51 protein-coding genes, 1 tRNA gene and 27 pseudogenes (2 of these 79 only partly in view) are annotated in these 56,201 nt (G+C 66.1%); 66 read left to right on the top strand and 13 right to left on the bottom strand.

Annotated elements, in window-relative coordinates; translation table 11 throughout:
* From K0H76_RS14890 to tmk, 5 genes and pseudogenes are all read right to left on the bottom strand, one after another.
* Window positions 1-52 carry the 5' portion of a universal stress protein gene (locus tag K0H76_RS14890; protein WP_258933468.1) on the bottom strand. The gene continues 692 nt to the left of window position 1, outside the view, so the window shows 52 of its 744 coding nt (coding positions 1-52); it begins with the start codon at window positions 50-52; the stop codon falls past the left edge of the window.
* 90 nt (window positions 53-142) lie between these two features.
* A complete protein-coding gene (locus K0H76_RS14885) occupies window positions 143-1,495 on the bottom strand; it encodes an alpha/beta hydrolase (protein ID WP_258933467.1) in 1,353 nt (450 codons plus the stop codon).
* 105 nt (window positions 1,496-1,600) lie between these two features.
* Entirely contained in the window at window positions 1,601-1,735 is a 135-nt protein-coding gene (locus tag K0H76_RS14880; protein ID WP_258933466.1) for a hypothetical protein, read from the bottom strand.
* Window positions 1,728-2,911 (bottom strand): annotated as a pseudogene (locus tag K0H76_RS14875) (DNA polymerase III subunit delta'). Before K0H76_RS14875 ends, K0H76_RS14880 begins: the two are co-directional and overlap by 8 nt.
* Window positions 2,904-3,582: pseudogene (gene tmk, locus K0H76_RS14870) on the bottom strand (dTMP kinase). Before tmk ends, K0H76_RS14875 begins: the two co-directional pseudogenes overlap by 8 nt.
* Window positions 3,583-3,620: 38 nt before the next feature.
* Between tmk and K0H76_RS14865 the strand changes: the two are divergent.
* Window positions 3,621-3,953 (top strand): DUF2516 family protein, encoded by a 333-nt coding sequence (locus K0H76_RS14865; protein ID WP_258933465.1) that lies wholly within the window; start codon window positions 3,621-3,623, stop codon window positions 3,951-3,953.
* A gap of 43 nt (window positions 3,954-3,996) precedes the next feature.
* Window positions 3,997-4,738, top strand: a pseudogene (locus tag K0H76_RS14860) (phosphoglyceromutase).
* A 39-nt stretch (window positions 4,739-4,777) separates the two neighbouring features.
* On the opposite strand, the gene phoU reads toward K0H76_RS14860, so the two are convergent.
* On the bottom strand, window positions 4,778-5,425 hold the full coding sequence (phoU, locus tag K0H76_RS14855; protein ID WP_258933464.1) for a phosphate signaling complex protein PhoU: 648 nt from the start codon (window positions 5,423-5,425) through the stop codon (window positions 4,778-4,780).
* A gap of 181 nt (window positions 5,426-5,606) precedes the next feature.
* Here phoU and K0H76_RS14850 point away from each other — a divergent pair.
* The 16 genes and pseudogenes from K0H76_RS14850 to K0H76_RS14775 all read left to right on the top strand — a co-directional run bounded on the left by K0H76_RS14850 (window position 5,607) and on the right by K0H76_RS14775 (window position 18,156).
* Window positions 5,607-6,761, top strand: a pseudogene (locus K0H76_RS14850) (ATP-binding protein).
* A gap of 95 nt (window positions 6,762-6,856) precedes the next feature.
* Window positions 6,857-7,535, top strand: a pseudogene (locus K0H76_RS14845) (response regulator transcription factor).
* A gap of 41 nt (window positions 7,536-7,576) precedes the next feature.
* Window positions 7,577-9,212 (top strand): annotated as a pseudogene (gene purH, locus K0H76_RS14840) (bifunctional phosphoribosylaminoimidazolecarboxamide formyltransferase/IMP cyclohydrolase).
* A gap of 32 nt (window positions 9,213-9,244) precedes the next feature.
* Window positions 9,245-9,472, top strand: coding sequence for a hypothetical protein (locus K0H76_RS14835; protein WP_258933463.1), 228 nt, complete (start codon window positions 9,245-9,247; stop codon window positions 9,470-9,472).
* A complete protein-coding gene (locus tag K0H76_RS14830; RefSeq protein WP_258933462.1) occupies window positions 9,409-9,804 on the top strand; it encodes a hypothetical protein in 396 nt (131 codons plus the stop codon). The genes K0H76_RS14835 and K0H76_RS14830 overlap by 64 nt, the downstream gene beginning before the upstream one ends.
* 17 nt (window positions 9,805-9,821) lie before the next feature.
* The gene (locus tag K0H76_RS14825) at window positions 9,822-10,580 is read left to right on the top strand and encodes a magnesium transporter (RefSeq protein ID WP_258933461.1); all 759 of its coding nucleotides are present in this window, start codon (window positions 9,822-9,824) and stop codon (window positions 10,578-10,580) included.
* Between the two features lie 118 nt (window positions 10,581-10,698).
* Entirely contained in the window at window positions 10,699-11,466 is a 768-nt protein-coding gene (locus K0H76_RS14820) for an NADP-dependent isocitrate dehydrogenase (RefSeq protein ID WP_258933460.1), read from the top strand.
* On the top strand, window positions 11,385-11,687 hold the full coding sequence (locus K0H76_RS14815; RefSeq protein WP_258935429.1) for an NADP-dependent isocitrate dehydrogenase: 303 nt from the start codon (window positions 11,385-11,387) through the stop codon (window positions 11,685-11,687). The genes K0H76_RS14820 and K0H76_RS14815 overlap by 82 nt, the downstream gene beginning before the upstream one ends.
* A complete protein-coding gene (locus K0H76_RS14810) occupies window positions 11,677-12,912 on the top strand; it encodes an NADP-dependent isocitrate dehydrogenase (protein ID WP_258933459.1) in 1,236 nt (411 codons plus the stop codon). The genes K0H76_RS14815 and K0H76_RS14810 overlap by 11 nt, the downstream gene beginning before the upstream one ends.
* Window positions 12,913-13,028: 116 nt before the next feature.
* Window positions 13,029-13,992: pseudogene (locus K0H76_RS14805) on the top strand (TIGR03557 family F420-dependent LLM class oxidoreductase).
* Window positions 13,992-15,678 (top strand): annotated as a pseudogene (locus tag K0H76_RS14800) (alpha-amylase family protein). Before K0H76_RS14805 ends, K0H76_RS14800 begins: the two co-directional pseudogenes overlap by 1 nt.
* A 107-nt stretch (window positions 15,679-15,785) precedes the next feature.
* Window positions 15,786-16,106 carry a hypothetical protein gene (locus tag K0H76_RS14795; protein WP_258933458.1) on the top strand — a complete coding sequence of 107 codons (321 nt, stop codon included), beginning with the start codon at window positions 15,786-15,788 and terminating at the stop codon, window positions 16,104-16,106.
* Window positions 16,107-16,442: 336 nt separating this feature from the next.
* Window positions 16,443-16,685: a hypothetical protein gene (locus tag K0H76_RS14790; protein ID WP_146341361.1), complete on the top strand. Its 243-nt coding sequence runs from the start codon at window positions 16,443-16,445 to the stop codon at window positions 16,683-16,685.
* A 34-nt stretch (window positions 16,686-16,719) separates the two neighbouring features.
* Window positions 16,720-17,013 carry a hypothetical protein gene (locus K0H76_RS14785; RefSeq protein ID WP_258933457.1) on the top strand — a complete coding sequence of 98 codons (294 nt, stop codon included), beginning with the start codon at window positions 16,720-16,722 and terminating at the stop codon, window positions 17,011-17,013.
* 75 nt (window positions 17,014-17,088) lie between these two features.
* Window positions 17,089-17,670: a hypothetical protein gene (locus K0H76_RS14780; RefSeq protein ID WP_258933456.1), complete on the top strand. Its 582-nt coding sequence runs from the start codon at window positions 17,089-17,091 to the stop codon at window positions 17,668-17,670.
* Between the two features lie 225 nt (window positions 17,671-17,895).
* On the top strand, window positions 17,896-18,156 hold the full coding sequence (locus K0H76_RS14775) for a hypothetical protein (protein WP_258933455.1): 261 nt from the start codon (window positions 17,896-17,898) through the stop codon (window positions 18,154-18,156).
* A gap of 141 nt (window positions 18,157-18,297) precedes the next feature.
* Here the strand turns inward: K0H76_RS14775 and K0H76_RS14770 are convergent, their stop codons facing one another.
* Entirely contained in the window at window positions 18,298-18,723 is a 426-nt protein-coding gene (locus K0H76_RS14770; RefSeq protein ID WP_258933454.1) for a transcriptional repressor, read from the bottom strand.
* Between the two features lie 131 nt (window positions 18,724-18,854).
* Here K0H76_RS14770 and K0H76_RS14765 point away from each other — a divergent pair.
* From K0H76_RS14765 to K0H76_RS14735, 7 genes and pseudogenes are all read left to right on the top strand, one after another.
* A pseudogene (locus K0H76_RS14765) lies at window positions 18,855-20,128 on the top strand (serine hydroxymethyltransferase).
* A gap of 8 nt (window positions 20,129-20,136) precedes the next feature.
* Window positions 20,137-20,292 (top strand): hypothetical protein, encoded by a 156-nt coding sequence (locus K0H76_RS14760; RefSeq protein WP_258933453.1) that lies wholly within the window; start codon window positions 20,137-20,139, stop codon window positions 20,290-20,292.
* Between the two features lie 23 nt (window positions 20,293-20,315).
* Window positions 20,316-20,513, top strand: a complete 198-nt coding sequence (locus K0H76_RS14755) for a hypothetical protein (RefSeq protein WP_258933452.1) — start codon at window positions 20,316-20,318, stop codon at window positions 20,511-20,513.
* Window positions 20,462-21,016: a hypothetical protein gene (locus K0H76_RS14750; RefSeq protein ID WP_258933451.1), complete on the top strand. Its 555-nt coding sequence runs from the start codon at window positions 20,462-20,464 to the stop codon at window positions 21,014-21,016. The genes K0H76_RS14755 and K0H76_RS14750 overlap by 52 nt, the downstream gene beginning before the upstream one ends.
* Window positions 21,017-21,058: 42 nt before the next feature.
* Window positions 21,059-22,081: pseudogene (locus tag K0H76_RS14745) on the top strand (LLM class flavin-dependent oxidoreductase).
* A 97-nt stretch (window positions 22,082-22,178) separates the two neighbouring features.
* Window positions 22,179-22,508, top strand: coding sequence for a hypothetical protein (locus K0H76_RS14740; protein WP_258933450.1), 330 nt, complete (start codon window positions 22,179-22,181; stop codon window positions 22,506-22,508).
* Between the two features lie 221 nt (window positions 22,509-22,729).
* A complete protein-coding gene (locus K0H76_RS14735) occupies window positions 22,730-23,701 on the top strand; it encodes a serine hydrolase (RefSeq protein WP_258933449.1) in 972 nt (323 codons plus the stop codon).
* Here the strand turns inward: K0H76_RS14735 and K0H76_RS14730 are convergent.
* Window positions 23,658-24,041: an ABC transporter permease gene (locus tag K0H76_RS14730; RefSeq protein WP_258933448.1), complete on the bottom strand. Its 384-nt coding sequence runs from the start codon at window positions 24,039-24,041 to the stop codon at window positions 23,658-23,660. The genes K0H76_RS14735 and K0H76_RS14730 overlap by 44 nt on opposite strands.
* 83 nt (window positions 24,042-24,124) lie before the next feature.
* Between K0H76_RS14730 and K0H76_RS14725 the strand changes: the two genes are divergently transcribed.
* Entirely contained in the window at window positions 24,125-24,250 is a 126-nt protein-coding gene (locus tag K0H76_RS14725; RefSeq protein WP_258933447.1) for a hypothetical protein, read from the top strand.
* Window positions 24,251-24,511: 261 nt separating this feature from the next.
* Here the strand turns inward: K0H76_RS14725 and K0H76_RS14720 are convergent, their stop codons facing one another.
* Together K0H76_RS14720 and K0H76_RS14715 are read right to left on the bottom strand one after the other, a co-directional pair.
* Window positions 24,512-25,417 (bottom strand): ABC transporter permease, encoded by a 906-nt coding sequence (locus tag K0H76_RS14720; RefSeq protein WP_258933446.1) that lies wholly within the window; start codon window positions 25,415-25,417, stop codon window positions 24,512-24,514.
* Window positions 25,410-26,381 carry an ATP-binding cassette domain-containing protein gene (locus K0H76_RS14715; protein WP_246836371.1) on the bottom strand — a complete coding sequence of 324 codons (972 nt, stop codon included), beginning with the start codon at window positions 26,379-26,381 and terminating at the stop codon, window positions 25,410-25,412. Before K0H76_RS14715 ends, K0H76_RS14720 begins: the two co-directional genes overlap by 8 nt.
* Before the next feature lie 120 nt (window positions 26,382-26,501).
* Here K0H76_RS14715 and K0H76_RS14710 point away from each other — a divergent pair.
* The 9 genes and pseudogenes from K0H76_RS14710 (at window position 26,502) to K0H76_RS14670 (ending at window position 30,559) form a co-directional block, all read left to right on the top strand.
* Window positions 26,502-27,250: pseudogene (locus K0H76_RS14710) on the top strand (ABC transporter ATP-binding protein).
* Between the two features lie 295 nt (window positions 27,251-27,545).
* Window positions 27,546-27,974: a hypothetical protein gene (locus K0H76_RS14705; protein WP_258933445.1), complete on the top strand. Its 429-nt coding sequence runs from the start codon at window positions 27,546-27,548 to the stop codon at window positions 27,972-27,974.
* Window positions 27,902-28,390 (top strand): ABC transporter permease, encoded by a 489-nt coding sequence (locus K0H76_RS14700; protein WP_258933444.1) that lies wholly within the window; start codon window positions 27,902-27,904, stop codon window positions 28,388-28,390. Before K0H76_RS14705 ends, K0H76_RS14700 begins: the two co-directional genes overlap by 73 nt.
* Window positions 28,391-28,559: 169 nt before the next feature.
* Window positions 28,560-28,838: a hypothetical protein gene (locus K0H76_RS14695; RefSeq protein ID WP_258933443.1), complete on the top strand. Its 279-nt coding sequence runs from the start codon at window positions 28,560-28,562 to the stop codon at window positions 28,836-28,838.
* A complete protein-coding gene (locus tag K0H76_RS14690) occupies window positions 28,838-29,101 on the top strand; it encodes a hypothetical protein (protein WP_258933442.1) in 264 nt (87 codons plus the stop codon). The genes K0H76_RS14695 and K0H76_RS14690 overlap by 1 nt, the downstream gene beginning before the upstream one ends.
* A 33-nt stretch (window positions 29,102-29,134) precedes the next feature.
* Window positions 29,135-29,656 (top strand): hypothetical protein, encoded by a 522-nt coding sequence (locus K0H76_RS14685; protein ID WP_258933441.1) that lies wholly within the window; start codon window positions 29,135-29,137, stop codon window positions 29,654-29,656.
* Complete coding sequence (locus K0H76_RS14680) at window positions 29,602-30,168, top strand: hypothetical protein (protein ID WP_258933440.1); 567 nt, start codon at window positions 29,602-29,604, stop codon at window positions 30,166-30,168. Before K0H76_RS14685 ends, K0H76_RS14680 begins: the two co-directional genes overlap by 55 nt.
* The gene (locus tag K0H76_RS14675) at window positions 30,165-30,374 is read left to right on the top strand and encodes a hypothetical protein (RefSeq protein WP_258933439.1); all 210 of its coding nucleotides are present in this window, start codon (window positions 30,165-30,167) and stop codon (window positions 30,372-30,374) included. The genes K0H76_RS14680 and K0H76_RS14675 overlap by 4 nt, the downstream gene beginning before the upstream one ends.
* A complete protein-coding gene (locus K0H76_RS14670; protein WP_258933438.1) occupies window positions 30,371-30,559 on the top strand; it encodes a hypothetical protein in 189 nt (62 codons plus the stop codon). Before K0H76_RS14675 ends, K0H76_RS14670 begins: the two co-directional genes overlap by 4 nt.
* 31 nt (window positions 30,560-30,590) lie before the next feature.
* Here K0H76_RS14670 and K0H76_RS14665 read toward each other — a convergent pair whose 3' ends face one another.
* On the bottom strand, window positions 30,591-30,779 hold the full coding sequence (locus K0H76_RS14665) for a hypothetical protein (protein WP_258933437.1): 189 nt from the start codon (window positions 30,777-30,779) through the stop codon (window positions 30,591-30,593).
* 243 nt (window positions 30,780-31,022) lie between these two features.
* Here K0H76_RS14665 and K0H76_RS14660 point away from each other — a divergent pair, with 243 nt between their 5' ends.
* The 14 genes and pseudogenes from K0H76_RS14660 (at window position 31,023) to K0H76_RS14595 (ending at window position 43,185) form a co-directional block, all read left to right on the top strand.
* Window positions 31,023-31,565 (top strand): hypothetical protein, encoded by a 543-nt coding sequence (locus K0H76_RS14660; RefSeq protein ID WP_258933436.1) that lies wholly within the window; start codon window positions 31,023-31,025, stop codon window positions 31,563-31,565.
* A 31-nt stretch (window positions 31,566-31,596) separates the two neighbouring features.
* Window positions 31,597-32,455 (top strand): annotated as a pseudogene (locus K0H76_RS14655) (exodeoxyribonuclease III).
* Window positions 32,452-33,457: pseudogene (trpS, locus tag K0H76_RS14650) on the top strand (tryptophan--tRNA ligase). Before K0H76_RS14655 ends, trpS begins: the two co-directional pseudogenes overlap by 4 nt.
* A 325-nt stretch (window positions 33,458-33,782) precedes the next feature.
* On the top strand, window positions 33,783-34,529 hold the full coding sequence (locus K0H76_RS14645) for a YihY/virulence factor BrkB family protein (RefSeq protein WP_258935428.1): 747 nt from the start codon (window positions 33,783-33,785) through the stop codon (window positions 34,527-34,529).
* Window positions 34,530-34,798: 269 nt separating this feature from the next.
* Window positions 34,799-35,134: a succinate dehydrogenase, cytochrome b556 subunit gene (gene sdhC / locus K0H76_RS14640; RefSeq protein WP_146341989.1), complete on the top strand. Its 336-nt coding sequence runs from the start codon at window positions 34,799-34,801 to the stop codon at window positions 35,132-35,134.
* A gap of 8 nt (window positions 35,135-35,142) precedes the next feature.
* Window positions 35,143-35,655: a succinate dehydrogenase hydrophobic membrane anchor subunit gene (locus tag K0H76_RS14635; protein ID WP_146341380.1), complete on the top strand. Its 513-nt coding sequence runs from the start codon at window positions 35,143-35,145 to the stop codon at window positions 35,653-35,655.
* A gap of 58 nt (window positions 35,656-35,713) precedes the next feature.
* Window positions 35,714-37,499 (top strand): annotated as a pseudogene (gene sdhA / locus K0H76_RS14630) (succinate dehydrogenase flavoprotein subunit).
* Window positions 37,499-38,288: pseudogene (locus tag K0H76_RS14625) on the top strand (succinate dehydrogenase iron-sulfur subunit). The pseudogenes sdhA and K0H76_RS14625 overlap by 1 nt, the downstream one beginning before the upstream one ends.
* A 139-nt stretch (window positions 38,289-38,427) precedes the next feature.
* A pseudogene (locus tag K0H76_RS14620) lies at window positions 38,428-39,540 on the top strand (sugar phosphate nucleotidyltransferase).
* A pseudogene (locus K0H76_RS14615) lies at window positions 39,530-40,724 on the top strand (amidohydrolase). The pseudogenes K0H76_RS14620 and K0H76_RS14615 overlap by 11 nt, the downstream one beginning before the upstream one ends.
* A 40-nt stretch (window positions 40,725-40,764) precedes the next feature.
* Window positions 40,765-41,114: pseudogene (locus K0H76_RS14610) on the top strand (cytidine deaminase).
* Window positions 41,111-42,426 (top strand): annotated as a pseudogene (locus tag K0H76_RS14605) (thymidine phosphorylase). The pseudogenes K0H76_RS14610 and K0H76_RS14605 overlap by 4 nt, the downstream one beginning before the upstream one ends.
* Before the next feature lie 13 nt (window positions 42,427-42,439).
* A complete protein-coding gene (locus K0H76_RS14600) occupies window positions 42,440-42,574 on the top strand; it encodes a hypothetical protein (RefSeq protein ID WP_258933435.1) in 135 nt (44 codons plus the stop codon).
* A gap of 59 nt (window positions 42,575-42,633) precedes the next feature.
* Window positions 42,634-43,185: a DedA family protein gene (locus tag K0H76_RS14595; RefSeq protein WP_258933434.1), complete on the top strand. Its 552-nt coding sequence runs from the start codon at window positions 42,634-42,636 to the stop codon at window positions 43,183-43,185.
* Here the strand turns inward: K0H76_RS14595 and K0H76_RS14590 are convergent.
* Window positions 43,161-44,636 (bottom strand): annotated as a pseudogene (locus K0H76_RS14590) (NCS2 family permease). The gene K0H76_RS14595 and the pseudogene K0H76_RS14590 overlap by 25 nt on opposite strands.
* Before the next feature lie 113 nt (window positions 44,637-44,749).
* Between K0H76_RS14590 and K0H76_RS14585 the strand changes: the two are divergent.
* The 12 genes and pseudogenes from K0H76_RS14585 to K0H76_RS14530 all read left to right on the top strand — a co-directional run bounded on the left by K0H76_RS14585 (window position 44,750) and on the right by K0H76_RS14530 (window position 53,001).
* A pseudogene (locus K0H76_RS14585) lies at window positions 44,750-45,837 on the top strand (adenosine deaminase).
* A gap of 2 nt (window positions 45,838-45,839) precedes the next feature.
* Window positions 45,840-46,307 carry a hypothetical protein gene (locus tag K0H76_RS14580; RefSeq protein ID WP_258933433.1) on the top strand — a complete coding sequence of 156 codons (468 nt, stop codon included), beginning with the start codon at window positions 45,840-45,842 and terminating at the stop codon, window positions 46,305-46,307.
* Window positions 46,237-47,527: pseudogene (gene eno, locus K0H76_RS14575) on the top strand (phosphopyruvate hydratase). The gene K0H76_RS14580 and the pseudogene eno overlap by 71 nt, the downstream one beginning before the upstream one ends.
* 165 nt (window positions 47,528-47,692) lie before the next feature.
* Window positions 47,693-47,920 carry a hypothetical protein gene (locus K0H76_RS14570; protein ID WP_258933432.1) on the top strand — a complete coding sequence of 76 codons (228 nt, stop codon included), beginning with the start codon at window positions 47,693-47,695 and terminating at the stop codon, window positions 47,918-47,920.
* Window positions 47,917-48,354: a septum formation initiator family protein gene (locus K0H76_RS14565; RefSeq protein ID WP_258933431.1), complete on the top strand. Its 438-nt coding sequence runs from the start codon at window positions 47,917-47,919 to the stop codon at window positions 48,352-48,354. The genes K0H76_RS14570 and K0H76_RS14565 overlap by 4 nt, the downstream gene beginning before the upstream one ends.
* Window positions 48,335-48,947: pseudogene (locus K0H76_RS14560) on the top strand (DUF501 domain-containing protein). The gene K0H76_RS14565 and the pseudogene K0H76_RS14560 overlap by 20 nt, the downstream one beginning before the upstream one ends.
* Before the next feature lie 2 nt (window positions 48,948-48,949).
* A pseudogene (locus tag K0H76_RS14555) lies at window positions 48,950-49,970 on the top strand (Ppx/GppA family phosphatase).
* On the top strand, window positions 49,967-50,137 hold the full coding sequence (locus K0H76_RS14550; protein ID WP_258933430.1) for a hypothetical protein: 171 nt from the start codon (window positions 49,967-49,969) through the stop codon (window positions 50,135-50,137). Before K0H76_RS14555 ends, K0H76_RS14550 begins: the two are co-directional and overlap by 4 nt.
* Complete coding sequence (locus tag K0H76_RS14545; RefSeq protein ID WP_258933429.1) at window positions 50,134-50,865, top strand: S8 family serine peptidase; 732 nt, start codon at window positions 50,134-50,136, stop codon at window positions 50,863-50,865. The genes K0H76_RS14550 and K0H76_RS14545 overlap by 4 nt, the downstream gene beginning before the upstream one ends.
* 111 nt (window positions 50,866-50,976) lie before the next feature.
* Window positions 50,977-51,084, top strand: a pseudogene (locus tag K0H76_RS14540) (S8 family serine peptidase); the annotation flags it as partial.
* 416 nt (window positions 51,085-51,500) lie between these two features.
* Window positions 51,501-52,835, top strand: a pseudogene (locus K0H76_RS14535) (FAD-dependent oxidoreductase); the annotation flags it as partial.
* Window positions 52,836-52,926: 91 nt separating this feature from the next.
* Window positions 52,927-53,001 (top strand) — tRNA-Leu (locus K0H76_RS14530).
* Window positions 53,002-53,054: 53 nt separating this feature from the next.
* Here K0H76_RS14530 and K0H76_RS14525 read toward each other — a convergent pair.
* Window positions 53,055-53,896 (bottom strand): annotated as a pseudogene (locus tag K0H76_RS14525) (aldo/keto reductase).
* A gap of 216 nt (window positions 53,897-54,112) precedes the next feature.
* On the opposite strand from K0H76_RS14525, the gene K0H76_RS14520 reads away from it, so the two are divergent.
* The 5 genes from K0H76_RS14520 to K0H76_RS14500 all read left to right on the top strand — a co-directional run.
* A complete protein-coding gene (locus tag K0H76_RS14520) occupies window positions 54,113-54,409 on the top strand; it encodes a hypothetical protein (RefSeq protein WP_258933428.1) in 297 nt (98 codons plus the stop codon).
* The gene (locus K0H76_RS14515; RefSeq protein WP_258933427.1) at window positions 54,406-54,702 is read left to right on the top strand and encodes a Bax inhibitor-1/YccA family protein; all 297 of its coding nucleotides are present in this window, start codon (window positions 54,406-54,408) and stop codon (window positions 54,700-54,702) included. Before K0H76_RS14520 ends, K0H76_RS14515 begins: the two co-directional genes overlap by 4 nt.
* Complete coding sequence (locus K0H76_RS14510; RefSeq protein ID WP_258933426.1) at window positions 54,681-55,016, top strand: Bax inhibitor-1/YccA family protein; 336 nt, start codon at window positions 54,681-54,683, stop codon at window positions 55,014-55,016. The genes K0H76_RS14515 and K0H76_RS14510 overlap by 22 nt, the downstream gene beginning before the upstream one ends.
* Window positions 55,017-55,463: 447 nt before the next feature.
* Window positions 55,464-55,874, top strand: coding sequence for an AI-2E family transporter (locus K0H76_RS14505; RefSeq protein ID WP_258933425.1), 411 nt, complete (start codon window positions 55,464-55,466; stop codon window positions 55,872-55,874).
* Between the two features lie 122 nt (window positions 55,875-55,996).
* Window positions 55,997-56,201 carry the 5' portion of an AI-2E family transporter gene (locus tag K0H76_RS14500; protein ID WP_258933424.1) on the top strand. It continues 443 nt past the right edge of the window, so only the first 205 of its 648 coding nucleotides appear in the window; it begins with the start codon at window positions 55,997-55,999; its stop codon lies beyond the right edge, outside the window.

Raw genomic sequence — 56,201 nt, 5'->3', positions numbered from 1 at the left:
CGAGGCAGCGTCGCCGTACCGGCAATACCCATTCTAATGCGACGCAGATCACTTTTCTACAGGTTGTAGAAGAATTTCAGGAGCGGTAGGTCCACGGGGCGGACGGTCGCACGACCTCTTGATGAACGCACGTTCTGCCTGATCAGCAGGTGAAGCGGCCCTCCTCGAGCTCACCGTCGACCAGCCACGCGTCCACCAGATCGGTCACGCAGTCATTGCCCGGCCGGTATGCGACGTGTCCCTCACCCTCGTAGACGATCAGCGACGAGCTGGGCACCGCGTCGTGCATGCTCTCAGCCCACTGCACCGGAGTGGCGGGGTCACCCGTGGTGCCCACCATCAGCATCGGCGGCAGCTCCTGATCCGCAATGGATCCCGGCTCCCAGCCGTCCGAGACAGGCTCATGGGGCCACTCAGCGCACAGCACCCCGGAGTGGCCCAGGTAAGGCCCGAACGTGGGTGCGCGCTCCGTGAGCTCCTCGAACTCGGCCTCGATGCTCTCCTGGTCAGAGGCCATGCTGTAGTCCAAGCACATGACTGAGCGGAAGGCCCACGACGACATCCACTCGTACTCACCCGACGGCGCCCGTCCTGCCTGCTGATCAGCCCAGAACATGAACCCGTAGTAGTCGCCCTCCTCCAGCGCCAGCGTCAGCGCCTCAGCGAGGAACTCCCACCCCTCCGGCGAGTACATCGGGGTGATGAAGCCGCTCACCAGCATCGAGACGTTCAGGGTCCGACCCGCAGGCTCCACCGTCACCGGCTGCTCATCCACCTGGGCGAACAGCTGCCGCACCGTCTCCACCACCTCGTCCGGGGTCTCCGCGACCGTGCACTCCGCCTCCGCAGCGCACCATTCCGCGAAGCCCCGCAGCGCCTCCTCGAAGCCCACCGCCTGGGCAACAGTCAGATCGTGGGCGCCGTTGGTCACATCCATCATCGCGTCCAGAGCGAAGCGGCCCACGAGCTCCGGGAACAGCTCCGCGTAAGCCATGCCCAGCTTCGTCCCATACGAGAAGCCCATATAGTGCAGCTCGTCCTGGCCCAGGGCGCCTCGAATGATGTCCATATCGCGGGCAGCCGAGAACGTGTCGACGTGGCCCAGCAGCTCACCGGTGCGTTCGGCGCACTGCGCCCCGAGCTCCTCCGCCTGCTCCTGCGCCTGAGCGAACTCCTCATCCGGATTCGTCTCAGGGTCCGCCTCCTCCTCCCGGTAGGCGTCCATCTCTTCGTCGGTCATGCATTCCACGCCGTCCGACCGGTGGACCCCGCGGGGGTCGAAGCCGACAATGTTCAGCTCCTCCCGCACCTCCGCGCTCACGATGCCGTTGAGCTGCTCACCGACCATGTCCACGCCCGACTCGCCCGGCCCGCCCGGATTGGTCAGGACGAAATCGTCGTCAGGGGAGACGGAGTCGGCGATGAGGGCGATCTCCAGCGTGTCGCCCTCCGGATCCTCGTAGTCGACGGGGACGGTGATGTCTGTGCACTGCATCGCGGCCGCGCAGTCCTCCCAGTCCGGCTCCTGGGCGTAGAAGTCCGCGAGGCGCTCGTCGTCCTCCCCGTCCCCTGCGCGTCCTGGGCAGACTCGGGCGCATCTTCAGCAGCAGGCGGCGTCTCCGCGGTGGATTCGCTTAGCGGCGTCGTCCTCCGGCTCTGCGCAGGCTGAGAGGCCCAGAGCCGCCACGACCAGGGGAACCGTCCACCGTGCCGCTCGGGAGTGAAGCTCAGGCATTCGAGGCCTTTCGTGGGATGAGCTGCATCATCATGGCCTCCATCGCCAGCTGCGGGGAACGTTCCTGCTGATGCGGTCGCGAGCCGCGTTCAGCGCCTCGAGGCACTCGAGAGTCTGCTCCGGGGTGAGCCGATCGGCATAGTCGATGAGCTGCTCACGAAGATGATCATTGATCAGCTCCATCGCACCGTTCTCCCCGCCCAGCTTCACCGCAAGGACATCGCGGAACACAGCCGTCAGATCAATCAGGGTTCGGTCCAGCGCATCATGGACGGACCGCTTCGCGCGGCGCGTGGAGTCCTCCTCGAGCCGCTTGAACTGTCCGCGCAGCTTCGGCGGGACCTTCTCCTCCGGATCCAAGCCCAGAGAGCGGCGCAGAGACGCCGTCTCATCGCTCAGCCGCGCATCCGACTCGGCCTCCGCCTCCGTCTGGGCGATGCTGACCAGCTCGCCCGCCGCGAGCACAGCAGTGGAGGCGCTGCCGACCCGAAGGGGCAGGAGACCACATGCTCCCGGCGTCGGCGGGCCTCAGGATCACGCGCCAGTAAACGCGCGACGCCCACATGGTTCTGGGACACCCGAGCCGCGAAAGCCGCCTGCTCGGGATTCAGCCCATCCCGCTCGATCAGCAGCTGAGCCACCGCCTCAGCCGGAGGAATGCGCAGACTGACCAGTGGCACCTCGAACGGATGGTGATGAGCACATCCGCGGGGAGGGGGCGCACAGCACCCAGATCGTACGCGGCGGAGGCTCCTCGATCGCCTTCAGGAGCACGTTCGTCGCCCGCTCCGTCATCCGATCGGCATCCTCAATGACAATCACTCGCCACTCGGCGCCCTGGGGCCGGTCCTGGGCAGTCGTGACCAGCTCACGGACATCCTCGATGCGGTAGGTGACGTTCTCCGTCGAGACCATGGACACCGCAGGGTGCGTGCCGCTCAGAATCAGCTCGCAGGTCCGGCAGGCTCCGCAGCCGTCACCGGCCTCGCAGTTCAGGGCGGCCGCGAAGGCGCGCGCCGCATTGGACCGGCCCGAGCCGGGCGGGCCCGTGAAGAGCCAGGCGTGCGCAGGCGTCGAAGCCACAGCCGTCTGCAGCTGCTCCACCACCTTCTCCTGCCCCACCAGCTCGCCGAAGACGCCTGAGGACGGGGCGTCGGCCTCCACCTGCTCAGACATTCAGCATCGGCTCCAGCGCCTCGCGGATCCGCGCGTGCACCTCAGGTGCGGGAAGCGTCCCATCCAGCACCAGATAGCGCTCCGGCGCCTGGGCGGCCCGGCCCAGGAACGCGTCCCTAAGCCGTGCGTGGAACGTCTCCTCTGCAGACTCGATGCGGTCCCCGGCGCGCCCAGATCCCGCGCCTCACGGCGGGCCTTGGAGATCGCGGGCGCCACATCGAGCAGCACGGTCAGATCCGGCACCATGCCCTCGGTGGCCCAGTCGTTGAGGTCCGCGACGGCTTCGACGCCCAGCTCACGTCCGGCGCCCTGGTAGGCCAACGAGGAGTCCACGAACCGGTCAGACACCACGACCTGCCCGGCCTCGATCGCCGGGCGGATCTTCTGGACCACGTGCGCGGCGCGCGAGGCTGCGAACAGCAGCGCCTCGGTGCGCGGATCGACCTCACCCTGCCCGTGCTCCAGAAGGATGGTCCGGACGCGCTCGCCGATGTCAGTGCCCCGGGCTCGCGCGTCACAATCACGTCACGGCTTACTGCGGACAGCCATTCGCGCAGCAGGCCGACCTGGGTGCTCTTGCCTGCGCCCTCTCCGCCTTCGAATGCGAGAAATAGGCCCGGGCGCGCCGGTGCGGAAGAAGTGGGGGAATGTCCGTCACGCGGACAGCCTATCCGCCGTCGCCTCAGGCATGGATAGGATAGGCCCCATCATGACTGATGCCCTCGCGCTGACAAGCCAGCTCGCCGTCGCCCCCGTGTGGATCTGGGTGACGACCATCCAAGGCCTGCTCTACCAGCTCTTCGCCCTCGTCATCCTCGTGGTGGCGATCGCGGCGCTGGTCAAATGCCTGAGCAAGGACTCCCAGCGATTCGAGATCGCGTTCAAACGCACCAAACAGTTCTGGCTCGCCATGACCGGCGGCGCCTGCCTGCTCGCGCTGCTGGGCCTGCTGGGCTTCGGCCCCTTCACACTGCTGTTCCCAGTGGCTGCAGCGGTGATGGCCACCGTCTATCTGGCAGACGTCAACCCGGAAGTGTCCTGATCGGGCGCGCCCCGAAACCCTCGAACGGCAAGGAGCCCTCGCAATGGCCTACAACCTGATTCTGCTGCGCCACGGCCAGTCAGAGTGGAACGAGAAGAACCTCTTCACCGGCTGGGTTGATGTGAAGCTCACCGACACCGGCCGCGCCGAGGCTTCACGCGGCGGAGAGCTGCTGGCCGAGAACGACCTTCTCCCGGACGTCGTCCACACCTCGCTGCTCCAGCGGGCCATCACCACCTCCCACCTCGCTCTCGAGGCGGCGGACCGGCTGTGGATCCCGGTGAAGCGGGACTGGCGCCTCAACGAGCGTCACTACGGTGCCCTCCAAGGCAAGGACAAAGCCGAGATCCGCGAGACCTACGGCGACGAGCAGTTCATGATGTGGCGCCGCTCCTTCGACACCCCGCCCCTGAGATCGACGACGCAGACCCTTACTCGCAGGCGGGGATCCGCGCTACGCCGACCTCCAGTCCCCGCCCAGGACGGAGTGCCTCGCCGACGTCGTCGACCGCTTCCTGCCCTACTGGGAGGAGTCGGTGGTTCCAGACCTCAAGGCTGGCAAGACGGTTCTGCTCGCCGCGCACGGCAACTCGCTCAGGGCCCTGGTGAAGTACCTCGACGGCATCAGCGACGAGGACATCGCAGGAGTGAACATCCCCACCGGCATCCCCCTGCACTACGAGCTGGACGAAAGCCTCAGCCCCGTGACTGCCGGCGGCACCTACCTGGACCCCGACGCCGCGAAGGACGCGATCCAGGCGGTCGCGAACCAGGGCAAGAAATAGTCGGAGCCGATAGGACCGCCTGCTCGGCGGTAAGCGGCCCTATCGGGCGTTGAGCTCGCCCGTGTGCAGGTAGCCGACCTTGCGCGCCACGGACACGCCGTGGTCGGCGAACCGTTCGAAGTAGCGCGACGTCAGCGCAGCATCGGCGCTGGCGGCCCCGCCTGCCGTCCACTGGTCTCCAGCGATCGTGATGAAGACTCCGGCGTGCAGGTCGTTGATCTGCTCATTGAGCGACTCGATCTCGCTGATGAGCTGAGGGTCCCGGGTCAGGAGCAGCTCCACGAGCTTCTTCGCAATCAGAATGTCCTTCTCTGCCATCTCCTGGTACACGCGCCGCAGCGAGTGCTCAGCGACGTGCTCGGGGTATCGCAGACGAACAAGCTGGGCGATGTGCCGCGCCAGATCGCCCATGCGCTCCATCGAGGTGGACATGCGCAGCGCACCCACCACCAGCCGAAGATCCGACGCCACCGGCCCCTGGAGCGCCAGCAGCTCGACCGCCTTCTCATCCAGCATGGCCTGGAGTCTGTCGATCTGCACGTCGTCGGCGATCACCTCCTCAGCCAAGTGCACGTTCGCGGTCTCGAATGCCCGATAGGCCTTGCCCATCGCCTGATGGACCAGGACCACCACCTCATGCAGCTTGTCGCCGAGATTGTGGAGGTCTTCCTGGAAGAGCTTGCGCATCGAGTCATGTCCTTATTGGCCTGCGTTCAACGGGGTGCCTGTCCACAGTGGTCGCCCCAGGTGACACGGCTCAGGATGGCGGCTGACGCAGAGGTGAACTTCTGGTGAACATCTGTCTGCGCGGCGACACGCGGACAGCACAGGCTCCGGCGGGGCCCTAAGCTGGGACGTTGTGGACTCCCTGCTCGTTGCGGCTACAGCGCTGATCGTCGGCGTCGCGCTGGGCGTTGCGTGCATGTACGCATTCCGGGTCTCCGAGCGGCAGCGCGCCGCCGACGTGGACGTCGACGAGCCCTCGATGCCTACTTACGCCACAGAGGTCCTAGCCTCCCTGGGCCTGGGGTACATCGTCGTCGACACCGTCGACGGAGTGGTCCGGGCCAACCCCGCCGCATACGCCTTCGGGCTCGTCCGCGGCCACACCGTGGTGCACCGCGAAGTCCTGGCCCTCACCGCACGGGTCCGCGGCGACGGAGTGATCATCGAGGAGCAGCTCGAGCTGCCTCGCGGCCTGCAGGGCGAAGCCAGCATCGTCGCCAACCTGCGGGTCGCACCCCTGGGCGACGAGTACATCCTCGTCCTCGCCGACGACCGCACTGAGGTCTCCCGCACCGAGGCGGTGCGCAACGACTTCGTCGCCAACGTCTCCCACGAGCTGAAGACCCCGTCGGCGCCATCAGCCTGCTCGCCGAAACCATCGAAGATGCCGCCGAGGACGAGGACGCCGTCCGACGGTTCTCCAAGCGCCTGCACAAGGAGTCCGTCCGCCTCGCCGCGCTCGTGCAGGACATCATCGAGCTCTCCCGCGTGCAGGGCAAGAACGTGGTGCACGCTTAGCAGGCCCGTCGACCTTCAGGCTGTGATCGACGAAGCCGTGGACCGCTCCCGGCTCACAGCCGAGGAGCGGCACATCCAGATCAAGGTCGGCGGGAACCTGCCCAGGCGCGTCCACGGCGACCAGGAGCAGCTGACCATGGCCGTTCGAAACCTCATCGACAACGCGCTTCGGTACTCGCCCCCAACACCCGGGTGGGGTCGGCCTGGCGTCGGCGGACGGGATCGCCGAGGTGGCCATCACAGACCAGGGGATGGGCATCGCGCCCGAGAACCAGGAGCGAATCTTCGAGCGCTTCTACCGCGTCGATGCGGCCAGGTCCCGCCAGACCGGCGGCACAGGCCTGGGGCTGAGCATCGTCAAGCACGTGATCGGAAACCACGGGGAGAGGTGTCGCTGTGGTCCCAGCAGGGCAAGGGATCCACCTTCACCGTGCGGCTTCCGGAGATCGACGAAGGTCTGACTCCCTCAAGGGCCTCACCGGCGTCGACGAGACCCTGACCCACCGCGCGGAGCAGCGTGAGCTGACCGCAGAAGAGCCCACCATCGCACCGAAGAAGCCCGGCAGCGCCCCGCGCCGGCGAAGGAGGAGACGCGTGACCAGGATCCTGATCGTTGAGGACGAGGAGTCGTTCTCGGACGCCCTCTCATACACCCTGGAGAAGGAGGGCTACGACGCACTGGTGGCTGCCGACGGGCTCGAGGCGGTCGATCTCTTCGACCGCGAGGGGCAGACCTGGTGCTGCTGGACCTCCAGCTCCCGGCCAGCCCGGCACCGAGGTGTGCAGGCAGATCCGGCTCCGTTCGAACGTCCCGGTGATCATGCTGACAGCGAAGGACTCGGAGATCGACAAGGTGGTCGGACTGGAGCTGGGGGCCGACGACTACGTCACCAAGCCCTACTCCTCCCGCGAGCTTCTGGCTCGAGTGCGAGCGGTCCTGCGGCGCAACGTCGAGCCTGAGTTCGAAGGCTCATCCACCATCGCAGCCGGACCCGTGCGCATGGACATTGAGCGCCACATCGTCGAGCTCGCTTACCGCAAGGTCAGCCTTCCCCTGAAGGAGTTCGAGCTCCTCGAGATCCTCATCCGCAATGCCGGACGCGTGCTGACCCGCGGGCAGATCATCGACAGGGTGTGGGGCTCCGACTATGTGGGAGACACCAAGACCCTGGACGTGCATGTGAAGCGCCTCCGCTCGAAGATCGAGTCCGACCCCGCCAAGCCTCGGCTTCTGGTGACCGTGCGAGGCCTCGGCTATAAGTTCGACGGCTAGACTGTCCGCTGGTCCAGGCATACGACGACGGCGGAGGTTGCATGAGCGACAAGGACACCACCCAGCCCATCCGGAGAGCACTGATCAGCGTCTTCGACAAGACAGGTCTCACTGAGCTCGCGCAGGGACTCCACGATGCGGGTGTGGAGCTCGTATCCACCGGCTCCACGGCCTCCCGCATCGCCGACGCCGGAATACCGGTGACCCAGGTGGAGGACGTCACCGGATTCCCGAGATGCTCGACGGGCGGGTGAAGACGCTCCACCCGCGGATCCACGGAGGCATCCTCGCCGATCGTCGCAACCCGGAGCACGTCAGCACCCTGGAGGGCCACGGCATCTCCCCATCGATCTGGTGATCGCCAACCTCTACCCCTTCGCCGAGACGGCGGCCTCAGACGCCTCCGAGCAGGAGATCGTTGAAAAGATCGACATCGGCGGCCCCTCGATGGTGCGCGCCGCTGCGAAGAACCACGCCTCAGTGGCCGTCGTCGTCGACCCGCTCAGGTATGGGGAGACGATCGCCGCCGCAGGGCAGGGCGGATTCACCCTGGCTCAGCGCAAGCGCCTGGCCGCTCTTGCCTTTGCGCACACTGCTGCATACGACACCGCCGTGGCACGGTGGACGGCCCAGGAGTTCGACACCGACTTCGACGCCGCAGACCTGCCCGCCCCTCCGGTGGTCAGCGAATCGCGCCGCAAGGCACACTTCCCGCCCTATGCCTACCTCGCACTGGAACGCGTGGCCTCCTGCGGTACGGCGAGAACTCCCACCAGCCTACAGCCGTCTACACCGAGCCGCACGCCGCCCCAGGGCTGGCGCAGGCACAGGTGCTCCACGGCAAAGCCATGAGCTTCAACAACTACGTGGACGCCGACGCGGCCGTCCGCGCCGCGTTCGACTTCTCACGTCCTGCTGTTGCGATCATCAAGCACGCCAACCCGTGCGGAATCGCGCAGGCTGACAGCGTCGCTGCCGCCCACAGTGCGGCGCACGCCACGGATCCCCTCTCCGCCTTCGGAGGGGTCATCGCCGCGAACCGAGAGGTCAGCGCAGAGATGGCCCAGGCCGTATCGGAGGTCTTCACCGAGGTGGTGGCGGCGCCCTCCTTCTCAGATGAGGCGCTGGAGATCCTGAGGCAGAAGAAGAACGTCCGGCTGCTGCAGCTGGCCGAGGGCCACCACCGGGAGACGGTCGAGTATCGCCAGATCTCCGGCGGCATGCTTCTCCAAGCCTCCGACGCTCTCGACGCAGACGGCGACGACCCCTCGAACTGGAAGCTGGTGGCAGGCCCTGCCGCCGAGGAGCAGGTGCTGACGGACCTGGCCTTCTCGTGGCGAGCGGTGCGCGGGGTGAAGTCCAACGCCATCCTGCTGGCCAAGCATCAGGCAGCGGTCGGCATCGGCATGGGCCAGGTCAACCGGCTCGACTCCTGCCGTCTGGCTGTTCAGCGGGCCAACACCCTCGGAGGCGAGGGTGTGGAGCGCGCACGCGGCGCCGTGGCCGCATCCGACGCGTTCTTCCCATTCGCCGACGGGCTGGCAATCCTCATCGCCGCCGGCTGTGACCGCCGTGGTGCAGCCGGGCGGATCCCAGCGCGACGAGGAAGTCATCGCCGCTGCCCAGGACGCCGGTCTGACGATGTACTTCACCGGCACCCGGCACTTCGCACACTGACCTGAGCGACCGAAGAGATAGGGCAGAACGCCGTGACTGAAGAGCTGCTCGATGAGCTGACCGAGCTCATCCGTGAGGAAAGGCTCCGCGAGCTTCGCCAGGCGCTGAGCGACTCGAACCCCGGCGACGTCGTGGACTTCCTGGAGCGACTGGGGTCAAGGATCGCGCCGTCGCGTTCCGGCTCCTGCCCAAAGACGTGGCGGTCGAGGCCTTCGACCTCCTGGATGAGGCGCTCCAGCATGAGCTTCTCGAGGGCCTGAAGGACCACGACGTGGCCCACTTCTTCGAGTCCCTGGATCCGGACGACCGAGTCCGGCTGATGGACGAGATGCCAGCCTCGGTCGCCCGGCAGATGATGCGTCACCTCGACGAGCGTGAGCGGAATCTCACGAACATCGTCCTCGGCTACGACCTGGGCACGATCGGCCGCCACATGAGCCCCGAGTTTGTCGCCCTGCGCCAGGAGCTGACCGTGGCGGAGGCGCTGCAGAAGGTGCGCGCCCAGGCCGAGGACGCCGAGACGATCTACACCGTTCCCGTGGTCGACGCGAGCCGGATGCTGCAGGGAGTGGTCTCGCCCGCGACCTGCTGAAGGCCGACAGCGCAGCCGTGGTCGGCGAGCTGATGGCGGAGGCCGACTCCGTGGACGCCGACCACGACGCGGAGGACGCAGCGCGCCGGTGCGCCGACCGCAAGCATCTCGCCATGCCGGTCACCGACAAAGAGCACCGCGTCGTCGGAATCTTCACCGTGGATGACGCGCTGGACATCATCGAGCGGGCTGAGAATGAGGATGCGGCCCGGCACGGCGGTGCCGAGCCGCTGAACCGGCCCTACCTCTCCACGCCTGTGCTGACCATTATGAAATCGCGCATCGTCTGGCTGCTGGTCCTGGCCGTCGGCGCCACGCTGACGGTGTCGGTGCTCGACGCATTCGAGGACCAGCTGGAAGCCGTGGTGGCACTTGCGCTCTTCGTTCCCCTGCTGATCGGCACCGGCGGAAACGTCGGCAACCAGGCGGCCACCACAGTCACCCGCGCTCTTGCACTCGGCGACGTGCGCACCAGGGACGCGATCAAAGTGCTGTGGCGAGAGGTGCGAGTGGGGCTGACGCTCGGCTCGTCCCTCGGTGTGCTCGCTCTCGTGATCACCGGCGGGGTCTACGGCTGGGACATCGGCCTGGTCATCGGCCTGACGATGCTCGTCGTCTGCACCATGGCCGCCTCCGCAGGAGGGCTCATGCCGCTGCTGGGCAAATCGATCGGAGCCGATCCCGCCGTCTTCGCCAACCCGTTCATCGCAACGTTCGTCGACGCGGCAGGCCTCATCGTCTACTTCCTCATTGCGATGACCGTCCTCGGCATCTGAGGCCCCGGCGCCGCCCGCGCGAACGCTCGGGCGCAGGCGCAGACTTGATAGGTTGTGACCAACACACCGGACATCTGAACGACGTCATCACGAGCGACCTCGAGGGAAACCCACACCCATGGCAAAGATCATCTACACGAACACTGACGAAGCGCCCATGCTGGCGACCTTCTCCCTGAAGCCCATTGTCGAGGCCTTCGCCTCCACTGCCGGGGTCGAGGTCGAGACCCGGGACATCTCCCTGGCAGGACGCATCATCTCCCAGTTCCCCGACCACGTCGGTGAGGACAAGGCGGAGGCGGACGCCCTCGCCGAGCTCGGCCAGCTGGCCAAGAGCCCCGATGCGAACATTGTGAAGCTTCCGAACATCTCCGCGTCCGTGCCGCAGCTGAAGGCAGCCATCGCCGAGCTGCAGTCGCAGGGCTACAAGCTGCCCGACTACCCTGAGTCGCCCTCCTCCGAGGAGGAGCAGGACATCCGAGCTCGGTACGACAAGGTCAAGGGCTCGGCCGTGAACCCCGTGCTGCGCGAGGGCAACTCAGACCGCCGCGCGCCCGAGTCCATCAAGAAGTACGTGCGTGCCAACCCTCACCGCATGGGCCAGTGGTCCTCCGAATCCACCACGAACGTGGCCACCATGGGCGAGGACGACTTCGCCTCCAACGAGCAGTCAGTGGTCTTCGAGCGCGAGGACGCCGTGACCATCCAGCACGTGGTAAGGCGACGGCACTGTCACCACGCTCAAAGAGGGGCTCACGGTGCAGGCTTACGAGGTCCTCGACGGCACCTTCATGTCCGCGCGCCCTGGACGCATTCCTCACCGAGCAGGTCCAGGCGGCCAAGGAGGCGGACGTTCTCTTCTCCGCCCACCTCAAGGCGACCATGATGAAGGTCTCCGACCCGATCATCTTCGGCCACATCGTGAAGGCGTTCTTCCCTCCATCTTCGAGAAGTACGGGGATGACCTCGCCGCGGCCGGACTCTCAGCCAACGACGGGCTGGCCTCCATCCTCAAGGGAGCAGAGAAGCTCGGCAAAGCTAGCGAAGGCATCCAGGAGGAGTACCGGAAGGGCCTGGAGAACGGCCCCGGATGTCCATGGTCGATGACTCCAAGGGCATCACCGGGCTGCACGTTCCCTCGGACGTCATCGTCGACGCCTCCATGCCCGCCATGATCCGCAACGGCGGCAAGCTGTGGGGCCCCAGCGGCGAGACCGACGACACCCTGGCCGTCATCCCTGACTCCTCCTACGCCGGTGTCTACCAGGCCGTCATCGAGGACTGCCGCGCGCACGGCGCCTTCGACCCCACCACCATGGGAACCGTCCCCAATGTGGGACTCATGGCCCAGAAGGCCGAGGAGTACGGCTCGCACGACAAGACCTTCGAGATCGAAGCCGAAGGGACCGTGCAGGTGGTCACCGCTGCAGGCGATGTCGTCATCGAGCACACCGTGGAGCCCGGCGACATCTGGAGGGCCTGCCAGACCAAGGACGACCCCATCCAGGACTGGGTGAAGCTGGCCGTGGCCCGGGCCCGTGAAGCCAACGCGCCCGCCGTGTTCTGGCTCGACGAGCAGCGTGCGCACGACGCCAAGCTCATCACCAAGGTGGTGCACTACTTGGACGATCACGACACCGAGGGCCTGGAGATCAAGATCCTCAACCCCGTCGAGGCCACCAAGTACACGGTCGAGCGCCTCCGCGACGGCGAGGACACCATCTCCGTGACCGGAAACGTCCTCCGTGACTACCTCACGGACCTGTTTCCCATCCTCGAGCTGGGAACCTCCGCAAAGATGCTCTCGATCGTGCCTCTCATGGCAGGCGGGGCCTCTACGAGACCGGAGCCATGGCTCCGCTCCCAAGCACGTCCAGCAGCTCACCGAGGAGAACTTCCTTCGCTGGGACTCCTCGGAGAGTTCTTCGCACTGGTCCCTTCCCTGCAGAAGTACGCGGAGCAAGGTTCAGCGCCGAAGGCAAAGGTGCTCGCCTCCGCACTGGACCGGGCAACCGCCACGTTCCTGATGGAGGACCGCTCACCGGGGCGGAAGCCGGGCGGCCTCGACAACCGCGGCTCCCACTTCTACCTCGCCCAGTACTGGGCCCAGGAGCTTGCCGCGCAGACTGAGGATTCGGACCTCGCCGACACGTTCGCGCCCGTCGCCGAGGCGCTGACCAAGAACGAGGACAAGATCCTCGAGGAGCTCACAGCGGTCCAGGGCAGCCCCGCCGATGTCGGGGGCTATTACCGGCCCGATGAGAAGAAGGCGTTCAAGGTGATGCGGCCCTCGTCGACGCTGAACGAGATCATCGACGGTCTGGCTTACTGATTCCCGAATGAGGCAGGCCGTCCTGCGGCCAGCATTCAGCAACCGCCCAGGTGGGTGTCGATACAGTCTCTGACCACGAGAGACGCACCGACAACCTCACCTGGGTGGTTTGCACTATGACACTTTTCGGCTTCCACTGCTCTCAGGAGCAGATCGCTCCGTCCCAGCTTCTGGCCGATGTGAAGCATGCCGAGCAGGCAGGCTTCGACGCGGCCATGAGCTCGGACCACTTCATGCCCTGGTCCGAGAATCAGGGCCACTCGGGATTCACCCTCTCCTGGCTCGGCGCCGCACTGGCACAGACCACCTTTCCCATCGGCTCGGTCTGCGCCCCCGGTCAGCGCTATCACCCGGCCCTGATCGCCCAGGCCACCGCGACGCTCGGTGAGATGTTCCCCGAGCGCTACTGGGTGGCCCTCGGCGCGGGCCAGAACATGAACGAGCACGTCACCGCCGACAAATGGCTTCCGCTCGAGCAGCGGCGCGACAGGCTCGAAGAGGCCGTGGACATCATTCGACGCCTGCACCAGGGCGAATGGATCAGCTTAAGCACTCCGGCCACGTAGAGGTTGAGGATGCCTACCTCTACGACCGTCCGGCCCAAGGGTGCCGCTGCTGGCGACGTGCATCACTCCTGAGTCTGCTCGCCGCGCAGCCCACTGGGCCGAGGGCATGATCACGCTCAACCAGCCCGGCGGCGCCCACCGCGACACCCTGAAGGCCTATCGGGACGCAGGCGGCCGGGGATCCGCATTCCTGCAGGTGCACCTCTCCTGGGCCGACACCTACGAGCAGGCAGTGGAGACGGCGCGCCACCAATGGTCCGCCAACGTCTTCGGGCCGCCCCTGGACCAGGACCTCGCCACGCCGGCGCACTTCGACACCGCCGCCGGAGAAGTGTCGGCGGGGACGGTCCTTGACGCCGTCTGGACCTCGGCGGAGCCGGACCAGCACGTCGAGTGGCTCTCCGCCGCAGCCGAGGACTTCGACGCCCTATACCTCCACCATGTGGGACAGCACCAGAAGCCGTTCATCGACACGTTCGGCGAGAAGGTCCTGCCCCAGCTGAAAGGCACCTGATGCGCATCACCGAGACCGCCGACCTCTGGTACAAGAACGCCTTCATCTACTGCATCGATATGGAGGTCTACCTGGACTCCAACAACGATGGCATCGGTGACATCGACGGCATGTGCCAGCGCATCGACTACCTTGCCGAGATCGGCGTGACCTGCATCTGGCTCATGCCCTTCTACCCCTCGCCCCGGCGCGACAGCGGGTACGACATCGCCGACTTCTACGGCGTGGACCAGCGCTACGGGGACCACGGCGACATCGTCGAGCTCATCCGCACCGCCCACGACCGCGGAATCCGGGTGATCATCGACCTGGTCATCAATCACACCAGCGATCAGCACTACTGGTTCCGCAGGTCCCGCGCCTCGAAGGACAACCCCTACCGCGACTACTACGTGTGGCGCGGCGACACCCCGCCAGACACGTCCGACCAGACGATGTTCCCGGACTCCGAGGACGGAATCTGGACGCAGGATGAGAAGACGGGGAGTGGTACCTGCACCACTTCCTGCACACGCAGCCGGACCTGAACACTGCCAACCCGCAGGTGCGTGACGAGATCTCCAAGATCATGGGATTCTGGCTCCAGCTGGGGTCGACGGCTTCCGCGTCGACGCTGTGCCGTTCGCCATCAATCAGACCACCCTGATTGAGATCGACGACGACGAGATGGCCGAGCCGCACGACTACCTGCGCGCGCTGCGGTCATTCATGCAGCGGCGGGCCAGCGGACAGGGCGCTGCCATCATGCTGGGTGAGGTGAACCTGCCCCATGAGGAGCAGAGGGCCTTCTTCGGGGATCGGACGGTGATCAGCTGTCGATGCAGTTCGACTTCTTCACCAATCAGAGGATGTTCCTGTCGTTCGCGCGTCAGGACGCAGCTCCCATCGAAGAGGCGCTGAAGTCCCGCCCCACGGACCTGAACGAAGAGGTGCAGTACGCGAACTTCCTCCGCAACCACGACGAGCTGACGCTGGACCTGCTCACGGACGACGAGAGGAACGAAGTTCTCGATACCTTCGCCCCCGACGAGGAGCACCGGTTCGCAGGACGCGGCATCCGGCGTCGCCTGCCCACCATGTTCGAGGGCGACCCCGACGTCTGAAGCTCGCATACAGCCTCCTCTTCAGCCTCCCCGGCACTCCGGTGCTCTACTACGGGGAGGAGATCAGCATGGGCGAGAACCTGGACGTGCCGGGCAGGGAGGCCGTCCGCACTCCCATGCAGTGGTCCAGCGAGAAGAACGCAGGGTTCTCCTCCGCCAGCCCCTCAAAGGTGGCGCGCGCCGTCACAGAGGGCTCCTACGGACCGGAGCACGTCAACGCGGGCATCTCGCGCCGGGAGCAGGATTCGCTCCTGCACTGGATCACGCGGTTGGCGAAGCGCTACCGCGAATCCCCGAGATCGGCTGGGGCGATGCGAACATCATCGAACAGCCGCACCGCTGCGTCCTGGCCTACCGGATGGTGTGGGAGGACCATACCCTGGTGCTTCTGCACAACCTCGCCTCCGAACCCGTCCAAGTGCCGTTCGCACTGTCGGATGAGGGCCCTGGAACGCTCCTGATGGACCTGATGGTGGATGACACCTTCGAGCTCGACGGCGAATCGTCGACGGAGGCTCGGCTGGACGGCTTCGGATCACGGTGGCTGCGGATCAAGCGCGAGGGCGACCCGCGACTCGTCTGATCCCCGGCCCGGAACGCCTGCGCGCGCTGCTTGATCGCAGCTTAGCCAACACTCAGACTCGCTGAGTACCTTCAATGAACGGCCTGAATGAGGAGGCACCCACTCTGATGATGCGAACCCTGAGGACCCCATATATGGCAGCCGCGCCTGCTCTGGCGGCGTCCGGGGCCCTGGTGCTCAGCGCCTGCGGTCCCTACCCGGTGGATGCCACCGACCAGCACGACGCCGCGGCGCCCGAGTCCGCGCCGGTCTTCGGCGATATTCGCCAGGAAGCCTTCGACTCGTCGCTGGCCGCGGAGTCGGTGACCGTGACAGGCGAGATGGAGGCGGGGAGGCCGAGCTGGACGAACTCTTCGGCGAGATCGACGAGGAGGACTCCGGGCAGCTCGAGATTCTCGGTGCGTTGGACGGAACCGCCTCCCAGATGAGCTTCAGTGCGGGCACCACGAGCTTTACCCACAGGGTCGTCGAGGGCGACGAGTACTTCGCCGCGAGGAGTTCGCGCAGCTGCTGGCCGCAGAGCTCAACGACGAGGACGACGTTGACGAGGACGAGGACGAGGCAGCGTCCCCGAGGACGACGAGGCCGCTGTCTCGTCCGAGGAGCTCTCAGAGATCATCGGCGACTCCTGGGTCCAGTTCCCGGAGGCCGAGGCCGTCTATTCGGCTGAGGAGCTGCTGACCACGTGGCGCTCCGAGCTCGAGGACGGCGAGTATGACGAGCTCGAGGCCGAGGAGAGCACCCGCGGCGGCGAGGAGGTCTGGGTGTTTGAGGAGGACGACTTCACGTTCGTCGTGTCCTCCGCTGAGGAGCCGCTGATCATGGAGATCAACGACGGCGAGAACACCTACTCCTTCGCCGAATGGGGCGAGTCCGAAGCCCCTGAGGCGCCGGATGACGTGATCACGATCGAGGAGATCCTCGAGGAGGCAGGGGCTGCGCCGCAGCCCGAATCAGACGTCGCCGAGAGCAGCAGCCTGCTTGAGGCCGCCGTGAACAGTCAATGAGCCGCAGCAGGCGGCCGGTAAGGAGATCGAAGAGATGAGCACGCTGTACAGGACCGCTGGACTGCTGGGTGTTGCACTGCTGGCGCTGACCGCCTGCGGCGATGAGGGCGTCCCGGCCGATGACCAGACCGATGAGGAGGACGGCGGCGGAACCGAGGGTCAGGACCCCGACGGTGCTGAGGAGCAGGGCGACCAGCCCGAAGAGATCGCGGGGAGGACCCGGAGGATGAGCAGGGCGTCGCTCCTGACGACGACACGATGGACCCGCCCAGCTTCGCTCAGATTCAGGAGGACATCTGGGACAGCTCCCTCGATTACGAGAGCGTGACCATCACCGTCCTCGTCGAAGAGGACGACGAGGACGCTGAGGAGGTGCCTGAGATCGACGCCGCTGAGGAGCCGCATGGACGGCGAGGACGACGCCGAGCTCGGTCCCGGAGACGAGCTGGTCATCGCAGGCAGCATGACCGGCGACGGTTCCCTGCATGAGTCGCCCTTCGGCGAGCAGCGTCTCTTCGACGATGGGGAGAGGGTGCTGCAGTCCAACGAGTTCTTCGTCTCAACATATGAGGAGTCGCGTCCTGAGGATGCGGAGGGCCTTCAGCCCGAGGAGCTCGAGGATTGGCTGCAGGAGCGCGGCGAGTGGGTCCACGTGACCGAGGTCGTGGACCTCGAGATGATCGAGACCCCGGAGGCGTTCATCATGAACCTCAGGGAGGGCTTCGAGTCGGCCGTGTCCGAGGAGGACGCCGAGGGAGAAGTCGACACGGTCAACGGGGAGAACGTCTGGGTCTACGAGATCGAGAACGCCACCTTCATGGTCGCCGCCGAAGAGGATGATCCCTACCTCGTCGGCTACGAGGCAGCCGAAGTGTCTGTCTCCTTCGAGGACTGGGATGAGACGGACGACGCGGAGGAGCCGGACGAGGACGTGATCATCGAATTCTCTGAGCTCGAGGAGGCGGTGATGGAGGCCACTGGGTGACGGTTTCCTGGAGGGGAGCTAGGAAAGCTTTGGTCCTGTCCGCCCGAACCTGGACACCCCTAAGAGTCTTCTCCGAATTCGCCCTAACGGCCCATTTTCGCTTTCTTTCCGCCGCCTCGTCTGATGGTATGGAACCAGTTCGCCGGGGAAGCCATTTCCCGGCGATGACGGCGGAAATTCCGCCACGCATCACATCGATGCAGGATCACACGGAGGTAACCACGTATGGCTACTACCGAAAACTCCAAGCTCCGCAGCATTGCAGGCATCGTTGGCATCGGCTCCATCGCCATGTTCGGTCTGGCCGCATGCGACGACGGCGCCGACGACACCGGCACTGATGACCCAGCTGTCGAGGACAACGGCGACGGCATGGAAGACGATGGCGCCGCTGAAGACGACGCCATGGATGACGACGCAGCCGTCGAGGACGACGGCATGGACGACGAAGGCATGGACGACGAAGGCATGGACGACGAAGGCTGATCGAATTCTGATCAGCACTTCGGTTCAATGAACCGTTGATTCAGGAAAGGCTCCTGCGCATTGCGCAGGGAGCCTTTCTGTCTGCCAGGAATCCATCTGCCGTGAAAGCAGATTCTGCTCACAGGAATATGTGGCGGAAGCTCAGGCCGGTGTGAGTCGGCAGTCGGCGCAGACGCCGCGGAAGACCACATCGGCAACATCGATCTGCATGCCCAAGGAGGCAGGGGCCTCCAGGCAGGGCGCCTCGCCGTGGACGCAGTCGACGTCTTCGATACGTCCGCAGCTGGTGCAGATGGCGTGGTGGTGGTTGTCCTCGGTGCGCGTCTCGTAGCACGCCGCGGCCCCGGGCGGGTCGAAGCGCCTGATGAGCTCCTTGGCGGTGAGGTCGTGCAGGACCGTATAGATCGACTGCACGGTGATCTCGGGCAGAGTCTCGGCCACTGCTGCGTGAACGCCCTCGGCAGGCTGATGGGGCTGAGAGTGGACCGCCTCAAGCACGGCGAGGCGCTGGCGCGTGACGCGCATGCCCCGCTGGCGCAGCTGGGAGGGCCAATCCTGCTCTTTCATTCTCTATATCATGCCAGCAGTTATGAGGTTCTCATAAAAAGCCCATGGGTGATGCTCTTCACAGAGCCTTGGGTGCGGCCGACCGGCGCGTAGACTTGGCCCGGCACGATGACCGGAGACGAGGAGCCCCTGTGAGCGCTGACATCAATACTGCACCTTTGGCAGATGTGGACCCGGAGATCGCCCAGGCGATAGCCGATGAGCTGGCCGCCAGCGCGGCACCCTTGAGATGATCGCCAGCGAAAACTTCGTGCCTCGTGCGGTGCTTGAGGCGCAGGGCTCTGTGCTGACCAACAAGTATGCAGAGGGCTATCCCGGCCGTCGCTACTACGGCGGCTGCGAATTCGTCGATGTGGCGGAGAACCTCGCCATCGAGCGGGCCAAGCAGCTCTTCGGAGCCGATCACGCCAATGTTCAGCCCCACTCCGGCGCACAGGCCAACGTGGCCGTGATGACGGCCTTCATGCAGCCCGGGGACAAGATGATGGGCCTCTCGCTCGCCCACGGAGGGCACCTCACCCACGGCATGAAGCTCAACCACTCCGGCAAGTTCTATGAGATCGCCGCCTATGAGGTGGATCCTGAGACCGGCTCCATCGACATGGACGAGGTGCGCCGGATTGCCCATGAGGAGAAGCCGAAGATGATCGTCGCGGGATGGTCGGCCTACCCCGCGAGCTCGACTTCGTCCGCTTCCGCGAGATCGCAGACGAGGTGGGCGCGCTCCTGTGGGTCGACATGGCTCACTTCGCCTACCTGGTGGCCGCCGGGCTCCACGCCAACCCCGTGCCGTATGCCGATGTGGTCACCACCACCGTGCACAAGACCCTGGCGGGCCTGCGCTCGGGACTCATCCTCTGCAAGGAGGAGCACCGGAAGAAGATCAATTCGGCCGTGTTCCCAGGGCAGCAGGGCGGACCTCTGATGCACGTCATCGCGGCCAAGGCGATTGCCTTCAAGATCGCCGGGTCCGAGGACTTCCAGGAGAAGCAGCGCCGCACCGTGGTTTAGCGCCCGAATCCTCGCTGAGCGGCTCGTGGCCGACGATGTCACCGAGCACGGCGTTTCGGTGCTCACCGGCGGAACCGACGTCCACCTGGTGCTGGTGGATCTGCGGAACTCGGATCTGGACGGCAAGCAGGCCGAAGATCTCCTCCACGAGATCGGCATCACGGTGAACCGCAACTCCGTGCCGAACGACCCGCGCCCGCCCATGACGACCTCCGGACTGCGCATCGGCACCCCCGCGCTGGCGTCGCGAGGATTCGGCGACGAGGAGTTCCGCGAAGTGGCAGACATCATCGCCGCGGCGCTGAAGCCGGAGCCGAATGTGGAGGCGCTGGAAGAACGGGTCAAGAAGCTTGCAGCGGACTTCCCGCTGTATGAGGGTCTGGAAGATTGGTGAGTGAAGCGATGACAGCGCAGATTCTGGACGGAAAGGCCACCGCCAAGGCCATGAGGGAGGACCTCGCTCAGCGGGTCTCCGCGCTCAAGGAGCGAGGCGTGACGCCCGGCCTCGCGACGGTCCTCGTCGGCTCCGACCCGGCGAGCGAATCCTACGTGGCTTAAGCAAGCACCGCGACTGCTCCGAGGTGGGCATCAACTCCATCCAGGTGCAGCTCGATGAGAGCATCACGCAGGAGGAGCTGCTCGCTGAGCTGGAGAAGCTCAACAGCGACCCTGCGTGCACCGGCTACATCGTTCAGCTTCCCTGCCGAAGCACCTGGACACTCAGGCCGTGCTGGAGGCCATCGATCCCAACAAGGATGCCGATGGTCTGCACCCGATGAACCTCGGGCGGCTGGTCGCATCGACCTCCGGTGATCTCACCTCGCCGCTTCCATGCACTCCCAAAGGATGTGTGGACCTGCTGACGCACTACGGGCTCGACCTCAACGGCAAGCACGTCGTGGTGGTGGGGCGCGGCGTCACGATCGGCCTACCCATCGGCCTGCTGCTCACGAGGCGGAACGTCAACGCAACGGTGACCCTCTGCCACACCGGCACCAAGGACACCGCATCGCACCTGAAGAAGGCTGACGTCGTTGTCGCGGCTGCGGGAGTGAAGCACATGATCGACCCGGCTGACCTGAAGCAGGGAGTCGTGGTGCTCGATGTGGGCGTCACCCGTGAGGTGGACCCCAGACCGGCAAGGCCACGATCTTCGGCGACATCGGTCCCGGCATCGAGGAGGTCGCCAGCCACTACTCGCCCAATCCGGGGAGTGGGGCCGATGACGCGCGTCGAGCTCCTCGCCAACGTGGTGGAGTCAGCGGAGCGCGCCGCTTACTGATCCTGACGGAATGCGAAGGCTCGATGATCAGTTGAGCCGAGCATGGCGAAAAAGATCGGCTTCCTCTCCTTCGGCCACTGGACACCCTCACCTCACTCGCACACCCAGTCGGGGCAGGACGCGCTGCTGCAGAGCATCGACCTCTCCGTCGCGGCGGAGGAGCTCGGGGTGGACGGCGCATACTTCCGCATTCATCACTTCGCCCGGCAGCTGGCCAGTCCATTCCCGCTCCTTGCGGCGGTGGGCGCTCGGACCCGCAGCATTGAGATCGGCACCGGCGTCATCGACATGCGGTACGAGAACCCCATGTACTTCGCCGAGGATGCAGGCGCAGCTGATCTGATTGCGCAGGGGCGTCTGCAGCTGGGCATCTCCCGGGGATCCCCGAGCAGGTCATCGACGGCTTCACGTACTTCGGCTACCAGCCCGGCGAGGGGAGACCTCGGCGGATATGGCCCGCAAGCACACTGAGGTGGCTCTGCAGGTCCTGGAGGGCCGTCAGTTCGCGGAGCCCAATCCGCGCCCCATGTTCCCAACCCGCCCGGCATGCTGCGCATCGAGCCCTACTCCGAGGGTCTGCGTCAGCGGATCTGGTGGGGCGCAGGCTCTGACGCCACCGCTGAGTGGGCAGGCAGGATGGGCATGAACCTGATGAGCTCCACCCTCAAGGACGACGAGTCGGGGGAGCCCCTGCATGTGCAGCAGACCCGCCAGATCCAGAAGTTCCGCCAGGAATTCGCCCAGCACCATCACGGCTTCGAGCCTCGGGTCTCCGTGTCCCGATCCATCATCCCGATCGTCAACGATCAGGATCGGGCCTACTTCCTGGGCCAGCGAGACTCTGAGGACAAGTTCGGAATGATCGATGAGAAGACCCGTGCTGTCTTCGGCCGCTCCTACACTGCGGAGCCGGACCAGCTGGTCACGGCGCTCGCTGAGGACACAGCGGTCGCAGAGGCCGACACCCTCCTGGTCACTGTGCCCAACCAGCTGGGCGTCGAATACAACGCGCACGTGCTGGAGAGCATCATGGAGCACGTCGCGAAGCCCCTCGGGTGGAAATAGAGGGACGAAATGTGCCCACCTCGGGTTGGTGCTGTCTGGCACAATCTCATCCGTGCCTCACACTGCGCCTGAATCGCCGCGCCCCCATACGTCCCTGATGCGCCCGGCCGTGGGCGCACTCGGCGCAGGGCTCTTCACCCTCACCGCCTGCATGGACAACGGCGGAGGCGAGGTTGGAGAGGGCCCGCCCACGCCCCTGGATGGAGGCGACGGCTACGAGGCCCAGGAGGCCGAGGCCGATTCCCAGGATGCCACCGCCGGCTGCCGCACATCGACTTCCCAGAAGACCCTGCCGGTGAGCTTGCCGAGGAGATCGTCGAGGCGCTCAATGCGGAGGGCGACGCCGAGGCCTCGCAGTGGGAGGGCTTACCAGCGACACGTTCGCCTCCCAGGTGGACGCGGACGACTTCGCGGAGATCCTCAATGAGGATCTCCGTCCGTCCGCTCCGTGGGTCGCGGCAGACTATGAGGGGGACGAGACGTCGTCGACGACCCGCCTGGAGTCGCCCAGCGCCGAGCTGGACCTTCAGGTGGCGCTCTCGGATGACGGAGAGACGATTGAGACGGTGCTCTTCGCCGAGCCCTTTGAGCGCATGGAGCCTACCGACGGGTTCGAGGAGGTCGCCGAGCGGCTGGGAGAGATTCCGGGTGAGATGCACGCGCTGGTCCTGGAGGACGGGGAGCCGCTCCTCGAGCTGGGCCGTCCCCACGAGGCTTCCCCGCTGGCCTCCACGTCCAAGCTGTACGTGGTGCTTGCCCTGGGCCAGGCCATCGAGGAGGACCAGAGCCTGGAATGGGGCGACGAGATCGAGCTCACTGAGGATCTGCGGAGCCTCCTCCGGCACGCTCCAGGATCAGCCCGCGGGGTACACCACGACCATCAGCGACGTGGCGCAGCGGACCATCGAAGTCTCCGACAACACGGGCACGGATATGCTCATCGATCTGCTGGGGCGCGACGCGGTCGAGGATGCCGTGGCCGACTCCGGGCACACCCAGCCGGAGCTTCTCCAGCCGTTCCTCACCACCCGGGAGCTCTTCCAGCTCCGCTGGCAGCTCCCCGACCTCGGCGAGGGGTGGGGATCTCTCGACGAGGCGGATCAGCGGGAGCGGCTCGCAGAGCTCGAAGGCGAGGAGCTGGACATCTCCTACGAGGACACAGGCCCCGAGGATGTCGACGTCGACGTGGACTGGCATGCCAGCGCCTACGACATCGCTGCGGTGCACGAGGAACTGGCCGACCTGGCCGAGCAGCAGCCACAGCTGGGGCCTGTTCTCGACACCAATCCGGGCCTGGCAGGACCTGTGGAGGACCCATGGTGGGAGAGCCTTGCGTTCAAGGGCGGCGGCCTGCCGGGAGTGCTCACCGGCAGCTGGCACGCGGAGGCTGAGGACGGAACCACCCGGACGGTTGTCCTTCTCGCCCAGCACGATGAGGCGCTCGGGGAGCACCGCGGCGAGTTCTTCCAGCTCGCCCAAGACGCTCTGACCATCGGCACGGACTCCGAGGACCCTGACGGTGAGGATGAGGAGGATGAGGGGACCAGGACTGACCCTCAGCCTGAGGCGGCCCTGCTCAGCGCAGGAAGAGCTTCTGCATTCGGTAGGTCGTCACGGTGAGCCCCACCCCGATCATCGCCAGGTAGTAGCCCACGTGCACCAGGCTCATGGGGCCGAAGTCCCAGAAGGCGATGTGGCGCATCAGTTCCACGCCGTGCCAGAGCGGAAGCACCTGGATGAGCCGCTGGGCGAGCTCCGGGTACACCTCAATGGGGAAGAGGGTTGCGGAGAATAGGAACATGGGCAGCATGAGGACCATGAGCCAGTCGAGCTGCTGGAAGCGGGTCATGAAGGTGGTGACCGCCATGCCCACAGCGGCGAACCCGAGGGCGATGAGCAGCGACGCTGCGAGCATCAGCACCGCCGCCAGAGGATCGACCAGCCCGGCGACCAGCAGCACCGCCAGGAACCCGCCGGCGTAGATCGCCCCGGAACAGGGCGAGCAGAATCTCGCCCAGGGTGAGGTCCAGCGGGCCCAAGGACGTGGCGATCATGGTCCGGTACAGCTTGGTGATCCGAAGCTTGAAGAACACGTTCACCGTCGAGTCGAACACAGCGCCGTTCATGGCTGACACCGCCAGCAGGGCGGGAGCGATGAACGCGGCGTAGGAGACGGTCTCCCTGTTGACCTCGAACCCTTCGCCGAGCATCGGGGAGACCCCGAGGCCGAAGGAGGTCAGGAAGAGCACCGGCTCGAGGAAGCCTGCGAAGAAGATCAGCTTCCGGCCGCTCCTGATGGCTGAGAGGCCCCGCTCGAAGACCGCCCTGACGTTGCCGGAGTACAGGTTGGAGGCGAAGCCGGTGCGGACGGTGACCGTCGGTGCTGCGCCGGTCTCCTGCTCCCTCCGGTCCTGGGCTGCGACCTTGGCCTCACGCTTGGCGTCCGCGCCACCCCGGGACCCTGCCGCGCCACTCGTCGTAGCCGAGGCGGGCGGTGTAGACCCGCTGGACGATCAGCCAGCCCAGCAGGATCATGACGACGAGGTACGCGGCGTGGACGACGATGAGCCACACCGGTGTGGGCTGCCCGAAGGACAGGACCCGTCCCAGCTCGTTGGCATGCCACAGGGGAGAGAGCCATCCCAGCATCTGAAGGGGCAGCGGCAGGTTGGTCAGCGGGTAGAACGTTCCCGAGAAGAGGAACAGCGGCATCACGACGAAGCGCTGAATGAGTGCGATGCGTCCCCTGTCGTCGCGAAGGGCCGCCACGTAGGCCATGATCGGCAGTCCGAGGGCCAGACCGCCCATGGATGCGGTCAGCACCTGAAGGAATGCCCACGGGGAGGCCAGCACCCCGAAGGCGAGCATGACAGTCAGGAACACCGCCGAGTGCAGCAGGAACCTCACGCAGACGGCGCAGATGTGGCCAGCGGCGATCTGACGGGGAGTGAGCGGAGTAGCCTGCGCGGCGTAGTACCCGCGGCGCCACTTGAACCCCTCCATCACCGGGAAGGTCATCTCGATGGCACCGGACATCATCAGCGTGGCGGCGAGGATCCCCGGTGCGATGTACATCAGATAGGAGTCGGCGCCGTATTCGGCGAAGCTGGTTCCCTGGCCCACCAGAGCGCCGAGCCCCAGGCCCATGGCAACGATGTAGATGATGGGGTTGGCGACGGAGGCGAACAGGATCACGCTCGCATAGGCCCGCATCGAACGCAGCACCCGTTCGGTCATGAACAGCACCCCGCGCACCGAGGCGGCGCGGCCGAGGGCGTCCTTGTCCGCGGCCGGGGACGGCTCAGCCTGGCGGGGCCGGACCGGCCGCTCAGTCAACGAGCGTCCTTCCCGTCAGGCGCAGGAAGACATCCTCCAGCGATGACCGTCGGATCAATGAGGTCACGGGTCTGCGCCCGGTGCTGTGGATCCGTTCGAGGGCAGCCTCCGCATCGGCGGCGTAGGCCAGCAGGCGGTCGGGGAGCACTTCGATGTGGCTGAAGCCGATCGCAGCGTCCGTCAGGACGGGCTCGAGCTCGGCCGCGAGCTCGCTGTTCCGATCCATGCCGAACCGCAGCTCGAGGACCTCTCGCGTCGAATGCTCTCTGATGAGGCCCTGCGGGGAGCCCTCGGCCATGATCTGGCCGTGGTCCACCACGATGAGCCGTTCGCAGAGCTGCTCCGCCTCCTCCATATGATGCGTGGTGAGCACCAGGGTGGTCCCACGTTCGCGAAGCCGGAAGAGCCGGTCCCAGAGCACGTGCCGCGCCTGCGGGTCCAGGCCGGTCGTCGGCTCATCGAGCAGAAGGATGTCGGGGTCGTTCACCAGTGCTCGGGCGATGGTGAGGCGGCGCTTCATCCCTCCCGAGAGATCCTCGACCCGGGACGATGCTTTGCGCGTGAGCTGGGCGAACTCGAGCAGCTCGTCCGCCTTGGAGGTCAGGTATCGGCGCGGCAGTCCGAAGAACCTGCCGTACATGATGATGTTCTCTCGGACCGTCAGCTCCTCGTCCAGGTTGTCCTGCTGGGGAATCACGCCCAGGCGCGCCCGCACCTGCGGGCCCTCACGCTGCGGATCGAGTCCGGCGACCGTCATGGACCCGGAGGTTCGGGAGGCCACTGCGGCGATCATGCGCATGGTGGTGGACTTCCCTGCTCCATTGGGACCGAGGAGCCCGAATGACTCGCCGGATGCCACGGAGAAGCTGATGCCGTCCACTGCGGTGAAGTCGCCGTAGCGCTTCACCAGGTTCTCGGCGGCGATGGCTGGCGACGGGAAGGCTGAGTCTGGCACGCCCGCCAGCTTAGCGCGCAGGGCCGAGGGACACTGTCGCGAGGAGGACGTCTTCATATGCGGAGCGGTCGCGGACGTTCATCCTTGAGGGTGATGTGCAGAGGGTCCTCATCCGGAAGACTGACAGGCATGACGCAAACCCTCCCTGGAACCGACTCCGCACGAGACGGCGAACCCATCCTGGAAACAGAGAATCTGGTCAAGGTGTACGGCCGCGGCGAGACTCGCTTCGACGCCCTGAAAGGCCTGACCTTCGGCATTCAGCAGGGCGAGTCCGTCGCCATCGTCGGCAAGTCCGGCTCCGGCAAGTCGACCCTGATGCACCTGCTGGCGCTGCTGGACCAGCCCAGCGCGGGAGTCGTTGCCCTGCGCGGCGAGCCCGTCAGCGGCCTCAAGGCCAAGGAGGTTTCCCAGCTGAGGAACAGAACCTTCGGCTTCGTCTTCCAGCAGTTCTTCCTCAACCCCCATCAGACGGTGCTCGAGAATGTGACCCTTCCCTGAAGATCGCAGGAGTGGGCAAAGCTGAGCGCAACGAGCAGGGGATGCGCGTCCTCGAGCAGCTGGACATGGGCGCCAAGGCCAAGAACAGGGCCACCACGCTGTCGGGCGGTCAGAAGCAGCGCGCCTGCATCGCACGGGCCCTCATCAACAGCCCCAGCGTGCTCTTCGCCGATGAGCCCACGGGCAACCTCGACTCAGCCACAGGCGACGTCGTCGAAGACATCCTCTTCGGACTCCACCGCGACCACGGCATCACTCTGGTGCTGGTGACCCACGACGAGGACCTCGCAGCCAAGTGTCAGCGGCGGCTGATGATGCAGGACGGCGAGATCGTCCGCGAAGAGACCGGCCGAACCGCCCAGGAGGCAGCAGCGTGAAGACTTTCGACCTGATCAGAGCAGCCTTCGGCAACACGCTCCGCGCCAAGATGCGCACCGGCCTGACCGTCGTCGCCATCGTCATCGGCGCCTTCACCCTCACCCTGACCTCGGGTCTGGGAGCGGGGATCAACCAGACCCTCGATCGCATCGTGGCGGGCTTCGGCGAAGACGACGCGATCTATGTCATTCCCTCCTTCGAAGCGGATGCCGAGGAGCAGGATGGCCCCGCTGAGTACGACCCCGACGCCGCCACCGACACCGGGTTCGGCTCGGGCCTCCTCACGGGGAGGACATGGAATACGTCGAGGACCTCGACGGGGTCACTGGGGTGGACGCCTCCATCGCGGCAGACGCCGACTACCTCGAGACGCAGGGCGGAGACCAGTACCAGCTGCAGCTGGACGACGCGCTCAACGCCCCGCTGGTCGAGCTCGCCGCAGGCAGTATCCCAGCCTCCGACGAAGCGGAGATCACGATCCCCGAGGACTGGCTGACGATCTTCGACACCGACTCTCCGGAGGACGCCATCGGGCAGACGGTCCTGATCGCAGCCAGCAGCGCCATCGGCGAGCAGTCGGATGTCGAGGCGGAGATCGTCGGCGTCACGCAGGGCTCCCTCGCAGGCGTCGGGTTCACCCCCATCCCTCCGTGGAGCTCACCGAGCAGATCGCTGACATCAACGCCGAAGGCTACGAGGGAGAGCAGCCCGAGGGCTACATGATGGCCGCGCTGCAGATCTCGGACCTGGAGGCATACGAGCAGGACATCAAGGATGCGCTCGACGAGGAGGGCATGATGGGCCTGACCGTCGAGGATCAGATCGCCATGTTCGAAGCCGTGATCGACACCGTGACCTGGGTGCTTTCGGCCTTCGCCCTCATCGCCCTGCTCGCAGCGAGCTTCGGCATCGTCAACACGCTTCTGATGAGCGTCCAGGAGCGCACCCGCGAGATCGGCCTGATGAAGGCGCTCGGCATGTCTTCAGGGCGCGTATTCGGCCTGTTCTCGCTCGAAGCCGTCGTCATCGGCCTCATGGGATCCATCATCGGCATCGCCTCCGGCCTGGTGGTCGGGTTCGCCCTCGACGCTGCCCTGACCGGAGGAGAGGACCCACCGCTGGGGACTTCGCCGAGCTGAGCCTCTTCGGCCTGAACTTCATGGCGGTCGGAGGCATCTTCGCCCTGATCATCGCGATCGCATTCCTCGCAGGGACGCTTCCTGCTATGCGAGCCGCCCGCAAGGACCTGATCGAGGCGCTTCGCTACGAGTAGTCCCGCCTACCGCAGACCACACAACGAGAGGAGACATGAGCAAATACGGAACTGAGCCCTACGACCCGCACGCCGCCTACGGGACCGGCGCCCTCACCGAGCCGAACTCGGTGCGCACACTGAGGGTGCTGGTGCTCGCCCTGTTGGTCCTGAGCCTGGCCAGCTACGCACTGATGACGGTCTGGATGCTCAGCGACGCCTACCTCGACGGCGTGCTGGCCATGTATGAGGACTTCGGCCTTCCCGCAGACGAGGCCGAAGCCGCTGCCGACAGCGCAGGGGAGCTGCAGGTGCCATCATCTCCGCCGCACTGATGGCTGGGCTCTACCTCGTCGTCTACTTCGGGCTCAGAGCCGAGCGCAACTGGGCTCGAATCCTCGGCATCGTCTTTGCCATCATCGGGATCGTCGGGGCCCTCGCCACGGTCCTGTTCAGCCTCATGCTCGTCCCATACTTCGACCTGGATCCGGTCCTTGCGCTGAGCGTCGGGCTGTATGCAATCCACATGGTCCTCGTCGTGTGGTGGCTCATCCTCGCCTTCCGCCGTGAGGTCTCCCACTACCTCCGATTCGCCTGAAGGCCTCACCGTCGACTGCGCTAGTGTGAGCAGGTGACTGAACCAGCAGCGGCGCCTGACCGGCGAGTGCTGGCGGCACTGATGCTGCCGATGTTCGGCTCGCTGCTGAGCATCTCATCGGTGATGGTGGCTCTGCCCGCCATCGAAGAGGGCCTCGGTGCCACCCCATCGGACCTCCAGTGGGTTCTCTCCGGCTACGCGCTCGCCTTCGGCGTGGGCATGAGTCCCTGCGGGGCGAGCTTGGCGACATCTGGGGCAGGCGCCGCATGTTCCTCATGGGCGTCGCCGTCTTCGGGTGCGCCTCCTGGGCGCTGCTCTGGCGCCGAGCCCTCTGGTGCTGAACCTCATGCGGTTCATCATGGGGTTCGGCTCATCACTGCTGGTGCCGCAGGTCATCGGAATCATCCAGCAGCTCTTCACGGGCGCTGCCAGGGGCGGGCCTACGGCATGATGAGCACCGTCATCGGGCTCGGGCTGGCTCTCGGCCCCTGCTGGCCGGAGTGCTTCTGGAGCTGGGCGACGATCACTTCGCCTGGAGGCTCGTCATGGCGGTGAACGTCCCGGTGGTTGCGGTGGCGCTGGTGCTGGCCTACCTGTGGCTGCCGGTCCCGGCGGGCGACGCCTCCGGTTCGTCCTCGGAGCAGCAGCTCAGAGGAATAGCACGTCTGGATCCTGTCGGGGCGCTCCTGCTCACCGGGTCGATCCTGCTGATCCTTCTGCCCTTCATCCAGTTCCAGAGTCCTGCAGGTGTGGCACTGGCCCTCGCAGGCCTCGGCCTGCTGGGCGTGTGGGTGCTGTGGGAGAGACGAATGGCTCAGCGGAATCCCGCCGCACCTATGGTGGATCTGCGGCTGTTCGCCATTCCCAGCTTCACCTGGAACTCCTCGGTGCTGATCCTCTACTTCGCCGGAATGCCCGCTATGGGCGCGGTGGTCGCTGTGTATGTCCAGCAGGGCATGGGCCACAGCGCGCTGGTCGCGGACTCGTCACGCTTCCGTCGGCTGTGCTGGTCATGGCGCTGTCCACTCAGGTGGGCCGTCGGGTGGAGCGGCTCGGGCCGCGCATGATGGTCGCTTGCACGACGGCCGCGGTCGTCTCTGCGGCCGCACTCATGGGGGCAGCGCTGCTGATGGGCACACCCGTCTCCTCCGTGTGGTGGATCGTGGCCGGGATGACGATCAACGGGCTCGCCCAGGCGCTCATCATCCCGTCGGCTCAGACGCTGTCCATGCAGGAGGTGCCTGAGCACGTGGCCGCGCCTCAGCAGGAGTGACCCAGACCGCGCAGCGCATCGTCACCGCCATCGGCCTGGCCGGTGTCACCGGCGTCTACTACGCCGTCGCGGCGGCGCGGGATCAGGAGGCCTACCTGCTCGCAGCGGCTGCGGCCCTCACCGCGCTCATGACGGCAGCGCTGCTTGCCGCCGCCTTCGCCGCGCGCCGCGCATCCCGCACATAGCCCGGCCCGGAGGTCCGGGCCGGGAGCTGCGTCAGCGCAGGCGCGTGACCTGCCGCAGGTCCTTGGAGGTGACGTAGTTCGGAGTGCCTGCGAAGATCTCGGCCCGCTCATCGGAGGCCTCCCACTCCCTCTCCGCAGCGGCGAAGTCCTCCGCGCTCCCGGGGCGTGAGACGAACCAGGTGAGCTCGGTCTTCTCATCGTCGAGCCACATGGACTCCACGGTGAATCCTCGGTCCTCCCGCGCTGGGATGACCTTGGTGCGCAGAAACTCTACGAACTGCTCGGCGAGCGCCTACCAAGCGTGTAGCGGCGCATCCACGTCGTGCGGTTCTTGGCGGTGTCCGGCGCAATGCCCTCAGGAAGCTCAGTCATGGGTTTCATGCTACTCCCGAGGCTCTGACAGAATCGAGGATCATGAGCCAATCTCTGCCCTCCTCGACTCGCGCCGAGGCCGCCATGGCCAATGCCTACTTGGCGCGGCACCGGCATCGTCTTCGCCGTCATGGTGACTGTCCTGCTGGTGGCCCTCCTCTTCGCAGCCAACGAGAACGACATCATCGGATGGATTCTGGTGGCGATCTCTTCGGCGTGGCTCCTCCTCGCCATCATCCTCATCGTGACCTTCCGCCGCGGCGCCCAGAAGTTCGGGGACGCGGTCGACTCGGCCCGGGCCGACGCTGCGGCAAGGAACTCCGAGGCTGCAGGCGGCACGGCTGTGGTCGATGAGGACACTCACTCCCGCAACCTGAAGCTGGACCACTCCTTCAAGATCGTGCAGGTGCAGCGTCGCGTGGTGGCCGCCGAGATCGGAAAGATCTCCCGCGGAGAGCAGGCTGACATGGAGATCGTCGACCGCGCCCTGCAGACCATCCAGTTCACAGCGCACAACGGTCGCGACATGCTCTCCGATGTGACGGGCAGGCAGCCCGACGAGGGGTCCCCGGACGGCGGCCGCGGCGCCTCGGACGAGAACCCAGGAACCATCGAAGGGGACGTGATCCGATGAGCGCCGCGGAAGAGGCTCAGAGCCCCACATCATCATTGACTCCAAAGCGGCTGGGGCCCTGCGGATCGGAAGCGTCAACGTCAACGGCATCCGTGCTGCCGAGCGCAAGGGGATGGGGAGTGGCTCGCCCACCGAGAGATCGACATCCTCGCTCTGCAGGAGGTTCGGGCGGACCCGGACACCCTGAGCAAGGTCGTCCGCAAGATGGCGGAGGAGGCCGGTGAGGCGGACCCAGAGTCGGCCTGGCACATTCACGAGCACGAAGCCGCCCAGAAGGGCCGGGCAGGGGTGGCCATCCTCTCCCGCCACGCTCCGACGGCGACGCGCACAGGCATCGGGGAGGGTCGCCCGGAGGACGAGGGCCGGTGGCTGGAGGCAGACTACGAGCTCGCCGATGGAACCACACTGACCGTCGTCAGCGTGTACGTGCACTCCGGGGAGGTCGGCACGGAGCGCCAGGATCACAAGATGCGCTTCCTGCAGCACATGCTCGAATATCTGCCCCGACTGGCTGAGCGCAGCGACCACGTGGCCGTGCTGGGCGACCTCAACGTGGGCCACACTGAGCTCGACATCAAGAATTGGAAGGGCAACCGGAAGAACTCCGGCTTCCTTCCGGAGGAGCGCGCCTTCTTCGACCAGTTCTTCGGAGAGGCGGGATACGTCGATGTCGCCCGCCGCCTCGCGGGAGAGGTCGAGGGGCCGTACACGTGGTGGTCCTACCGCGGAAAGGCCTTCGACAATGACACCGGCTGGCGCATCGACTATCAGATGACCACCCCAGCCTGGCGGATCGAGCGGAGAAGGCCGCGGTGGACCGGGCGTCCGACTACTCGCTGCGGTGGTCGGACCACGCCCCGCTGATCATCGACTACAAGGAGCCGAAATGACTGAGCGCGTGCTGTCAGGCATGCAGCCTTCTGCCGATTCGCTGCACCTGGGCAACTATCTCGGCGCGATGGTCAACTGGGTTCAGCTGCAGGAGTCCTACGACGCCTTCTTCTTCATCCCGGACATGCATGCGATCACGGTGGCCCAGGATCCTGCCGATCTGGCTGAGCGGGTGCGCCGGACGGCTGCGCAGTACATTGCGTGCGGAATCGATCCGGAGCGGTCCACCCTCTTCGTGCAGTCGCACGTGCCGCAGCATGCCCAGCTCGCATGGGTGATGATCTGCCAGACCGGCATGGGTGAGGCCTACCGCATGACGCAGTTCAAGGACAAGGCCGCCAAGTCCGGCAGCGAACACGCCGGGGTCGGGCTCTTCACATACCCCATGCTGCAGGCTGCGGACATTCTGCTGTACCAGCCGCACTCGGTGCCGGTCGGCGAGGACCAGAAGCAGCACGTCGAGCTCACTCGAAATCTTGCTCAGCGGTTCAACCACCGGTATGGGGAGACCTTTCGTGTGCCTGAGCTCGCTGTGCCTGCGTCCGGGGCAAGGATCTATGATCTTCAGAACCCCACCGCGAAGATGTCCAAGTCCGGGGAGTCGCCCAACGGTCTGCTCAACCTCATGGACACCGATAAGAAGATGGCGAAGAAGATCAGGTCCGCGGTCACCGATGACGGTTCCGAGATCCGGTTCGACCGTGCAGCCAAGCCCGGAATCTCCAATCTGCTGAGCATTCATTCGGCCCTGTCCGGGAAGGCTCCTCGGAGCTTGAGGAGGAGTACGCCGGCAGAATGTACGGCCACCTCAAAGTGGAGCTGGCCGAGCTCGTCGTCGAGCGGCTCGGCCCCGTTCGTGACCGCGCCCTGGAGCTTCTCGAGGATCCGGGGAGCTGGATGCTCTCCTCGCCCGCGGGGCGCAGAAGGCGCGCTCGGCCGCTGAGCCGGTCCTCGCCGAGGTGTACCAGAAGGTGGGGTTCCTTCCCGCCGCCCCGGGTTAGCGAGATGGCATCCTCCGACGACCGCAGTGAAGCGTCGCACGTCTCCTCGCTGCTGGACGCCGCACGTAAGAAGGTCACCAAGCTCGATGAGGGCGAGGAGGCGACGCCTAAGATCGACCCGATCGACCTCGAGGCGCTGAAGAAGGACGAGCTGAGGGCGCGTGCGGCGTACATCGGCGCCAAGCGCTCCTCGGGAGTCCTGACCCGTGCAGGGCTGTGGGCGGTGTGGAGGCTCGCGGTGCTTGAGCGAACACGGCTCATGCGGTGTCTGAATCTCTTCCTCTTCCACTACGGCACGGTCATGGCCGCCGGGGCCGCCTACATGATGTTCTTCTCGGTGGCTGCCGTTCTCTTCGCAGGCTTCGGCATCGCCGGACTCGTCATCGGAGGCAACGAGGAGTATCAGGAGCTGATCGTCCGCGGCGTCGACAATGCGGTTCCGGGCGTACTCGACACGGGAGAGGGCGGGCTCGCTGCTCCCGCGGAGCTCTTCAGCACCGAAGGTCTGAATGTCGCCGTGACGCTCTCTCTGCTGGCGGCGGTCGTCACTTCGCTGTCCTGGGTGCACGGACTGCGGGCAGGGATACGAAGCATCTGGGACCGGCCGATCATGGCGGAGAACGTCGTGCTGGTCAAGATTCGTGATCTGGGCATGATGATCCTCCTTGTCGTCGTCGTTCTCTCCTCGGCGGTGCTCGGCGTCATCAGCCACGGCTTCATCGACGAGATCTTCGACGTTCTGGACTGGGATGCCGCGGGCGCCACGTATTGGCTTTCCCGCGGAGCCACACTCGCCATCGTGTTCGGACTCGACATGGTCGTCGCATTTCTTCTGATGCGGGTCGCTTCGCGGCTTGTCATTCCGGTGGGGTGCTGTGGCAGTCAATGCTCATCGCCGGCATCGGTGCGTCTGTGCTGCGTCTTGGCGCCGCCGAGCTCATTGCGCTGGGAGGCGAGGCGGAGAACCCGCTCCTGGGCCCGTTCGCCACCGTCGTCGGACTGTTCTTCTACTTCTATCTCTTCAGCCTCGTCTATCTCCTGGCCGCAAGCTGGGGGCCATTGCGGCGGCTGAGCATGCCGAGCGCAGGAGGCGCCTGGCGTGAGCTGCCGGAAGGCTCATCAGCACTGCGCACGAACCGTCTTTTTCTACAGCGTGTAGAAGTTAACTATTCGTCCTTGCAGATGAATTACAGCTAAGATGAGCAGGAAACATTTCGCACCCAAGCACGCGACAGAGACGTCGCCGCGTCATCCATGGAGGTTCACCACCGGTGACACAGACAGCTGAAACGAAAGGGGGCGCTCGCCAAGCGAGGCACCCTCTACAAGGGACGTGAGGGGATGTGGTCTTGGGTCGGTCACCGCATCACCGGCGTCGGGATCTTCTTCTTCCTTCTGGTCCACGTCCTCGACACCTCCTTGGTGCGCGTCTCTCCTGAGGCGTACAACGCGGTGATCGGAGCGTACAAGCACCCGATCATGATTGCCGGTGAGATCGGACTCGTCGGAGCGATCGTCTTCCACGCGTTCAACGGCCTGCGCATCATACTGGTGGACTTCTGGAAGCAGGGGACCCGTTACCACAAGCAGATGCTGTATGTGGTGCTGGTCCTCTGGCTCGTGACCATGGTGGCGTTCTCCGCTCGCCACCTCATGCTTTTCATCGGTGGGGAGTGAATGCGCCAATGACCGCAGCACCTAACTCTGAAGCAATCCTCCCGGCGCAGGGCATCGAAGCGCCGCGCTCCGGCAAGGTCGACCCGAAGTATCTGCGCAAGGGCTCCTCGCGCGGCAACTTCGAGATGGTCACGTGGGTCTTCATGCGCGTCTCCGGCGTGGCACTGGTCGTTCTGATCTTCGTGCACCTCTACACCAACCTGATGGTCGGTCAGGGGATCCACCAGATCGACTTCGCCTTCGTCGCCGGAAAGTGGGCCAACCCCGTCTGGCAGTTCTGGGACCTGACCATGCTCTGGCTGGCCATGCTCCACGGCACCAACGGAATGCGCACCATCGTGAACGACTATGCGGAGAAGGACACCACTCGCATGTGGCTGAAGTCCATCCTGTATGTCTCCACCACGGTCATCATCATTCTGGGCACCATGGTGATCTTCACCTTCGAGCCCTGCCTGGTCGACGACTCGGGCCAGCTGCTGGAGCACGCTCCGAGCTTCTGCCAGAACGTCGTGAACTGACCGACTGCGCACGCATCCCTGATCACCTACGCACCACGAAAAGAGAGCCAGCCTCACTATGCAGGTTCATAAGTACGACGTCGTCATCGTCGGCGCATGGCGCCGGCATGCGCGCTGCCATCGAATCGGGCCAGCGGGCGCACACCGCCGTCCTGACCAAGCTCTACCCCACCCGCTCCCACACCGGCGCCGCCCAGGGCGGCATGTGCGCCGCGCTGGCGAACGTGGAGGAGGACAACTGGGAATGGCACACCTTCGACACCGTCAAGGGCGGTGACTACCTGGTCGACCAAGACGCAGCTGAGGTGATGGCCAAAGAAGCCATCGACGCCGTCCTGGACCTCGAGAAGATGGGCCTGCCGTTCAACCGGACGCCCGAGGGGAAGATCGACCAGAGGCGCTTCGGCGGGCACACTCGAGACCACGGCAAGGCCGCCGTGCGCCGCTCCTGCTACGCCGCTGACCGCACCGGTCACATGATTCTCCAGACGCTGTACCAGAACTGCGTGAAGCACAACGTCGAGTTCTACAACGAGTACTACGTGCTGGACCTCATCACCGTCGAGGAGGACGCAGTCCGCGAGGATGGCACCTCCTACAAGCAGAAGCGCGTTGCAGGCGTCGTCACCTACGACCTCGCCTCAGGTGAGATTCACATCTTCCAGGCCAAGTCCGTGGTCTTCGCCACCGGCGGCCTGGGCAAGATCTACAAGACCACGTCCAACGCCCACACCCTCACCGCCGACGGCATGGCCATCGCCTACCGCGCTTAAGATTCCGCTCGAGGACATGGAGTTCGTCCAATTCCATCCCACCGGCCTCGCCGGGCTGGGAATCCTGCTGTCGGAGGCTGCGCGAGGCGAAGGCGGCATCCTGCGCAACAGCGAGGGTGAGCGGTTCATGGAGCGCTACGCCCCCACCATCAAGGACCTCGCGCCGCGCGACATCGTCGCCCGATCCATGGCCAACGAGGTGCGGGAGGGACGAGGCGCGGGTCCGAACAAGGACTACGTCTACCTGGACCTCACCCACCTCGAGCCGGAGCACATCGACGCGAAGCTCCCGGACATCACGGAGTTCGCTCGCACGTATCTCGGCGTTGAGCCCTACACCGAGCCTGTGCCGGTCTTCCCGACCTGCCACTACGCCATGGGCGGCATCCCCACCAACATCAAGGCGGAGGTCCTCCAGGACAACGACACCATCGTCCCTGGCCTCTACGCCGCCGGTGAGGTCGCCTGCGTCTCGGTCCACGGCTCAAACCGCCTCGGCACGAACTCCCTGCTGGACATCAACGTCTTCGGAAAGCGCGCCTACTCTACGCAGCTGAGTACGCAAGCGGAGCCGACTTCGTCGAGCTGCCGGAGACTCCGGAGACCTTCGTGACGGATCAGCTGAGCATGCTCCGCGACTCCAGCGGGACGGAACGGGTCGCAGCGATCCGCTCCGAGCTCCAGGAGACCATGGACGCGAACCTTCAGGTGTTCCGGTCCGAGGACACCATCAAGACGGCTCTTGCGGACATCGTGAAGCTCAGGGAGCGCTACGAGCGCATCACCGTGCAGGACAAGGGACGCCGGTTCAACCTCGACCTCCTCGAGGCCCTGGAGCTTGGCTTCCTGCTCGACATGGCCGAGGTCACGGCCGTGGCGGCGCTGCACCGCAAGGAGTCCCGCGGCGGCCACTACCGCGAAGACTTCCCCGAGCGCGACGACGACAACTTCATGAAGCACACCATGCTCTACAAGGATCCCGAGGCTGAGACCGAGGGAGTCAAGGGCATGCGCTTCGACACCAAACCCGTGACCTTCACCCGCTATGAGCCGATGGAGCGTAAGTACTGATGAGCACTCCCACTGTTGAGCAGGAACCAGCAAGCAAGGTAGAGCTCGGCGAATCCGTTTAGCGGCGCTGGTGCCGTCGAATCGTTCACCGTCAACCTTCAAGTCCGCCGCTACGACCCCGAATTCTCAGAGGATGCCCGTTGGGACACCTGGGAAGTCACCATGCACGGCACCGACCGTGTGCTGGACGCCCTCCACAAGGTCAAGTGGGAGATCGACGGTTCGCTGACGTTCCGCCGCTCATGCGCCCACGGCATCTGCGGATCCGACGCCATGCGGATCAACGGACGCAACCGGCTGGCGTGCAAGACCCTTCTGAAGGATCTCGACACGTCCAAGCCGGTCATCGTGGAGCCCATCAAGGGCCTCCCGGTGGAGAAGGACCTGATCGTGGACATGGAGCCCTTCTTCCAGTCCTACCGCGAGGTCATGCCCTTCCTGGTGGCGAACACCCCCGCGCCCACGGCGGAGCGCCTGCAGTCGCCCGAAGAGCGTCAGCGCTTCGACGACACCACCAAGTGCATCCTCTGCGCCGCCTGCACGAGCTCCTGCCCTGTGTTCTGGACCGACGGCCAGTACTTCGGCCCCGCAGCGATCGTGAATGCGCACCGATTCATCTTCGACTCCCGCGACGACGCCGGCGATATGCGCCTCGAGGTCCTCAACGACAAAGAGGGCGTGTGGCGCTGCCGCACCACGTTCAACTGCACGGACGCATGTCCTCGCGGCATCGAAGTGACCAAAGCGATCCAAGAGGTGAAGACCGCCGTCATCACCAGGAGCCTCTAGTCACGGCAGCAGGCTGCGACACCGCCTGATCGCCGCATCCGAGCTGCAGAGCGCGTGAAGCACAGATGAAGGGGAGCACCTCGCCGGAGGTGCTCCCTTCATCTGCATCGGGAGCCGTCTCGGGGATACGCTAGTGGGCGTGACTTCGACAGATCCTCTCTCCCGGTTCCATGCCGTGATCCCTGCCGCATGGGTGGGCACACGGCTGTGGCCGCTCTCTCGGGCGGACGCGCCCAAGTTCCTCCACGACCTGACCGGCTCCGGAACCACGCTCATCCGCTCCACCTACGAGCGGCTGAGCCCATTGGCGAAAGACCGGGTCATGGTCGTCACCGGGCTCAAGCACGCCGAGGCCGTCACCCGCCAGATTCCGGAGCTTCAGAGCAACGATCTGGTGCTGGAGCCCGAGCCCAAAGACTCCGCGGCCGCCATCGGCCTCGCCGCAGCGATCCTCGCCCAGCGCGATCCCAACATCATCATGGGCTCCTTCGCCGCAGACCAGGTCATCGCCCCGGTCGACGACTTCCAGGACGCAGTGCGTGAGGCGGTGACCACGGCAGCCACGGGAAAGATCGTCACCATCGGGATCAAGCCCACCCACCCTCAACAGGCTTCGGATACATCCGTCAGGGACCCGCCTACCCAGTGGAGGGAGCCCCTCACGCCCACCATGTGGCGGAATTCGTGGAGAAGCCCGAGCAGCATCTCGCCGATGAGTACGTCGCCTCCGGGGACTACCTCTGGAACGCCGGCATGTTTGTGGCGCCGGTCGGTCTGCTGCTGCAGCACCTGAAGGATGCCGAGCCTGAGCTGCACGCAGGGCTGACGCGGATCGCCGCAGCGTGGAACACCGAAGCCCAGGACCTCGCCCTCGCCCGGGTCTGGCCCACACTGCCGAAGATCGCCATCGACTATGCCGTCGCCGAACCGGCCTCCGCCGTTTATGACGTGGCGGTCATCCCCGGAGACTTCACCTGGGACGACGTGGGGACTTCGCGGCCATCGCCCGCCTGAACCCCGCCAGCCACCAAGAGGGCATGACAGTGATCGGCGCCAAGGCCCGGGTCTACCCGAGGACTCCACCGGGATCGTGGTGGCGGACACCAACCGGGTCGTCGCCCTCATCGGGGTGGAGGACATCGTCGTGGTCGACACCGGCGATGCCCTCCTTGTGACGAACACCAGCCATGCGCAGAACGTGAAGCAAGCAGTGCAGGCGCTCAAGGACAAGGGAGACTCTGATGTCCTCTGAGACCAGCGCCGAAGCGATCATCGAGGAGCTCGAGCCGCAGCTCATCAGCTTTCGCCGGGACCTCCATGCCCACCCGGAGCTGTCGTGGAAGGAAGTGCGCACCACTGCCCAGATTCGCGGCACGCTCGAGGCGGCAGGTCTCTCCCGCAGCTCCTGCCGGAGACCACCGGGCTCTACGTGGACGTCGGGCCCGCGGACGCTCCCTTTGCCGCAGGCTTCCGCGGCGACATCGATGCGCTGCCCATCACCGAGGCGACCAAGCTGCCCTACGCCTCTGCCGAGGACGGCGTCGCTCACGCGTGCGGGCACGATATCCACGCCACCGTCATGGTGGGCCTGGCCCTCGCCCTGAAGCGCCTCCATGCCGAGGACCGCCTCAACCACCGCGTCCGCGTGCTGTTCCAGCCCGCCGAGGAGAAGTTCCCCGGCGGAGCCCAGGAGATCGTCAAGCGGGGGCTGCTGGAGCCGCTTCCTCGCATCTTCGCCCTGCATTGCGACCCGAAGCTGACGGTGGGCGCCATCGGCACCAGAATCGGTCCCATCACCTCAGCCGGGGATCTGGTGCGCATCGAAGTCTCAGGCCGTGGAGGGCACACCTCACGTCCGCACCTGACCGAAGATGTCATCGGGGCGCTCGGGCACATCGCCACCGTCGTGCCCGCCGTGCTGTCACGACGCATCGACATCCGATCCGGGGTCTCCCTGGTGTGGGGCCATATCGAAGCGGGCAGCGCGGCCAACGCCATCCCTTCCACCGGCACCCTCCACGGAACGATGAGAATTCTGGACGTTGAGGCCTGGCGGGAGGCCGGCGGTGTGCTGGCCTCCATCGTGCAGCAGGCCGCCGCGGCCTATGGCGTGGACGTCTCCCTCGATCACGTCCGCGGTGTGCCGCCCGTGCAGAACGCTGAGGCGGAGACGGCGCTGCTTGACCGCGTCGCCAAAGAGGTCCTCGGAGACGCCGGACTCACCCTCGCCGAACAGTCCATGGGAGGAGAGGACTTCGGATGGATGACCCAAGCCGTCCCCGGATCCATGTTCAGGCTGGGCACCATGACTCCCGAGGGCGAGCTCTACGACCTTCACCGCGGCGACTACGCCCCGATGAGCGGGCCATCGGAGCGGGCCTCCGCGTGATGGTGGGAGCCGCACAGGCCTCCATGGAGGAGCAGGATCGTGGCTGACGAGGAGTTTGAGGGCCTGGTCCAAGCCGCCCAAGAAGCGATGAGCGCCGCCTACGCCCCTACTCGCGCTACCCGGTCGGAGCCGCAGCACTGACCGACGGCGGCCAGGTGGTGACGGGCTGCAACGTGGAGAACGCCAGCTACGGCGTCGGTCTGTGCGCCGAGTGCACCCTGGTCGGTCAGCTTCTGCTCAGCGGCGGCGGAAGGATCGTCGCCTTCGCCTGCGTCAACAGCGCCGGAGAGATCATCATGCCGTGCGGGCGGTGCAGGCAGCTCCTCAATGAGTTCGCCGCGCCCAGCCTGCGCATTCTTACCCCGCTGGGAGTGCGCTCCTGGGAGCAGGTCCTGCCCCAGCCGTTCGGCCCCGCAGACCTGGAGGAGACGCATTGACTGCCCACGACCAGCACGACGCTGTTGACCTGATCCGCGCCAAACGCGACGGCGGAACTCTGACCGGCGAGCAGATCAGCTGGCTGATCCGCGCATACACCGACGGGGCAGTGGCGGATGAGCAGATGAGCGCCCTAGCCATGGCCGTCCTGCTGCGCGGGATGAGCCGAGCTGAGATATCCCAGTGGACCGGCGCCATGATCGCGTCCGGCGAGCGTATGGACTTCAGCGGACTGCGGGCGGCCGACGGCACACGTCGGCTCACCGCCGACAAGCACTCCACCGGCGGCGTGGGGACAAGATCACCCTGCCCCTGGCGCCGCTGGTCGCCAGCTTCGGCGTTCCTGTCCCGCAGCTCTCCGGGCGCGGGCTCGGCCACACCGGAGGCACTCTGGACAAGCTGGAGTCCATTCCCGGGTGGCGGGCCCACCTGACGAACGAGGAGATCAACGATCAGCTGGATCAGGTGGGTGCGGTCATCTGCGCCGCAGGCTCAGGCTTGGCTCCGGCGGACAGGAAGCTCTACGCGCTCCGCGACGTCACCGGCACCGTGGAGTCGATCCCGCTGATCGCCAGCTCCATCATGTCCAAGAAGATCGCCGAGGGGACGGATGCTCTGGTCCTTGACGTGAAGACCGGAGTAAGCGCGTTCATGAAGACCCGCGACGACGCGCAGGAGCTCGCGCGCACGATGGTGGCGCTGGGCACCGATGCCGGCGTGCGAACCACTGCCCTGATCACGCGCATGGACACGCCTCTCGGCCTGACCGCTTAAGCAACGCCGTGGAGGTGGAGGAGTCCGTCGAGGTGCTCGCCGGGGAGGGCTTAGCAGATGTCGTGGAGCTCACGCTCGCACTGGCCCGAGAGATGCTGCTGAGCGCGGAGTCGACGCGGATCCGGCGGAGCACCTCTCCAACGGCCGGGCCATGGATTCCTGGAAGCAGATGATCCGCGCTCAGGGAGGCGACCCGGAGAGCCCGCTGCCGCAGGCCAAGCATTCGCACACCGTCACCGCCTCAGAGTCAGGGTGCTGGCGCGCCTCGACGCCTACTCCGTGGGCGTTGCCGCCTGGAGGCTCGGCGCCGGGAGAGCCCGCAAGGAGGACCCTGTCCAAGCTGCGGCGGGCGTGCGCATGCATGCCAAGCCCGGCCAAAGAGTCACGGCGGGGCAGCCCCTGCTGACCCTCACCACGGATGAGGAGCAGCGCATCGCTCGAGCCGAAGCAGCTCTGGAGGGTGCGTGGGAGATCACCGGCACGGCAGACCAGCCGGAGCCGCTGGTGACGGCGCGCATCACCGCAGCCGATCTCTGAGGGACGCTGAGCCGTGAGAATCTTCGAATTCCTCGACTCCCTGCAGGAGTGGGTGCTCGACGCCGCCTCGGGATGGTGGACGCTGCTCGGCCTCTTCGGGTTCGTGACCGTCAACGGGTTCTTCCCGCCCCTGCCCTCGGACTCCTGATCATCGCGCTCGGCTCCGTCCAGGATCAGCCCGGGACCCCGTGGTGGCCGTGGGTCATCATGACGGCCGGTGCGGCTGCGATTCTGGGAGACATCGTGGCGTATCGGCTCGGCCGGGCCATCGGAACGGATCGCTTCCGGTGGATGCGGCGCCCTGCCATGCAGCGAACTCTGGCATGGGCCAGGCATGGGCTGGACAAGCGCGGAGTGCCGGTCATCTTCGTCGGCCGCTTCATTCCCGGCGCCCGCGTGGGGATCAACTTCGTGGCGGGGTCGACCGGCTACTCGCTGCCGCGCTTCGTCCTGATCGACGCCGTCGCCTCCCTGCTGTGGGCATCGTGGCTCGTGACCCTGGGCGCAGTGGGCGACGCCATCTTCGGGCACATGCTGCTGGCCATGGTGGTCGGCATAGCCTTCGCCGTCGTGGTCGGCCTGGTCTGCGAGCGGATCTTCTCCCGGATCACCCGGTGGTTGGACCGCCGCGGCGTGCATCTGGATCCCGAGGGGTATCAGGACACCTCAGCCATCGACCTGCCTCCGCCGGTGCGCCTGCGCTTAAGCACCGCGAGGATGAGGAGTGAGCCTGCTCAGCCCGCGCCGAGAGCGTCCTGAATGGGCCCGGAGACGAAGTACAGCAGGAACATCGCGGAGGTGACGTACATCAGCGGGTGCGCCTCCGCGAACTTTCCCCGCAGCGCCTTGATCACCGTGAACGTGATGAACCCGGCCCCGATCCCGTTGGTGATCGAGTAGCTGAAGGGCATGATCACGATGGTCATGAAGGCCGGAATGGCAATCTCGGCGTCCGTCCAGTCGATCTTGGTGATCTGCTGCATCATCAGGAACCCGACGAGGACGAGGGTCGCGGAGGCAGCCTCGGTGGGAATGACGGCAGCAAGCGGCGCCAGCACGATCGTGGCGAGGAACAGTGCGCCGGTGACGACGTTGGCCAGACCGGTCCGGGCTCCGTCCCCGACGCCCACGGTGGACTCGATGAACCCGGAGTTCACCGAGGTGCCGCCCATTCCGCCGCCGATGGTGCCGACCGCATCGGAGACCATGATGCGGCGCGAGTGGGGAATCTCCCCGCGCTCGTCCCGGATCCCGCCGGTGTTGGAGACCCCGACCATTGTCCCGAGCAGGTCGAAGAAGTTGGCCAGCAGGAGGGTGAAGACCAGAAGGGCTGCCGCGACGACCCCCACCGACTCCCAGGAGCCCAACAGGTTGAACTCTCCCAGGAGGGAGAGGTCGGGGAGGGCGAACCACTCCTGGTCCAGGGAGGGCACGTTGAGGTCCCAGCCGTACGGCTGGTCCTCGCTCGCGGGACCGACGCTGAGGACCGCCTCGATCGTGATGGCGAGCACCGTGGCCGAGACGATCGAATAGAGGATGGCGCCCCGCACGTTCGCCGACCACATCACGAACAGGGCGAAGAGGGCCACCAGGAAGATCAGCAGCGGCCAGCCGAAGACGAACCCGTCGACGCCCAGCTCAAGGCCCAGCCTCCGGCGTTCTGGATGAATCCGGCGTTGACCATGCCGATGAGGGCGATGAAAAGACCGATACCCACACTGATCGCCACCTTGAGCTCGGGCGGCACCGCGTTGAAGATCGCTGACCGGAAGCCCGTCAGCACCAGGATCAGCAGAATCACGCCTTCGATCACCACCAGGCCCATGGCGTCGGCCCATGTCATCCCGGGAAGCACCACGATCCCGTAGGTGATGAACGCTGACAGTCCCAGCGACGATGACACGGCCATCGGGAACTTCCCCAGCACGCCCATGAGGATCGTCAGCGTGCCTGACACCAACGACGTGGCCGCTGCGACAGCGGAAGGTTGGGCTCGCTGCCCCTCCCAGGTACTGCCCGGTGGAATCGGCGGAGGCGCCGATGATGAGCGGGTTCAGGACGATGATGTACGACATCGCCAGGAATGTGGCGACGCCGCCGCGCATCTCTCGGCTGACCGTGGATCCGCGGGCCGAAATCTCGAAGTAGCGGTCGAGGCCACCGCGGGGCTCGGGCGGAAACGGCTGCTGGGAAGTCTGTGCAGAGCTCACGAGGGGGAACTCTATTCGCACCGGCCCCTGCCTGGCGATCTGCACCGGTAGGCTGAGGGCATGGCCATGATAACCAGCCTCGAGACCCAGATCCGCGACCTCCCAAAGTCTCCCTGCACGACCACCTGGACGGTGCGCTGCGCCCCGCCACGCTCATTGAGCTGGCGCAGCAGGTCGGCCACGAGCTGCCGACCCAGGACCCCGAGGAGCTGGCGGAGACGTTCCGCTCCAACGCCGACTCCGGTGATCTCATGAGGTACCTGGAAGCCTTTGCGCACACCACCGCGGTGATGCAGTCCGCCGAGAACCTCCGTCGTGTGGCTCGCGAGTATGTGGAGGACCTCGCAGCCGACGGGGTCGTCTACGCGGAGGTCCGCTGGGCGCCGGAGCAGCATGCTGAGGGCGGCCTCAGCCTCGACGAGGCCGTGGAGGCCGTGCAGGCCGGACTCACCGACGGCGTGGAGTCCGTCTCGGACCAGGACGGCATCATCGTGGTCGGTCAGCTGCTGTGCGCCATGAGGATGAACGACCGCGCCGATGAGATCGCCGAGCTCGCCCTGCGGCACCGGGAGAAGGGCGTAGTCGGGTTCGACATCGCCGGGCCCGAGGACGGCTTCCTGCCGAGCCGCTTCGAATCTGCCTTCACCACCCTCGCCCAGAACATGCTGCCCGTCACGGTGCACGCCGGAGAGGCGGCAGGCGTGGACTCGGTCAGGGACGCGCTGGTCTCCGGGCGCGCCTGCTTACTGGGCACGGAATACGCATCGCCGAGGACATCACGCTCACCGAGGGCACCGATTCGCGCTCTCGGGCTGCGGAGGGCGGAGACGAGGAGCTCGTCGAGGTGAACCTGGGAGAGACCGCCCGCTGGGTCCGGGACCGCCAGGTTCACCTGGAGACCAGCCCGACGTCGAACCTGCAGACCGGCGCCGTGGCTGCCCTGTCGGGCGACGGCAGCAGCACCATGGCTGACCATCCCTTCGACATGCTTTACCAGCTGGGCTTCAACGTGGGCGTCAACACGGACAACCGGCTCGTCTCCGGCGTGACGCTCTCCGGCGAGCTCGCCGCTCTTGCTGAGGCCTTCGACTACGGCATGGCCGAGCTGGTCGACTTTCAGATCAACGCCCTGGAGGCGAGCTTCCTCGGGTACGAGGAGCGTGAGGCGCTCTCGGCCTTCATCCTGGAGGCCTGGCAGTAGCGATGGAGCACATGGCCGCGCTGCAGCGCACCGTCGCCGAGCTGCGGGAGCACTGCCCATGGACGCGCGCCCTGGACCACCAGGCCTTGGCCGGATACCTCACGGAGGAGGCCGAAGAGGTCTCGGAGGAGATCCGCGCGGGATCGATGGGCGATCCGCTGCGCAAGGAGCTGGGCGACGTCCTGCTTCAGGTCGTCCTCCACGCCCAGCTCGCAGCGGAGCGCGGAGAGTTCACCCTCGACGATGTCGCTGAGGCCATGTACTCCAAGCTGGTCCGCCGCAGTCCCCACGTCTACCGGCCTGACGGCACCCTCGACCTCGCCGGGCGAGTCTCGAGGAGATCGAGGCTGCCTGGCAGCGCATCAAAGCTCAAGAGAAATCGGAAGAAGGAGAATAGCCATGTCCCTCATCGCCAGCGTCTATGGGCGCGAGATCCTCGATTCCCGCGGGAACCCCACGGTGGAGGTTGACGTCCTGCTGGACGACGGCAGCTTCGGCCAGGCCGCCGTGCCGTCGGGCGCATCCACCGGTGCCTTCGAGGCCGTCGAGCTGCGGGACGAGGACACCTCCCGCTACCTCGGCAAGGGCGTGACCAAGGCCGTCAAGGCCGTCAACGAAGTCATCGCTCCGGCGCTGGAGGCCCTGGACGCCACCGAGCAGCGCCTGATCGACCACCTGCTCCTCGAGCTCGACGACACCGAGAACAAGAGCTCGCTGGGAGCCAACGCGATCCTCGGGGTATCGCTCGCCGTTGCCAAGGCCGCCGCCGACGCCTCCGACCTGCCGCTGTACAAGTACCTCGGGGTCCCAACGCACACGTGCTGCCGGTGCCGATGATGAACATCCTCAACGGCGGCTCGCACGCGGACTCCAACGTCGACATCCAGGAGTTCATGATCGCCCCGGTCGGCGCTTCCACCTTCACCGAGGCGCTGCGCACCGGCGCGGAGGTGTACCACGCGCTCAAGGCGCTCCTGAAGGAGAAGGGGCTCTCGACCGGACTGGGCGATGAGGGCGGCTTCGCCCCGACCTGCCGTCCAACCGAGCAGCCCTTGACCTGATCACCGAGGCGATCACCCGGGCCACTTACCAGCCCGGCAAGGATGTGGCCCTGGCCCTCGACGTGGCCGCCTCGGAGTTCTACTCCGACGGCGCCTACACCTTCGAGGGCGAGTCGAAGACGCCCGAGCAGATGAGCGAGTACTACAGGGAGCTCGTCGAGTCCTACCCCTGGTCTCCATCGAGGACCCCTCGACGAGGACGACTGGTCGGGCTGGAAGACGCTCACCGACGCGATCGGTGCTCAGGTCCAGCTCGTCGGCGACGACCTGTTCGTGACCAACCCCACTCGCCTGGCCCGGGGCATCGAGAGCAGCACCGCCAACAGCCTGCTCGTCAAGGTCAACCAGATCGGCTCCTCACGGAGACTCTGGATGCGATCAGCCTCGCCCAGCGCAGCCAGTACACCACCATGATCAGCCACCGCTCAGGCGAGACCGAGGATGTCACCATCGCGGACATCGCCGTGGCCGCCAACGCAGGCCAGATCAAGACCGGTGCTCCCGCGCGCTCCGAGCGGGTCGCCAAGTACAACCAGCTTCTGCGCATCGAGGAGGAGCTGGGCGACGCTGCGGCCTACGCGGGACGCAGCGCATTTCCGCGCTTCACCCCTGATCAGACCTTGCACTGATCTCGAATGCCCGGAGGTCCGGCCTCATATGAGGACCGGGCCTCCGGGCATTCGCAGCAGTCCAGGGGTCCGGCCTGAGGGCCGCCGCGTGTCAAAGGTGCTGCCGGTGCGGCGGCCCCTTAACCTGTGTACACCTTCCCATTACGCACACCGAGGACATGCCACATGGCCCGAGACGCTCAGTCAGCCGACGATGCTTACCACACTCCTCGATCCGAGGAGAAGCAGGGCCGTCGGCCTTCGCGCACCGAGCGCGACGAGCGGCGCAGGCTCAGCGAGCGCGAGCAGGTCTCCGGCGAGATCCGCACGCCTACCACATCGCCGCGCGTCGAGCGCGCCGGGTGGATCGCCCTGACCGGCCATCCGCCGGGGCCTCGCGCCGATCCCCGGTGAGCGCATCGGCCGCCGTCCCCGAGCGGACCCTCTCAGGCCGCGCGATCGTGCTGACCATCGTGGCCCTCGTCGTCGTCTCCTTCCTGGTTCCCACGGTCCGGACGTACTTCCAGCAGCAGAGCGAGCTCGAGGAGCTCTCCGTCCAGATCCGCGCCGAGCAGCAGGAGCAGGCCGACCTCTACGCAGAGCTGGCCCGGTGGGAGGACCCGGAGTTCGTCACCCAGCAGGCCCGGGAGCGGCTGAACCTCGTGCAGCCCGGCGACCGTCGGTATCACGTGATGAATGCCTCCGCCGATGAGCCGGTGGAGGAGGAGGCGCAGGAGGAGCAGAGCGAATCCTGGGCCGAACGGCTGTGGACGGCATTCTTGCGGATGCCGACGAGTGAGCGCTCGATCACCGGTACCCTGGTTCGCTGTGGAAGAGAACGCACCTGAGGCCAAGACGCCCGCCGCCGAGGATCTCGACACCCTGAGTCTGCAGCTCGGCTTACCCGTGCGCGACGTCGTAGAGATCGGCGCGCGATGCCGCTGCGGAAGTCCCTGGTGGCGACGACGGCCCCCGCCTGTCGAACGGCATACCCTTTCCCACCACCTTCTACCTGACCCACCCCACCATCACCGCTGCGGTCTCGCGGCTGGAGGCCGCCGGTGTCATGGCCGAGATGAGCGAGCGTCTGCAGGAGGACTCCGCGCTCGCAGACGCGTACCGGGCCGCGCACGAGGCGTACCTGGCCGATCGGGAGCGTGTGCGGACTGCTGCTTACCTGGAGCCCGTGTGGGAGATCGAGGGAATCAGTGCCGGAGGGATGCCGGAGCCCAGAGTGAAGTGCCTCCACGTCCACGTCGGCCACTCCCTCGCCGCGGGGCCGGGCGTCAACCCCATCGGCGATGAGGCTCTGCAGCGCATCGCAGCCGACTGGACCCTCGAGACCTGCACGTGCCGCAGCGCCTGGGACCATGGGGCTGATGTCCCGAAGAAGGATCTGTCACGGCACGTGAAGAGGCTCAGAAGCGGAGACCAGGAGTAGACATGGCCGGAACGGAAGCCCGGCGGGTGGCCGCCATCGACTGCGGAACCAACTCCATCCGCCTGCTCATCGCCGACGTCACCAGCGCGTCAGAGGCCGCCCCCAGCGTGCTCAGCGACGTGGACCGTCGGATGACGGTGGTGCGGCTCGGCGAGGGCGTCGACACTTCAGGAGAATTCTCGCCCGCCGCGCTGGAGCGCACCTTCGCCGCAGTGGAGGACTACGCCGCCCGCATCGCCGCCCACGGCGCTGAGCGCGTGCGCTTCGTCGCCACCTCCGCCAGCCGAGATGCGGCCAACAGGGACGAGTTCCTCTCCGGGGTCACGGAGCGGGTACGCGCAGCCGTGCCGGACTTCGACGGACCCGAGGTCGTCGACGGCGACGAGGAGGCGGCCCTGTCGTTCGCGGCGCCGCGGGCGTGCTCGACTGGGATGCTCTGCTCGCCGCCCATCCGGAGGGGAAGGTGCTCGTCGTCGATCTCGGCGGGGATCCACCGAGTTCGTCCTGGGAACAGCAGCCGGAGCTGAGCACGGCGAATCCACCGACATGGGGTGCGTGCGCTTCGCCGAGCGGTACCTGCGATCCGACCCTCCCACTCACGACGAGATCCGTGCCGCGACGGCCGAGGTACGCCGCATCCTCGGTGCCCTGAGCGTGCCGCTGCACGAGGTGCGAGCCGTTGTCGGGGTGGCGGGAACGGTCACCACCATCACCGCTCACGCCCTGGCGCTCACCGAGTACGACCCGGCCCGGATCAATGGGGCTCGGCTTCCCGTCGCCGCGGTCACCGAAGCCGCTGAGGATCTCGTCTCCATGGAGCGCGCCGACCGGGCGCAGCTCGGATTCATGCACCCGGGAAGGGTGGACGTCATCGGCGCAGGAGCGCTGATCTGGTCCCTGATCCTCGAGCATGTCAACGACGTGACCGGCGAGGCAGCAGGATCCTGCGTGGCCAGCGAGCACGACATTCTCGACGGCATCGCGCTCTCGATCGGCGAGCAGCGGACGGCGGTGCAGCGATGAGTCTGCGCAGCCGTCCCTCGGGCCTGGTTGCCGCCGCCGCGGCTGCCGCGCTGATTCTGCCGACGGCCGCAGCGCCCGCCGGCGCGGACACCTATCGCGACATGCAGTTCTGGCTTGACGACTACGGCGTCGAAGAGGCCTGGGAGACCACCGAGGGGAGGGCGTGACGATCGCGGTCATCGACACCGGCGTCGACGGCGGGCACCCGACCCTGGAAGGAGCTGTGGTGGGCGGCGCCGACTTCTCCGGCGGCGGAGAGTCCTCCGGAGCGCCGGTCACGCAGGCCGCCACCGAGCACGGCACCCTGGTCGCCTCTCTGGCTGCCGGGCGCGGCACAGATCCCGACGAGGGCATGGCCGACGAGGACCTCTTCGACGACATGGGCGACGACGAATGGGACGAATGGTTCGAGAACTTCGAGGCGGACCTGGAGGACGCCTACGGCGACGACTGGGAGGACGAGATCGATGAGGAGGCCCTGGATGAGTTCTACGAGACCAGGGAGTTTCCGCTCGATGAGGACCTCGAGGAGTCCGGAGGCGACGAGGAGGACGAGGACACCGACCCGCGCGGAGCAGGCGTGATCGGTGTGGCCCCGGCGCGGATCTGCTCTCGGCATCACTGGTGCTTGAGGACCCCAATCCCTACGGCCCGGGGACCGAGGAGCAGATTGCAGAGGCTGTCACCTGGGCCGTCGATCAGGAGCCGACATCATCAACATGTCGATCGGCTCCGGAGTCCAGGACTGGCCCGAATCCTGGGACGAGGCATTCCTCTACGCCGAGGAGCAGGACGTCCTGATCGTGGCGGCCTCCGGCAATCGCGCTGCGGGGCATCTGAGCGTCGGAGCTCCCGCCACCATTCCTGGGGTGCTGACGGTGGCCGGTGTGGATGAGGCCCGGAGCATCAGCCGGGACTCATCGTCGCAGGGCATTGCAGTGGACCTCGCGGCATCCTCGGAGCCGCTGGTGGGCGCGCTTCCGGGCGGGGATATGCCCGTTGGGAGGGCACCTCCGGTGCGGCGCCGATCGTCTCAGGGGCCGCCGCTCTGGTCATGGCCGCTCACCCGGACCTCTCGGCCCGTGAGGTCAAGCACCGCCTGGTCTCGACAGCGGACTCCCAGGGCTCGGAGGGCGTGGACCCGGAGTACGGGCACGGCGTGCTCGATGTGGGCGAGGCCGTCAGCGGCAGCGTGCCGGAGTTCAGCGCCGCCGACTATCCCACCCTCGAGGACTGGATTCGGGTCCACCGCAGAGCCGATGCGGAGGACGAGCAGGCGCACGAGGACATCCCGGAGGCCGCCGGCGTGGAGCCCGGCCCGGAGGGCGAGCCGCGTGAGCTTCCGCGGGCTGCAGAGGTCGGAGGCGCTCAGGAATGGGCAGGCCCGCGGCGCTGGGCATCGGCGGGCTGCTGGTGGTTCTGATGCTGACGGGCGCGGTCGTGCACCTCCTCTACCGCCGTTCCAAGCATCAGTGAGTTAGCGCGTGTGCGTGCGACAGGGCAGCGACGCATACCTATAGGATGAGAGGCATGGCAAAAACCATCCTCTCGGACAAACCTCGCATCCTGCTTGTCGGCGGCGGCTACGTCGGACTGACTGCGGCCCAGCGGCTGCAGAAGAAGGTCAAGGCGGCTTAAGCGGCGTCGTCACACTCGTGGACCCGCTTCCGTACATGACGTACCAGCCCTTCCTGCCCGAGGTCGTCGGCGGTCACATCGAAGCGCGGCACGCCGTGGTGAGCCACCGTCAGCACCTCAAGGACACAGAGATCATCAACGGCAAAGTGACCTCCGTGGACCACGCCGCCAAGACCGCCGTCGTAGGCCTGGAGGAGGGGAGAGCATTGAGATCCCCTACCAGGACATCGTCATGGGCGCCGGCGCGGGAACCCGCGTCTTCCCCATCGAGGGGCTTGCCGATGTCGGCATCGGCCTGAAGACCATCGAAGAGGCCGTCGCGGTGCGCAACCGCATCCTGGAGCGGCTCGAGACCGCCTCCTCATGACCGATGAGGCGCAGAAGGCACGTGCACTGAGCTTCGTCGTGGTCGGCGGCGGATACGCCGGGACCGAGGCCGTGGCTGAGATGGAGGACATCATCCGCGACGCGGTGGATGCCAACTCCCGCCTGGCGCAGTCCGATGTGCGGATCGTCCTGGTGGAAGCCATGGGCCGCATCATGCCCGAGGTCACCGAGGAGCAGGCCGAAGGCGTCGTCGAGCACCTGCGCGGCAGGGGCGTGGAGGTTCTTCTGAACACCTCCTGGGCTCCGCCGTGGACGGCGAGCTGACCCTGACATCGATGAAGGACAAGTCGGTGGTCGACACGTTCGCCGCCGACACCCTGGTGTGGACCGCCGGCGTGGCAGCCAGCCCCGTGGCCCGCGCCTCCTCCTTCCCTGTGGACGAGCGGGGTCGAATCACCGGCTCCGCGACGCTGCAGATCCTCAACGAGGAGGGCGAGGCCATCGAAGGCGCATGGACTGCAGGCGACGTCGCCGCCATCCCTGACCTCACAGGCGCAGGCCCCGGCGGGTTCTGCGTCCCGAACGCGCAGCACGCGCTGCGCCAGGCCAAGGTGCTGGCCAAGAACCTCTTCTCGGTCCGGTACGGATCGGGCGAGATTCAGCAGTACAAGCACGAGTCCCTCGGCACCGTGGCGGGCCTGGGCATGTACAAGGGCGTCGGCAACCCGCTCGGAGTGAAGCTCAAGGGCTTCCCCGCGTGGGTGGCGCACCGCGGCTACCACGGCATGGCGATCCCCACTCGAGCGGACCGCCCGGGTGGCCGGAGGATGGGCCGCCGAGATGCTCTTCGGCCGCGACTTCACCCCTATTCGCGACCTCGAACAGCCGCGCGAAGCGTTCCGCGCCGCAGTAAGCAGAAGAAGGACGCCGCCAAGTAGTTCTGCGTGCGTTCTAGGATGGAAGGGTCGTCTGCGGACGGCCCTTCTTTCTTGCCCCCGTAGCCCAATCGGCAGAGGCAGCCGACTTAAAATCGGTCCAGTGTGGGTTCGAACCCCACCGGGGGACACAACACAGAGGGGGCCCGGTCAGCGGTCGCTGATCGGGCCCCTCTGCTCAGAGCTACTCAGGGACGTAGTCGAACGTATCCGGGTTCGGCCCCGTGCGCTCATCCTTGTTCAGCCCGCTGATCGCTGCGACGTCCTGGTCGGAGAGCTCGAAGTCGAACAGGCTGAAGTTCTCTTCGATGCGGGACCGGGTCACGGACTTCGGGAAGACGATGTCTCCGCGCTGGATGTGCCAGCGCAGCGTCACCTGAGCCGTCGTCCTGCCCACACGCTCGGCGATGTCGACCAGCACCGGGTCCTCCAGGACCCCTCCCTGAGCGATGGGCGACCACGCTTCGGTGGCGATGCCCTGCTCTGAGCCGAAGGTGCGGACCGCGTCATTCGTCAGGTATGGGTGGACCTCGATCTGGTTGACCGCCTAAGCACCACGCTGGTCTCGTCGATGAGGCGCTGAAGATGCGGGATCTGGAAGTTGGAGACGCCGATCGACCGCGACTGTCCTGCCTCGTAGATCTCGATCATGGCCTTCCACGTCTCGAGGTAGTCGACGTCGATGGTGGGAAGCGGCCAATGGATGAGGAAGAGATCCATAGCCTCCACGCCCAGGGCCGAGAGTGAGTCCTGCGTCGCGCGCAGTGCGTCGTCGCGCCGGTGGAAGGAGTTGTTGAGCTTCGAGGTGATGAAGACCTCCTCCCGCGCCAGGCCCGATGCCCGGAGGGCCTCGCCGACACCGGCCTCGTTGCCGTACATCTCGGCAGTGTCGATGTGTCGATAGCCGACCTCGAGGGCGGTGAGGACGGCGTCCTTCGTCGTCTCCGGTGTGATCTGGAAGGTGCCGTATCCCAGCTGCGGAATGGTGACGCCGTTGTTGAGGGTGATCTGCGGAACTGTGCTCATTGTGCTCCTAGGGTCAGTTTCTGTCGGCTCGAAGGGTGACCTTCGACACGTAAGTATGGTGAACCTCGGAGGGGCGTCGGTTATTTCGCCCTTCGACGAGCGGCATAATATGGGCCGCTCAGCCGTTAGGATGGGGTGAGAACACACCGACGCAGTCGCGTTCGCTGGCCCTTTCCGGTCCGGCGGCACCCTGAGGAAGAAGGAGACCGGAAACTTATGTCCAACCCGATCTTCAATACCGGAGCATTTCCGGACCAGTTCAACGAGCAGAAGCGCGAGCGCCGCCGCTTCTACATGAATTCAGACTCCGGCACGGTGTCTGAGGACCGCCGGCAGGATAAGACCTACGCCCAGCAGCACGGAATGCCGAAGGGGCAGGCCGAGTCCCTCGAACGGTCCTACGGCATGCAGGACGCAGCCTACTCCGAGGGCGCCCCCATGACGTTCGACGACGTCATCCGCAAGACAGCGATCAGCTTCGTGGTCGTCCTGCTCGGCGCCGCATCACGGTGACGCTCGGCGGCAGCGTGGAGGCTCCGAACTTCGGGGTCCTTTCGACGCTGCTCCTCGTCGGCATCTTCGGCGGACTGGCGCTCGGCATCGTCAACGCTGTGAAGCGAGAGCCCAATCCGGGCCTGATCCTGGCGTACTCCCTGCTGCAGGGCTTCGTCGTCGGGGCGTTCTCCATGATTCTGGAGGCCCAGTACCCCGGCATCGTGCTGCAGGCAGTGCTCGCCACGGTCTCGGTCTTCGCCGCGATCCTGATCCTCTTCAAGTCCGGCAGGTGCGCGCCACCCCGAAGCTGAACAAGATCTTCATGGTGGCAGTGCTGGGCTACTTCATCTTCTCCATGGTGAACCTCGGCATGATGCTCTTCGGCGCCACCGACGCCATGTTCGGCCTGCGGACCGGTTGGCTCGGTGTGGCGATCGGCCTGCTGGGCATCGCCCTGGCCACCTACTCCCTGGTCCTGGACTTCACCAACATCGATGAAGGCGTCCGAGCCGGAGTCCACCAGAAGTACGGGTGGACCGCCGCCTTCGGCCTGACGGTCTCCCTGGTGTGGCTGTACATCGAGATCCTGCGGCTGCTCGCCATCCTGCGAGGTATGCAGGACTGATACGTCCTCATGCAGAAGCGGCCCGTCGGATCATCCGGCGGGCCGCTTCTCACGTGGCGGACGCTCACCGGGCATTCAGCCGCAGCGTGGCAGGATAGTACCTATGACCGTGCCCGGCCCGCCTTCGTCAGACCTCAGCGCAGAGACGCCCACGACCCCAACGGGCGGCGCCTCTGCTCCGACTGAGCCTGGGACCCACCCGCCGCAGCAGCCGCACTCCTCTCCTCGTCTGGCGGAGGAGGAGCGAATCCAGGAGGACATCCCCTGGGGTGTGCGCATCGCGGCGTCGTGGTCGTGGCGCGTCATCATCATTCTTATCGCGGTAGGCGTGGCGATATGGCTGATCAGCCACGTCATGCTGATCCTGATCGCTCTGCTCATCGCAGGTCTGCTCTCCACGCTCATCCGACCGCTGCACGACGTGTTCGTGAAGCTGAAGTTCCCAGGGTGCTGGCGGCGATCACCACGATCCTCACCATGCTGGCGTTCATCACCGGGGTGCTCGTGCTCGTGGGCCAGCAGCTCGTCAGCGGCTTCGCTGAGATGGCGGATCAGGTCGAAGAGGGCATCTATGAGCTCATCGACTGGGGTGAGCAGACCGCCCAGAGCTTCGGGTTCCAGTTCTCCGGCGATGACTTCAACCAGGCTGTCGACGAAGTCATCGGCTGGATCCAGGAGAACCAGGAGACGATCATGTCGTCTGCAGGAGCCTTCGGCTCCGCAGCCGCCAACGTGGGCGTGGGCGCGGTCCTGATCCTGTTCACGCTGATCTTCTTCCTCTCGGACGGCCGCAGGCTCTGGGACTACATGACGCTCTTCGTCCCCGGCAAGCACCGCCCTGCGATCCACGGAGCTTAGTGGCGCGGCTGGACGGCCGTCGGCACCTACATGCGCGTGCAGGTGTTCGTCGCCTTCGTCGACGCAGTCGGCATCTACATCGGTGCGCTCATTCTCGACATTCCCTGGCCCTGCCCATCGCTGTGCTGGTCTTCTTCGGCGGCTTCGTGCCGGTCGTCGGCGCAGTGGTCACCGGCGCCGTGGCCGTCATCGTCGCGCTGGTGGACCAGGGCTTCGTCACGGCGATGATCATGCTGGGCGTGGTCGTCCTGGTGCAGCAGATCGAGTCCAACGTCCTGCAGCCCATCGTCATGGGCAAGGCCGTGAAGCTGCATCCCCTGGCAGTGG

The sequence above is a fragment of the Nesterenkonia pannonica genome (genome assembly GCF_019575955.1).
Lineage (GTDB): Bacteria > Actinomycetota > Actinomycetes > Actinomycetales > Micrococcaceae > Nesterenkonia > Nesterenkonia pannonica.
This window is presented reverse-complemented; position numbering and strand designations above follow the sequence as displayed.

Coding starts and splice junctions, on each gene's coding strand:
- K0H76_RS14760 (WP_258933453.1), top strand. CDS start 20,137: ATGACAGCGCAGATTCTGGACGGAAAGGCCACCGCCAAGGCCATGAGG.
- K0H76_RS14770 (WP_258933454.1), bottom strand. CDS start 18,723: ATGAAAGAGCAGGATTGGCCCTCCCAGCTGCGCCAGCGGGGCATGCGC.
- K0H76_RS14675 (WP_258933439.1), top strand. CDS start 30,165: ATGATGGTCGCTTGCACGACGGCCGCGGTCGTCTCTGCGGCCGCACTC.
- K0H76_RS14520 (WP_258933428.1), top strand. CDS start 54,113: ATGTCCAACCCGATCTTCAATACCGGAGCATTTCCGGACCAGTTCAAC.
- K0H76_RS14660 (WP_258933436.1), top strand. CDS start 31,023: ATGCCTACTTGGCGCGGCACCGGCATCGTCTTCGCCGTCATGGTGACT.
- K0H76_RS14570 (WP_258933432.1), top strand. CDS start 47,693: ATGGCCCGAGACGCTCAGTCAGCCGACGATGCTTACCACACTCCTCGA.
- K0H76_RS14820 (WP_258933460.1), top strand. CDS start 10,699: ATGGCAAAGATCATCTACACGAACACTGACGAAGCGCCCATGCTGGCG.
- K0H76_RS14740 (WP_258933450.1), top strand. CDS start 22,179: ATGCGCCCGGCCGTGGGCGCACTCGGCGCAGGGCTCTTCACCCTCACC.
- K0H76_RS14690 (WP_258933442.1), top strand. CDS start 28,838: ATGGCTGGGCTCTACCTCGTCGTCTACTTCGGGCTCAGAGCCGAGCGC.
- K0H76_RS14705 (WP_258933445.1), top strand. CDS start 27,546: ATGGAATACGTCGAGGACCTCGACGGGGTCACTGGGGTGGACGCCTCC.
- K0H76_RS14885 (WP_258933467.1), bottom strand. CDS start 1,495: ATGCAGTGCACAGACATCACCGTCCCCGTCGACTACGAGGATCCGGAG.
- K0H76_RS14795 (WP_258933458.1), top strand. CDS start 15,786: ATGATGCGAACCCTGAGGACCCCATATATGGCAGCCGCGCCTGCTCTG.
- K0H76_RS14865 (WP_258933465.1), top strand. CDS start 3,621: ATGACTGATGCCCTCGCGCTGACAAGCCAGCTCGCCGTCGCCCCCGTG.
- K0H76_RS14880 (WP_258933466.1), bottom strand. CDS start 1,735: ATGCCTGAGCTTCACTCCCGAGCGGCACGGTGGACGGTTCCCCTGGTC.
- sdhC (WP_146341989.1), top strand. CDS start 34,799: ATGTGGTCTTGGGTCGGTCACCGCATCACCGGCGTCGGGATCTTCTTC.
- K0H76_RS14635 (WP_146341380.1), top strand. CDS start 35,143: ATGACCGCAGCACCTAACTCTGAAGCAATCCTCCCGGCGCAGGGCATC.
- K0H76_RS14645 (WP_258935428.1), top strand. CDS start 33,783: ATGTTCTTCTCGGTGGCTGCCGTTCTCTTCGCAGGCTTCGGCATCGCC.
- K0H76_RS14550 (WP_258933430.1), top strand. CDS start 49,967: ATGAGTCTGCGCAGCCGTCCCTCGGGCCTGGTTGCCGCCGCCGCGGCT.
- K0H76_RS14580 (WP_258933433.1), top strand. CDS start 45,840: ATGGAGCACATGGCCGCGCTGCAGCGCACCGTCGCCGAGCTGCGGGAG.
- phoU (WP_258933464.1), bottom strand. CDS start 5,425: ATGCGCAAGCTCTTCCAGGAAGACCTCCACAATCTCGGCGACAAGCTG.
- K0H76_RS14810 (WP_258933459.1), top strand. CDS start 11,677: ATGGTCGATGACTCCAAGGGCATCACCGGGCTGCACGTTCCCTCGGAC.
- K0H76_RS14785 (WP_258933457.1), top strand. CDS start 16,720: ATGAGCACGCTGTACAGGACCGCTGGACTGCTGGGTGTTGCACTGCTG.
- K0H76_RS14695 (WP_258933443.1), top strand. CDS start 28,560: ATGAGCAAATACGGAACTGAGCCCTACGACCCGCACGCCGCCTACGGG.
- K0H76_RS14775 (WP_258933455.1), top strand. CDS start 17,896: ATGGCTACTACCGAAAACTCCAAGCTCCGCAGCATTGCAGGCATCGTT.
- K0H76_RS14595 (WP_258933434.1), top strand. CDS start 42,634: ATGACGGCCGGTGCGGCTGCGATTCTGGGAGACATCGTGGCGTATCGG.
- K0H76_RS14780 (WP_258933456.1), top strand. CDS start 17,089: ATGGACGGCGAGGACGACGCCGAGCTCGGTCCCGGAGACGAGCTGGTC.